The 57,671-nt window shown below is 73.0% G+C and carries 39 protein-coding genes, 1 rRNA gene, 7 pseudogenes and 2 other annotated features (1 of these 49 cut by a window edge); of the genes and pseudogenes, 30 read left to right on the forward strand and 17 right to left on the reverse strand.

Annotated elements, in window-relative coordinates; all coding sequences use genetic code 11:
- Positions 1-92 precede the first annotated feature (92 nt).
- Positions 93-464: a sequence feature (23S ribosomal RNA rRNA prediction is too short), on the forward strand.
- A 10-nt stretch (positions 465-474) separates the two neighbouring features.
- Positions 475-1,342, forward strand: a sequence feature (23S ribosomal RNA rRNA prediction is too short).
- 88 nt (positions 1,343-1,430) lie between these two features.
- Together rrf and KCH_RS46165 are read left to right on the forward strand one after the other, a co-directional pair.
- Positions 1,431-1,547: ribosomal RNA gene (gene rrf, locus KCH_RS25115) — 5S ribosomal RNA — on the forward strand.
- 80 nt (positions 1,548-1,627) lie between these two features.
- The gene (locus tag KCH_RS46165; protein WP_035866714.1) at positions 1,628-2,533 is read left to right on the forward strand and encodes a phosphatase PAP2 family protein; all 906 of its coding nucleotides are present in this window, start codon (positions 1,628-1,630) and stop codon (positions 2,531-2,533) included.
- 39 nt (positions 2,534-2,572) lie between these two features.
- On the opposite strand, the gene KCH_RS25125 is transcribed toward KCH_RS46165, so the two are convergent.
- From KCH_RS25125 to KCH_RS25150, 6 genes are all read right to left on the reverse strand, one after another.
- Positions 2,573-3,439 carry a winged helix-turn-helix domain-containing protein gene (locus tag KCH_RS25125; protein ID WP_035866718.1) on the reverse strand — a complete coding sequence of 289 codons (867 nt, stop codon included), beginning with the start codon at positions 3,437-3,439 and terminating at the stop codon, positions 2,573-2,575.
- A gap of 222 nt (positions 3,440-3,661) precedes the next feature.
- Entirely contained in the window at positions 3,662-4,663 is a 1,002-nt protein-coding gene (locus KCH_RS25130) for an ABC transporter permease (protein WP_035866720.1), read from the reverse strand.
- Entirely contained in the window at positions 4,660-5,544 is an 885-nt protein-coding gene (locus KCH_RS25135) for an ABC transporter ATP-binding protein (protein WP_035866722.1), read from the reverse strand. The genes KCH_RS25130 and KCH_RS25135 overlap by 4 nt, the downstream gene beginning before the upstream one ends.
- A complete protein-coding gene (locus KCH_RS25140) occupies positions 5,541-5,930 on the reverse strand; it encodes a GntR family transcriptional regulator (RefSeq protein WP_035873592.1) in 390 nt (129 codons plus the stop codon). The genes KCH_RS25135 and KCH_RS25140 overlap by 4 nt, the downstream gene beginning before the upstream one ends.
- A 169-nt stretch (positions 5,931-6,099) precedes the next feature.
- The gene (locus KCH_RS25145; RefSeq protein ID WP_035866724.1) at positions 6,100-6,654 is read right to left on the reverse strand and encodes a GPR1/FUN34/YaaH family transporter; all 555 of its coding nucleotides are present in this window, start codon (positions 6,652-6,654) and stop codon (positions 6,100-6,102) included.
- A gap of 274 nt (positions 6,655-6,928) precedes the next feature.
- The gene (locus tag KCH_RS25150; protein ID WP_035873594.1) at positions 6,929-9,481 is read right to left on the reverse strand and encodes a SpoIIE family protein phosphatase; all 2,553 of its coding nucleotides are present in this window, start codon (positions 9,479-9,481) and stop codon (positions 6,929-6,931) included.
- 505 nt (positions 9,482-9,986) lie between these two features.
- Here KCH_RS25150 and KCH_RS25155 point away from each other — a divergent pair.
- The 9 genes from KCH_RS25155 (at position 9,987) to KCH_RS25195 (ending at position 22,706) form a co-directional block, all read left to right on the forward strand.
- Positions 9,987-14,462, forward strand: a complete 4,476-nt coding sequence (locus tag KCH_RS25155) for a HAMP domain-containing protein (RefSeq protein ID WP_051654036.1) — start codon at positions 9,987-9,989, stop codon at positions 14,460-14,462.
- Between the two features lie 201 nt (positions 14,463-14,663).
- Entirely contained in the window at positions 14,664-15,305 is a 642-nt protein-coding gene (locus KCH_RS25160; RefSeq protein ID WP_035873598.1) for a response regulator, read from the forward strand.
- A 121-nt stretch (positions 15,306-15,426) separates the two neighbouring features.
- Complete coding sequence (locus KCH_RS25165) at positions 15,427-18,105, forward strand: DNA translocase FtsK (RefSeq protein WP_035866726.1); 2,679 nt, start codon at positions 15,427-15,429, stop codon at positions 18,103-18,105.
- A gap of 159 nt (positions 18,106-18,264) precedes the next feature.
- Positions 18,265-19,134, forward strand: coding sequence for a helix-turn-helix domain-containing protein (locus KCH_RS25170; protein WP_244305424.1), 870 nt, complete (start codon positions 18,265-18,267; stop codon positions 19,132-19,134).
- A 72-nt stretch (positions 19,135-19,206) separates the two neighbouring features.
- Positions 19,207-20,661, forward strand: a complete 1,455-nt coding sequence (gene rimO, locus KCH_RS25175; protein ID WP_035866729.1) for a 30S ribosomal protein S12 methylthiotransferase RimO — start codon at positions 19,207-19,209, stop codon at positions 20,659-20,661.
- Between the two features lie 90 nt (positions 20,662-20,751).
- The gene (locus tag KCH_RS25180; protein WP_084224262.1) at positions 20,752-21,288 is read left to right on the forward strand and encodes a CDP-alcohol phosphatidyltransferase family protein; all 537 of its coding nucleotides are present in this window, start codon (positions 20,752-20,754) and stop codon (positions 21,286-21,288) included.
- Positions 21,281-21,766 carry a CinA family protein gene (locus KCH_RS25185; RefSeq protein ID WP_035866730.1) on the forward strand — a complete coding sequence of 162 codons (486 nt, stop codon included), beginning with the start codon at positions 21,281-21,283 and terminating at the stop codon, positions 21,764-21,766. The genes KCH_RS25180 and KCH_RS25185 overlap by 8 nt, the downstream gene beginning before the upstream one ends.
- A 315-nt stretch (positions 21,767-22,081) precedes the next feature.
- On the forward strand, positions 22,082-22,450 hold the full coding sequence (locus tag KCH_RS25190; protein WP_030457965.1) for a helix-turn-helix domain-containing protein: 369 nt from the start codon (positions 22,082-22,084) through the stop codon (positions 22,448-22,450).
- A gap of 52 nt (positions 22,451-22,502) precedes the next feature.
- Positions 22,503-22,706, forward strand: coding sequence for a hypothetical protein (locus KCH_RS25195; protein ID WP_035866731.1), 204 nt, complete (start codon positions 22,503-22,505; stop codon positions 22,704-22,706).
- An 18-nt stretch (positions 22,707-22,724) separates the two neighbouring features.
- Here KCH_RS25195 and KCH_RS25200 read toward each other — a convergent pair.
- Positions 22,725-27,370: pseudogene (locus tag KCH_RS25200) on the reverse strand (ATP-dependent helicase).
- A gap of 616 nt (positions 27,371-27,986) precedes the next feature.
- Here KCH_RS25200 and KCH_RS46170 point away from each other — a divergent pair.
- The 9 genes and pseudogenes from KCH_RS46170 to rny all read left to right on the forward strand — a co-directional run.
- Positions 27,987-28,538: pseudogene (locus KCH_RS46170) on the forward strand (S8 family serine peptidase); the annotation flags it as partial.
- 161 nt (positions 28,539-28,699) lie between these two features.
- Positions 28,700-29,053: a S8 family serine peptidase gene (locus KCH_RS46175; protein WP_051653428.1), complete on the forward strand. Its 354-nt coding sequence runs from the start codon at positions 28,700-28,702 to the stop codon at positions 29,051-29,053.
- Positions 29,054-29,079: 26 nt separating this feature from the next.
- On the forward strand, positions 29,080-29,274 hold the full coding sequence (locus tag KCH_RS25210) for a DUF3046 domain-containing protein (RefSeq protein ID WP_035866732.1): 195 nt from the start codon (positions 29,080-29,082) through the stop codon (positions 29,272-29,274).
- 34 nt (positions 29,275-29,308) lie between these two features.
- Positions 29,309-30,604, forward strand: coding sequence for an AI-2E family transporter (locus KCH_RS25215; protein WP_244305425.1), 1,296 nt, complete (start codon positions 29,309-29,311; stop codon positions 30,602-30,604).
- Positions 30,605-30,698: 94 nt separating this feature from the next.
- The gene (locus tag KCH_RS25220) at positions 30,699-31,232 is read left to right on the forward strand and encodes a SigE family RNA polymerase sigma factor (RefSeq protein WP_035873605.1); all 534 of its coding nucleotides are present in this window, start codon (positions 30,699-30,701) and stop codon (positions 31,230-31,232) included.
- Complete coding sequence (locus KCH_RS25225) at positions 31,229-32,152, forward strand: hypothetical protein (protein ID WP_035866735.1); 924 nt, start codon at positions 31,229-31,231, stop codon at positions 32,150-32,152. Before KCH_RS25220 ends, KCH_RS25225 begins: the two co-directional genes overlap by 4 nt.
- Positions 32,153-32,381: 229 nt before the next feature.
- Positions 32,382-33,479 (forward strand): recombinase RecA, encoded by a 1,098-nt coding sequence (gene recA, locus KCH_RS25230; protein ID WP_035866737.1) that lies wholly within the window; start codon positions 32,382-32,384, stop codon positions 33,477-33,479.
- Positions 33,480-33,546: 67 nt separating this feature from the next.
- Positions 33,547-34,395: a regulatory protein RecX gene (locus KCH_RS25235; protein WP_244305426.1), complete on the forward strand. Its 849-nt coding sequence runs from the start codon at positions 33,547-33,549 to the stop codon at positions 34,393-34,395.
- Between the two features lie 194 nt (positions 34,396-34,589).
- Entirely contained in the window at positions 34,590-35,993 is a 1,404-nt protein-coding gene (rny, locus tag KCH_RS25240) for a ribonuclease Y (RefSeq protein WP_244305427.1), read from the forward strand.
- A 13-nt stretch (positions 35,994-36,006) separates the two neighbouring features.
- Here rny and KCH_RS25245 read toward each other — a convergent pair whose 3' ends face one another.
- From KCH_RS25245 to KCH_RS25265, 6 genes and pseudogenes are all read right to left on the reverse strand, one after another.
- Positions 36,007-37,032, reverse strand: a complete 1,026-nt coding sequence (locus tag KCH_RS25245) for an FAD-dependent monooxygenase (protein ID WP_167574114.1) — start codon at positions 37,030-37,032, stop codon at positions 36,007-36,009.
- Between the two features lie 143 nt (positions 37,033-37,175).
- Positions 37,176-37,673, reverse strand: a pseudogene (locus tag KCH_RS47325) (FAD-dependent monooxygenase); the annotation flags it as partial.
- A gap of 107 nt (positions 37,674-37,780) precedes the next feature.
- Complete coding sequence (locus KCH_RS25250; RefSeq protein ID WP_035866742.1) at positions 37,781-38,608, reverse strand: amino acid ABC transporter permease; 828 nt, start codon at positions 38,606-38,608, stop codon at positions 37,781-37,783.
- Entirely contained in the window at positions 38,605-39,255 is a 651-nt protein-coding gene (locus KCH_RS25255) for an amino acid ABC transporter permease (protein ID WP_035866745.1), read from the reverse strand. The genes KCH_RS25250 and KCH_RS25255 overlap by 4 nt, the downstream gene beginning before the upstream one ends.
- 41 nt (positions 39,256-39,296) lie before the next feature.
- Positions 39,297-40,214 carry a glutamate ABC transporter substrate-binding protein gene (locus KCH_RS25260; RefSeq protein WP_035873610.1) on the reverse strand — a complete coding sequence of 306 codons (918 nt, stop codon included), beginning with the start codon at positions 40,212-40,214 and terminating at the stop codon, positions 39,297-39,299.
- An 89-nt stretch (positions 40,215-40,303) separates the two neighbouring features.
- On the reverse strand, positions 40,304-41,071 hold the full coding sequence (locus tag KCH_RS25265) for an amino acid ABC transporter ATP-binding protein (protein ID WP_035866748.1): 768 nt from the start codon (positions 41,069-41,071) through the stop codon (positions 40,304-40,306).
- A 383-nt stretch (positions 41,072-41,454) separates the two neighbouring features.
- Here KCH_RS25265 and KCH_RS25270 point away from each other — a divergent pair, with 383 nt between their 5' ends.
- Together KCH_RS25270 and KCH_RS25275 are read left to right on the forward strand one after the other, a co-directional pair.
- The gene (locus tag KCH_RS25270; RefSeq protein ID WP_035866750.1) at positions 41,455-42,186 is read left to right on the forward strand and encodes a response regulator transcription factor; all 732 of its coding nucleotides are present in this window, start codon (positions 41,455-41,457) and stop codon (positions 42,184-42,186) included.
- A gap of 6 nt (positions 42,187-42,192) precedes the next feature.
- Complete coding sequence (locus KCH_RS25275) at positions 42,193-43,623, forward strand: sensor histidine kinase (RefSeq protein WP_035866751.1); 1,431 nt, start codon at positions 42,193-42,195, stop codon at positions 43,621-43,623.
- 6 nt (positions 43,624-43,629) lie between these two features.
- Here KCH_RS25275 and KCH_RS25280 read toward each other — a convergent pair whose 3' ends face one another.
- Positions 43,630-44,667 (reverse strand): TAXI family TRAP transporter solute-binding subunit, encoded by a 1,038-nt coding sequence (locus tag KCH_RS25280; protein ID WP_035866753.1) that lies wholly within the window; start codon positions 44,665-44,667, stop codon positions 43,630-43,632.
- Between the two features lie 74 nt (positions 44,668-44,741).
- On the opposite strand from KCH_RS25280, the gene miaB reads away from it, so the two are divergent.
- Together miaB and KCH_RS25290 are read left to right on the forward strand one after the other, a co-directional pair.
- A complete protein-coding gene (gene miaB, locus KCH_RS25285; protein WP_035866756.1) occupies positions 44,742-46,217 on the forward strand; it encodes a tRNA (N6-isopentenyl adenosine(37)-C2)-methylthiotransferase MiaB in 1,476 nt (491 codons plus the stop codon).
- Between the two features lie 183 nt (positions 46,218-46,400).
- Positions 46,401-47,092 (forward strand): annotated as a pseudogene (locus KCH_RS25290) (class III extradiol ring-cleavage dioxygenase family protein).
- 30 nt (positions 47,093-47,122) lie between these two features.
- On the opposite strand, the gene KCH_RS25295 reads toward KCH_RS25290, so the two are convergent.
- A complete protein-coding gene (locus KCH_RS25295; RefSeq protein WP_035866759.1) occupies positions 47,123-47,344 on the reverse strand; it encodes an antitoxin in 222 nt (73 codons plus the stop codon).
- Between the two features lie 109 nt (positions 47,345-47,453).
- On the opposite strand from KCH_RS25295, the gene miaA reads away from it, so the two are divergent.
- From miaA to hflX, 5 genes and pseudogenes are all read left to right on the forward strand, one after another.
- Positions 47,454-48,419 (forward strand): tRNA (adenosine(37)-N6)-dimethylallyltransferase MiaA, encoded by a 966-nt coding sequence (gene miaA, locus KCH_RS25300; RefSeq protein WP_051653429.1) that lies wholly within the window; start codon positions 47,454-47,456, stop codon positions 48,417-48,419.
- Positions 48,420-48,717: 298 nt separating this feature from the next.
- Complete coding sequence (locus KCH_RS25305) at positions 48,718-49,158, forward strand: hypothetical protein (protein WP_244305428.1); 441 nt, start codon at positions 48,718-48,720, stop codon at positions 49,156-49,158.
- Between the two features lie 47 nt (positions 49,159-49,205).
- The gene (gene dapF, locus KCH_RS25310; protein WP_035866765.1) at positions 49,206-50,066 is read left to right on the forward strand and encodes a diaminopimelate epimerase; all 861 of its coding nucleotides are present in this window, start codon (positions 49,206-49,208) and stop codon (positions 50,064-50,066) included.
- Between the two features lie 176 nt (positions 50,067-50,242).
- A pseudogene (locus KCH_RS47330) lies at positions 50,243-52,345 on the forward strand (RelA/SpoT family protein); the annotation flags it as partial.
- 546 nt (positions 52,346-52,891) lie between these two features.
- Positions 52,892-54,097, forward strand: a pseudogene (gene hflX, locus KCH_RS47335) (GTPase HflX); the annotation flags it as partial.
- A gap of 66 nt (positions 54,098-54,163) precedes the next feature.
- Here the strand turns inward: hflX and KCH_RS25325 are convergent.
- On the reverse strand, positions 54,164-55,315 hold the full coding sequence (locus KCH_RS25325) for a trypsin-like serine peptidase (RefSeq protein WP_051653430.1): 1,152 nt from the start codon (positions 55,313-55,315) through the stop codon (positions 54,164-54,166).
- A 56-nt stretch (positions 55,316-55,371) separates the two neighbouring features.
- Positions 55,372-56,502: a trypsin-like serine peptidase gene (locus KCH_RS25330; RefSeq protein ID WP_157032188.1), complete on the reverse strand. Its 1,131-nt coding sequence runs from the start codon at positions 56,500-56,502 to the stop codon at positions 55,372-55,374.
- A 276-nt stretch (positions 56,503-56,778) separates the two neighbouring features.
- Between KCH_RS25330 and KCH_RS25335 the strand changes: the two are divergent.
- Positions 56,779-57,671 (forward strand): annotated as a pseudogene (locus tag KCH_RS25335) (IucA/IucC family protein) (its annotated part continues 848 nt past the right edge of the window); the annotation flags it as partial.

The raw sequence follows: 57,671 nt of genomic DNA on the forward strand, positions 1-57,671 counted from the left end.
GATCCTATGCTGTCGAGAAAAGCCTCTAGCGAGTTTCATGGCGGCCCGTACCCCAAACCGACTCAGGTGGTCAGGTAGAGAATACCGAGGCGTTCGGGTGAACTGTGGTTAAGGAACTCGGCAAAATGCCCCCGTAACTTCGGGAGAAGGGGGGCCATTGCTGGTGATGGGACTTGCTCCTTGAGCTGGTGGTGGCCGCAGAGACCAGCGAGAAGCGACTGTTTACTAAAAACACAGGTCCGTGCGAAGCCGTAAGGCGATGTATACGGACTGACGCCTGCCCGGTGCTGGAACGTTAAGGGGACCGGTTAGTCCGACTTCGGTCGGGCGAAGCTGAGAACTTAAGCGCCAGTAAACGGCGGTGGTAACTATAACCATCCTAAGGTAGCGAAATTCCTTGTCGGGTAAGTTCCGACCTGCACGAATGGCGTAACGACTTCTCGACTGTCTCAACCACAGGCCCGGTGAAATTGCATTACGAGTAAAGATGCTCGTTTCGCGCAGCAGGACGGAAAGACCCCGGGACCTTTACTATAGCTTGATATTGGTGTTCGGTTCGGCTTGTGTAGGATAGGTGGGAGACTTTGAAGCAGCAACGCCAGTTGTTGTGGAGTCGCCGTTGAAATACCACTCTGGTCGTGCTGGATGTCTAACCTGGGTCCGTGATCCGGATCAGGGACAGTGTCTGGTGGGTAGTTTAACTGGGGCGGTTGCCTCCTAAAGGGTAACGGAGGCGCCCAAAGGTTCCCTCAGCCTGGTTGGCAATCAGGTGTTGAGTGTAAGTGCACAAGGGAGCTTGACTGTGAGACTGACGGGTCGAGCAGGTACGAAAGTAGGGACTAGTGATCCGGCGGTGGCTTGTGGAAGCGCCGTCGCTCAACGGATAAAAGGTACCCCGGGGATAACAGGCTGATCTTCCCCAAGAGTCCATATCGACGGGATGGTTTGGCACCTCGATGTCGGCTCGTCGCATCCTGGGGCTGGAGTAGGTCCCAAGGGTTGGGCTGTTCGCCCATTAAAGCGGTACGCGAGCTGGGTTTAGAACGTCGTGAGACAGTTCGGTCCCTATCCGCTGTGCGCGTAGGAGTGTTGAGAAGGGCTGTCCCTAGTACGAGAGGACCGGGACGGACGAACCTCTGGTGTGCCAGTTGTCCTGCCAAGGGCATGGCTGGTTGGCTACGTTCGGGAGGGATAACCGCTGAAAGCATCTAAGCGGGAAGCCTGCTTCGAGATGAGCACTCCCACCTCCTTGAGAGGGTAAGGCTCCCAGTAGACGACTGGGTTGATAGGCCGGATATGGAAGCCCTGTGAGGGGTGGAGTTGACCGGTACTAATAGGCCGAGGGCTTGTCCTCAGTTGCTCGCGTCCACTGTGTTGTTCTGAAACAACGACCCCCACGAACAGTGTGGGTGGTGACAGTTTCATAGTGTTTCGGTGGTCATAGCGTGAGGGAAACGCCCGGTTACATTCCGAACCCGGAAGCTAAGCCTCACAGCGCCGATGGTACTGCAGGGGGGACCCTGTGGGAGAGTAGGACGCCGCCGAACAATTTTTCTGGAGAAGCCCCCTGACGGGATGTCAGGGGGCTTTTCTGTTGTTCGGGGACGATTCCGGATAGCCTTCGCCAATGCAGAACCTGACGTTGACCTGGCAAACCTCGGTCGCTGCCTCCGCGGCGCTGTACGGGGCGGCGTTCACCGTCAGGCGGATCGCGGCGAAGCGGGCGGTGGCCGCCACCGGTGCGGAGGCCGGCGAGGGGCCGGGGGAGCGGCGCGGGGCGGGGCGGGTCGCGGCGGACGTGCTGCGCGAGGCCGGGACGCTGCTGGCGCTGTTCGCGCTGTGGCAGGTGGTCGGGCACCTGTCGTTGATGGGCACGGACCACGCGCTGGAGCGGGCGGAGTGGATCCACCGGACGGAGACGGACCTGGGGCTGCCCGACGAAGCGTCCTGGCAGCGGGCCGTGGTGGGACACCCGTGGCTGGCGCAGGCGGCGAACTACTACTACGCGACGATGCACTTCGGCGTGATGCTGGTGGTCCTGCTGTGGCTGTTCCTGCGGCACCGCGAGAGGTACGCGTGGGTGCGGACGACGGTGGTGGCGACCACGGCGGTGTGCCTGCTGATCCAGTTCGTCCCGGTGGCGCCGCCGCGGATGCTGCCGGGGAACGGGTTCATGGACCTGGCGGCGCAGTACGGGCAGTCGGTGTACGGGAACGCGGTCGCGGGGGTGGTCGCGGACCAGCTGTCGGCGATGCCGTCGGTGCACGTCGCGTGGTGCGTGATCACGGCGGTGGCGGTGATCGCGGTGGCCCCGGGGCCGTGGCGGTGGCTGATGGTGCTGCATCCGCTGGTGACGGTGTGGGTGGTCGTGGTGACGGCCAATCACTTCTGGGCGGACGGGGTGGTGGCGCTGGCGATCCTGCTGACCGTGTACCTGGTGCAGGCGGCCGTGACGGGCTGGCGCCGGCCCGAGGCGGAGGCGGGGGCGGACGCGCCCGAGGCGGAGCGGGAGCGCAGCGCGGTGCAGGGCTGACGTCCGAGCGAGTGCGGTGGCGGTTCCGGAGCGGTCCGGTCAGCCGGGCTGGGCGGAGAGCAGGGCGTCGGCGAGGGCGGTGCGGTAGTAGCGGCCGGCGGTGCCGGAACGGGCGCGGGCGACCAGGCGGGCGTCGAGCAGGACGGTGAGGTGGTCGCCGACGGTGGCGGGGCTGAGGCCGGTGAGAGTGGCGAGCTGGCCGGTGTCGCGCGGGCGGTCGAGGCCGGCGAGGAGTTCGGCGCGGGCGCTGCCGAGCAGGCGGCCGAGGCTGGCCGGCGGGGTGTGCGGGGCGGCGACGGGGGCGGCGCAGGTCGGGTAGACGACGGCGACGCGGCCGGCGCCCTGGGCGATCCAGCCGTGCCGGGCGCCGGTGGGGACGAACAGCAGCTCGGCGTCGGGGCGTTCGTCCTCGGGGACGGTGAGCCGGAGGCGGCCGGTGGAGAGCCAGCGGTGCTGCGGGCCGAGGGCGGGGAGGGCGGCGGCCCAGCCGTGCTGTTCGGCGAGGCGGCGGCGGGCGGTGGCGTCGGCGCGGAGGGCGCGCAGCCGGGCGGGCCATTCGGGGTGGACGACGTGCTGCCAGGTCCGGTCGAGGAGTTCGGCGAGGGCGGGGTCCGGGGCGAGGCCGGTGAGGTCGAGCCGGCGCGGGTCGGCGTCCGGGTCCGGCGCGGGGAGGCGCAGTTCGGCGGGCCAGTCGGCGGCGTGGCGTTCGGCGAGCCAGTCGGCGAGGTGCGGGGCGGCGGCGAGGTGCCGGTGGAACGCGGGCTGGTGGGTGGCGAGCCAGGCGCGGCGCCAGGGTTCGGGGCGGATCTCGGCGAGGATGCCGAGGGTGGCGACGGTCTCGACCAGGGGTGAGAACGCAAATCGGCATGCGGCGAGGGTCTCCGTGCTCACCTGCCACTGGCCCATGCGCATCGCCTCCGAACCGAGACCCTAGCAATCGGCCGCCGGGGCAGGAGGGGATTGCGGGATCGGCCGTCGACCGTTCACCTGGTGGTCCGGCGCCCTGGTGCGGGGCCGTAGGGTGAGGACGCGGCCGAAGCCAGTTGCGTTGGCTTCGGCCGCGTCCCTTCGGCCGCGTCCCTTCGGCCGCGTCCCTTCGGCCGCGTCCCTTCGGTCCGGTCCGGTCGGTCAGCCGAGGCGGCGGTGCAGGCCCCAGGTGGTGAGGGCGGCGAGGGCGACCGTGAGGGCGAGGAAGATCGCGGTCTCGATCCACTGGAACGGCCAGTAGCGGTCGGCGGGTTGGTAGTCGACGGCGATGTGCAGGTTCGCGCGGGCCAGGCAGTCCTCGGACGGCAGGTCGTGGGAGCTGTCCCGGCAGGGCTGGGTGCCGAAGGTCAGGGTGCGGTTGTCGCTGTCCTGGACGGGCGAGCTGTCGGAGAGCATCCAGGCGTCGGGCATGTCGATGCCGGCGACGAAGGTGGCGGACGGCCCGTGGGTGCCGGTGAAGCCGAGCGTGCGGGCGGAGTGCAGGGTGTCGGCGTCGAGGGCGACGACCCGGTGGACGGGCTGTTCGAGGTGCGGGCGGACGGCGAGCGGGACGAGTATCTGGACGGCGGCGAAGGCGGCGAGGGTGACGGCCATCGCGGCGACGGTGCGGCGCAGGAACAGGCCGACGCAGGCGCCGAGGGCGACCGCGAACGCGGCGTACCCGAGCGGGACGACGCCGCGGGCAGCGAACAGCAGTGGGGTGAAGCGGTCGTGGCCGATCCGGTCCAGTGGGGAGGCGAACCAGGAGACCAGCAGGCTGAGCAGCCCGGTGACGGCGACGGCGGCGGCGCCGACCAGCAGCAGTTTGACGGTCAGCCAGCGGCCGCGGCCGATGCCCTGGTTCCACACCAGGCGGTGGGTGCCGGTCTCCAGTTCGCGGGCGACCAGCGATGCTCCCCAGAACGCGCCGATCAGCGCGGGGGCGAGCAGGACCAGGACGCAGCCCGTCCAGTAGGGCAGGGAGTAGGTGTCGATCAGCTGGTTCGCGTCGGAGCAGCCGCCGGTGGGGCAGCCGGCGGTCAGCTCGCGGTAGTCGTCCCGGAGGGCGAGCCCGGAGTACAGCAGGTAGGCGGTGGCGGCGGCGAGTGCGGCTGCGGCCACCAGGAACTGGGCGCGGAACTGACGCCAGGTCAGCCAGATCATCGCTGCGGCTCCAGGACGGGTCGGGGGTCGGCGGTGAGGTGGGCGAGGACGAGGTCCTCCAGGCCGAGCGGTTCCATCACCCAGGACGGGTCGTCGACGGCGCGCTCGGCGCGGACCACGAAGGTGCTCTGGCGTTCGGTGTGTTCGGCGTTCACCACGCGCATGCCGGCGGGCAGGGTGTCGGTGTCGCGGCGGGCGGTGGTGAGGCGGAAGTGGGTGGCGAGCAGGTCGTCGATCTCGCCGTCGGCCTGGACCCGGGAGCCGGCCAGCACGATCAGGTGGTCGCAGACCCGTTCCAGGTCGGAGACCAGGTGCGAGGAGAGGACGACGGTGGCCTGCGACTCGGACTCGGCGACGAACTCCATCAGGCTCTGCAGGAAGGCGCGCCGGGCGAGCGGGTCGAGGGCGGCCACCGGTTCGTCCAGCAGCAGCAGTTCGGGCCGTTTGGCGACGGCGAGGGTGAGGGCGAGTTGGGCGCGCTGGCCGCCGGAGAGGCGGCCGGAGCGCTGGGTGGGGTCGAGGCCGAGCTGCCGGACGCGGCGTTCGGCGAGGGCGGCGTCCCAGCGGGGGTTGAGCTTGGCGCCGAGGCGCAGGTGGTCGGCGACGGTGAGGGCGGCGTAGGTCGGGGTGTCCTGGGCGACGAAGCCGACCCGGCCGAGTTGGGCGCCGTCGGCGGCCGGGGGCCGGCCGAACACCTCGACGGTGCCGCTGGTGGGGGTGAGCAGGCCGCAGGCGAGCTGCAGCAGGGTGGACTTGCCGGCGCCGTTGGGGCCGACCAGCCCGACGACGCGTCCGGCGGGGACGGTCAGCGTGCAGTCGGCCAGGGCCGTGCGGCGGCCGTAGCGCTTGGTCAGCGCCCGGGTTTCGACGATCGCGGTCATCGCTCCTCTTCGACGGTGCTTCGGAAGGTCTGCCGGAAGAGGGCCTCGATGGACTCCGGGTCGAGTCCGGCGGCCCGTGCCGAGGCCAGCCAGCGGCGCAACTCCTGCCGCAGCGGCTCGTGTTCGGACGTGGCGGGCTCGCCGAGGGTGCCGGTGACGAAGGTGCCGACACCGGGCTTGGGGGAGACCAGGCCCTCGTTCTCCAGCTGGCGGTAAGCCTTGAGCACGGTGTTGGGGTTGATCGCGACCTTGGCCGCGACGTCCTTGACCTTCGGCAGCCGGTCGCCCTCGTGCAGCAGGCCCAGTCGGAGGGCCTGGCGCACTTGGTGGACCAGTTGCAGGTAAGGGGCGACACCGGACCGGGGCTCGATGTGGAACTCGATCACCACAACCTCATTTATCTAGCTTCCTAGCACTATAGAACTGGCGGCATGATGAGCCGTCAAGTCAAGGAGTCACCAAGGGCGTTGACCGGCGAGGACGCACCCGGACGCGGACATGCCGGGGCCCGGGCGCCGTGGGGGTGGCGTCCGGGCCCCGGGGTGTGCGGTGCGGTTACCTGACCGGGAGTGCGATCCGGCCCCAGCGTCCTTCGGTCAGGGCGGCGGTGGCCCAGTACCAGGCGGCCAGGCCGGAGGCGGCGGCCAGCCAGGCGCCGACCTTGCCGGTGCCGCTGCTGCTGCCCAGGACGCCGACGGCGCCGAGCAGCAGGGAGAGCGTCAGCAGGCCGTACACCAGGCGGGCGAGCAGGCCGGCGCCCCAGGAGGCGGCGGTCAGGGTGAGCGCCAGCAGCGCCCACAGCAGCAGGAACAGGCCGGCGGTGTTCTTGCCGGCCGAGCCGGCCGCCGCCCAGGTCGCCCAGAAGGCGCCGAGGGCGGTGAAGGCGGTGCCGTTGAGGCGGTCGCCGCCGCGGAACTGCCAGAGGCCGGCGACGAACAGCGTCACGCCGCCGACCAGGTGGGCCAGCGCAGCGGCGCCGCCGGACGAGGTGCCGCTGAGGACACCGGTGCCGAGCAGGCCGTACGCGAGCAGGGTGAGACCGAGGGCCAGATGACCGAGCGGACCCGCGTCTGCGGATCGGGCGTTCGCCCCGGAGGCGTCATTGCTCACCGGAGGCTCCTTTCACTCTGCGCCAGGGCATGGCGAGAACACGGTGAAGGGTGGGGTGTGCGAGGTGGTGCCGGGTGCCGGGTCGTGGGCGCACCGGGACGGGTGCGGGCGGCTGCGGCGAGATGAGAGAACCGGTGGCGCGGCCACCGGTCGATGCCCTCCGGGGTGGAAGCCCCCGGCGCTATCGGTCTACCCGGCCCCGCGGCTTTGTACCCTTGTGAATCACCGGGAACGAGCAAGCGTGAGCAAACCGTGACGATGGCCGTCCGGCGGCCTAGTTCTGACGCTGGGTCGGGATTCGGAGCGTCAGGATCGCCATGTCGTCGGAGGGCGGCTCGGGGGCGAAGCGCTCGACCGCGCGGTGCACGCGGGCGGCGACCGCACCCGCGGTCAGGCCCGCACAGCCGGTCAGCACCTCGATCAGGCCGTCGTCGCCGAGCATCCGGCGGCCTTCCCGGCGCTCGGTGACGCCGTCCGTCACGCAGAGCAGCACCTCGCCCGGGGAGAGCACCAACTCCTCGGCGGTCAGTTCGAGTTCGTCCATCACGCCGAGCAGCGGCTGCGGCGAGGCGGCCTGGTCGACCTGTCCGTCGGTGCGCAGCCGCAGCGGCAGCGGGTGGCCGGCGCAGACCAGCGACAGGACGGTCGAGCCGTCCTCACGGGGCGTCAACTCGCCGTACAGCAGCGTCAGGAAGCGGGCCCGGCTGCCCTCGTCGAGGATCGCCGCGTTCAGCCGGGTGAGGACCTGCGGGGCGCTCAGGCCCTCGCGGGCCAGCAGGCGCAGCGAGTTGCGGGCCAGGCCGGTCACCGAGGCGGCCTCGGGGCCGGTGCCGCAGACGTCGCCGATGGCGAAGCCGTAGGTGCCCTCGCGGATCGGGAACAGGTCGTAGAAGTCGCCGCCGACCTCGTTGCCCTCGCCCGCGGCCTGGTAGAACACCTCCACCTCGACGCCCGGGATCTTCGGCAGCTCCGGCGGCAGCAGGGCGCGCTGGAAGGCCTGCGAGGTGGCGGTGCGCTCCGAGTACAGGCGGGAGTTGTCGAGCGCCAGGGCGGCCCGGCGGGACAGGTCCTCGCCGAGTTCCAGGATCTCCTGCCGGAACCGGACGCCCTGCCGGGTGCCGAGCACCAGCAGGCCGATCACCCGGTTGCGGGCGGACAGCGGCAGCACCACCGTCTCGCCGAGCAGGCCGGCCAGTTCGGGGCTGTCGGCGGTGCCCAGCGAGCGGGCGGTGTCGGCGGGCGCCGTCCAGTTCCGGGCGCCGGGGCTGTGCACCGCCTCCGGGGCGGGGGCCTTGTCGAGCAGGGCGCGCAGCGCGTCGATCCGGTCCTCGTCCTCGTGCAGCACGAACGCGAGGTCGGCGCCGGCCGCGGCGTCCGCGGTGGTGTAGACGGCGCACCAGGAGGCCAGGGTGGGGATCGCCATCTGCGCCATCAGGGCGAGCGTCTGCTCGTGCTCCAGGGTGCCGGCGAGCAGGTCGGAGGCCTCCACCAGGAAGGACAGCGAGCCGCGCCGCAGCCGCTCCAGCTCGCCGAGCCGGGCGCTCTCCAGGGCCAGCGCGATCCGGTCGGCGGCGAACTGCAGGCGCAGCGCGTCCTCGTTGTCGTAGCGGCCGGGCGGGGCGGCGGCCACCCCGAGCGAGCCGGTCAGGCGGCCCTCGACCTTCAGCGGGACGGTGATCAGCGAGCGCAGGTCGGTGCCGGCCAGCAGCGGCGCGGCGCCGGGCCGCACCGCGAGGTCCTCGTGGACGGCGGGCAGCCGGGCCGAGTCGAAGCGGCCCGCGCCGTCGATCGGCAGCCGGGCGAAGCGGCGGGCCGGGCCGGCCAGACCGGTGGCGGCGCGCAGTTCGAACTCGGTCTCGTCCTCGCTGGTGAGCATCAGGTAGGCGGCGTCCGCGTCGAGCAGGTCGCGGGCCCGCTCGACGATCCGCTGCAGCAGGCTGGACAGGTCGTCCGGGGAGACCGGGCCGACCAGCAGGTCGAGCGGTTCGACGGCGGTGGTGGCGGCCTCGGCGGACGCGGCGGTGCCCGGGGTGCGCAGCACGGCCCGGTCGGAGGCGCGGACCAGCAGGCAGAGCACGACCGGCGCGCCCTCGCTGTCGCGCAGCCGCACGTGCGTGCCGTACACCTCGCGGGCGGCGCCGTCGCCGCCGCGCACCGTGTAGCCGCCCTCCCAGCGGGCCAGCCGCAGGGTGTCGCCGAGGCCGAGGCCGGGGGTCTGCGGCCAGACCGCGAGTTCTGCCCAGGGGCGGCCGAACACGGCGTCGGCGGGGCGGTGGAAGAGCGATTCGGCGTCGGCGTTCCAGTGCCGGATCCGGCCGTGGTCGTCGAGCTGGACGACGGCGACCCGCACCGGCCCGTCCGCGGCGGGCAGTTCGCCGCCGGGCAGGCTGGGCAGCGCGTACCGGGTGCCGACCTGCGGCTCGGGCAGGGCGAGCCGGAACCAGACGGTCTTCCGGCCGGCCGCGTACTCGACGCCCCAACTGCTGGACAGCGCCGAGCACATCAGCAGGCCGCGGCCGCCCTCGCCGTCCGGGTCGGCGTACCGGTCCGAGTTCAGCGTCACGTTGGCGAAGGAGGGCAGGCCGCGCTCCGGGTGCCGGTCGGTGACCTCGATCCGGACGGTGTCCTCCTCGCGCAGGCAGGCCACCTCGGCGGCCGTCCCGGCGTGCACCACGGCGTTCGTGACCAGTTCGCTGACCAGCACCACGGCGTCGTCCACCACCTCGGGCAGGTCCCACCCGAGCAGGGCGTCCCGGACGAAGCCGCGGGCCGCGGCGGCCGACCGGTCGACCGGTTCGAAGGTGGCGGCTGCGCGCGCGGTGACCACGGCCACGTCTCCTCTGCTGCTGGTACGGCGGGTGGGGACCTGCGGCGGGGCGGGGCGGGGTCGCCTCGGCCCGGTGCGGCCCTCCACCCTACTTTCCGGTTGGTACCCCGCGGGGGCGGGGAGCCGAAACAGGCCCCTGGGGGTGATTTCCTTCACGACTTTCCCTGCTCGTGCCCCGGTCACCCCGGAAAACCCTCGGCAACCGGTCCGACACCGGGTGCCAGTGCTGTCACACTGGGGGGTCCGCGTGCCGTCACCACCGCAGTACGGTCGAGGGGACGGCGCGGCAGCGGCGGGCCGTTCGCCGGCCCTTCTGCCGCAGTGACAGTCAGGACCTGGGAGGGCCCCGTTGAGTTCGGCGACCAAGGACGTGTCCGGTACCACGACGGCCGCTGCGCGCGGCACGCGGTCGGCTCCGCCCTCGCGGGCCGGCGGCCGGCGCCAGGGCCCGGGGCGCGGGGCGGAGCCCGCCGAGCTGCGCAAGCTGCTCGCCGCGCTGACCGCGATGCGCGACGGCAACTTCCGCCGCCGGCTGACCTTCCCGGGCGACGGCCTGCTGGCCGAGATCGCCGCGGTGTTCAACGAGGTCGCCGAGCGCAACCAGCACCTCACCGGTGAACTCGCCCGGGTGCGGCGGGCGGTGGGCCGCGAGGGCCGGCTGTCCGAGCGGCTGGAGACCGGCGTCGGCGAGGGCGCCTGGATGGCCGCCGTCGACAACTGCAACGCGCTGATCGACGACCTGGCCCGGCCGATGGCCGAGGTCGGCCGGGTGCTCTCCTCGATCGCCGAGGGCGACCTGACGCAGACCATGGAGCTGCGCTCGGTGCACACCACCGGCGCCAGCTACCCGCTGCGCGGCGAGTTCCTGAAGGTCGGCCGCACCGTCAACGGACTGGTCGACCAGCTCAGCGAGTTCACCGAGCAGGTGACCCGGGTGGCGATCGAGGTCGGCACCGAGGGCAAGCTCGGCGGGCAGGCCCGGGTGCGCAGCGTCTCCGGCTCCTGGAAGGACCTCGCGGACTCGGTCAACACCATGGCCGGCCGGCTGACCGCGCAGGTCCGCAACATCGCCGAGGTGACCACCGCGGTGGCCCGCGGCGACCTGTCGCGCAAGGTCACCGTCGACGTCGACGGCGAGATGCTGGAGCTGAAGAACACCGTCAACATCATGGTGGACCAGCTCAACTCCTTCGCCGCGCAGGTCACCACGGTGGCCCGCGACGTGGGCACCGAGGGCCGGCTGGGCGGTCAGGCGCAGGTGTCGGGGGTGGCCGGCGTGTGGCGCGACCTCACCGACTCGGTGAACTTCATGGCGGCCAACCTGACCGCGCAGGTCCGCAACATCGCCGAGGTGACCACCGCGGTCGCCAAGGGCGACCTGTCGCGCAAGATCGAGGTCGACGCCCGCGGCGAGATCCTCGAACTCAAGAACACCATCAACACCATGGTCGACCAGCTGTCCGGCTTCGCCGAGCAGGTGACCCGGGTGGCGCGCGCGGTCGGCACCGAGGGCATCCTCGGCGGGCAGGCCCAGGTGCCGGGCGTGGCCGGCGTCTGGAAGGACCTCACCGAGAACGTCAACTCGATGGCGAACAACCTCACTTCGCAGGTCCGCAACATCGCCCAGGTGACCACCGCGGTCGCCAAGGGCGACCTGTCGCAGAAGATCCAGGTCGACGCGCGCGGCGAGATCCTGGAGCTGAAGAACACCATCAACACCATGGTCGACCAGCTCTCGGCGTTCGCGGACGAGGTCACCCGGGTCGCCCGGGACGTCGGCACCGAGGGCATCCTCGGCGGCCAGGCCAGCGTGCCCGGGGTGTCCGGCACCTGGAAGGACCTCACCAACTCGGTGAACCTGATGGCCAACAACCTGACCAGCCAGGTGCGTTCGATCGCCGAGGTGACCACCGCGGTGGCCCGCGGCGACGTCTCCAAGAAGATCACCGTCGACGCGAAGGGCGAGATCCGCGAACTCGTCACCACCGTCAACACCATGGTCGAGCAGCTGTCCGCGTTCGCCGACGAGGTCACCCGGGTGGCCCGCGAGGTCGGCACCGACGGCATCCTGGGCGGCCAGGCCCGGGTCTCCGGCGTCTCCGGCATCTGGCGCGACCTGACCGACAACGTCAACCTGATGGCGTCCAACCTCACCTCCCAGGTGCGGAACATCGCCGAGGTGGCGTCCGCGGTGGCCCGCGGCGACCTGTCGAAGAAGATCGCCATCGACGCGGCCGGCGAGGTCGCGGCGCTCGCCGACACCCTGAACACCATGGTCGACCAGCTCTCGGCGTTCGCCGTCGAAGTGACCCGCGTCGCCCGCGAGGTGGGCACTGACGGCATCCTGGGCGGCCAGGCCGGAGTGCCGGGCGTGGCCGGCATCTGGAAGGACCTGACCGAGAACGTCAACCTGATGGCCAACAACCTCACCGGCCAGGTCCGCAACATCGCGCTGGTGATCACCGCCGTCGCCCGCGGCGACCTCTCGCAGAAGATCGACGTGGACGCCCGGGGCGAGATCCTGGAGCTCAAGACCAGCATCAACACCATGGTCGACCAGCTCTCCGCCTTCGCCGACGAGGTCACCCGCGTCGCCCGCGAGGTCGGCACCGACGGCCGCCTCGGCGGCCAGGCCCGCGTCCCCGGCGTGGCCGGCACCTGGCAGGACCTCACCGAGTCGGTGAACGAGCTCGCCAACAACCTGACCCGGCAGGTGCGCGCGATCGCCCAGGTCGCCACCGCCGTCACCAGGGGCGACCTGTCGCCCCGCATCAACGTGGACGCGTCCGGCGAGCTCGACGAGCTCAAGGACAACATCAACCAGATGATCGCCAACCTGCGCGAGACCACCCGGACCAACAAGGAACAGGACTGGCTGAAGTCCAACCTGGCCCGGATGTCCGGTCTGCTGCAGGGCCGCCGCGACCTGTCCGCCGTCGCCTCGCTGATCATGAGCGAGCTCACCCCGGTGGTCTCCGCCCAGCACGGCGCGTTCTTCCTCGCCCAGCCGGCCGGCCGCACCGCCGAACTCGTCACCGAGGACGACGACGAGAACGACATCGTGCTGCGCCTGATCGGCTCCTACGGCTACCACCGGCGCACCATGCCGACCACCTTCCGGCTCGGCGAGGGCCTGATCGGGCAGGCCGCCGTGGAGAAGCGGCCGATCGTGCTGAAGGAGACCCCGCCCGGCTACCTGAAGATCTCCTCCGGCCTGGGCGAGTCCTCCCCGGCGCACGTCGTGGTGATGCCGGTGCTGTTCGAGGACCGGCTGCTCGGCGTGATCGAACTCGCCACCTTCTCCAGCTTCACCACCGTCGCGCTGGACTTCCTGATCCAGATCGCCGACCAGATCGGCGTCACCGTCAACACCATCTCGGTCAACACCAAGACCGAGGGCCTGCTGCTGGAGTCCCAGCGCCTGACCGCCGAGCTGTCCATGCGCTCCGCCGAACTCGAGGCCCGGCAGGAGGAGTTGGAGCGCACCAACGAGGAGCTGCAGGAGAAGGCCGAGCAGCTCGCCCAGCAGAACCGCGACATCGAGATCAAGAACAGCGAGATCGAGGAGGCGCGGCAGATCCTGGAGGAGCGCGCCGAACAGCTCGCGCTCGCCTCGCGCTACAAGAGCGAGTTCCTCGCCAACATGTCGCACGAGCTGCGCACCCCGCTCAACTCGCTGCTGATCCTGGCCAAGCTGCTCTCCGACAACAACGAGGGCAACCTGTCCGCCAAGCAGGTCGAGTTCGCCGAGACCATCCACGGCGCGGGCAGCGACCTGCTCCAGCTGATCAACGACATCCTCGACCTGTCCAAGGTCGAGGCCGGCAAGATGGACGTCCGCCCGGCCCGGATCGCCCTGGTCCAGCTGGTCGACTACGTGGAGGCCGCGTTCCGGCCGCTCACCGCCGAGAAGAACCTGGACTTCGCGGTCCGGGTCTCCCCGGACCTGCCGGTCACCCTGCACACCGACGAGCAGCGCCTCCAGCAGGTGCTGCGCAACCTGCTCTCCAACGCGGTGAAGTTCACCGACGCCGGCGCGGTCGAGCTGATGATCCGCCCGGTGTCCGGCCCGGAGACCCCCCAGCACGTGCGCGAGCAGCTGCTGGAGACCGGAACCATCGCCGACCCCGACGAGCAGCTGATCGCCTTCTCGGTCTCCGACACCGGCATCGGCATCCCCGGCAACAAGCTGCGGGAGATCTTCGAGGCGTTCAAGCAGGCCGACGGCGGCACCAGCCGCAAGTACGGGGGCACCGGCCTCGGCCTGTCCATCAGCCGGGAGATCGCCCGGCTGCTCGGCGGCGAGATCCACGTGGCCTCCGAACTCGGCGCCGGCTCCACCTTCACCCTCTACCTGCCGCTGCGCAGCGAGGGCCCCGAGCCGGTCGCGCTGGAGCGCGGGGCCGCCCCGCGCGCCCTGGAGCCCTCCCGCACGCCCGCCGAGCAGTGGACGCAGGAGGCCCGCGGCCTGGTCGAGGAGCGCCGCCGCTCCACCGTCGAGCGCCGCCGCGCCGCCCGCCCCGACGACACCCTCCGCCCGGCCGAGGACACCATCCCGCGCCAGGGCGAGCCGCTGCGCTCCGGCGCCGCCACCGCTGCCCGCTTCGACGGCGAGCGGGTGCTGATCGTCGACGACGACATCCGCAACGTGTTCGCCCTGACCAGCGTGCTGGAGCAGTACGGCCTGACCGTGCTGTACGCCGAGAACGGCCGCGAGGGCATCGAGATGCTCGAACAGCACGAGGACGTCGCCCTGGTGCTGATGGACATCATGATGCCCGAGCTGGACGGCTACGCGACCACCGAGCAGATCCGCCGGATGCCCCGGTTCTCCGGGCTGCCGATCATCGCGCTGACCGCCAAGGCGATGAAGGGCGACCGGGAGAAGAGCCTGCAGGCCGGAGCCACCGACCACATCACCAAGCCGGTGGAGACCGACCACCTGCTGGCGGTGATGCGCCAGCACCTGCCCGTCAGGTAACCGCCGCCCGACGGGGCCGCCCACGCTGGCGGCCCCGGGCGGGAACCCGGTAAGGTCACCCGTCGTTGCCAACAGTGACCGGACGGTGACGCCCGGCACCGGGCCTGTGGCAGGCAAGGGGGTACGGCTAGCATGACCGGGGCAGTGATGGGCGGCACGAAGGTGCCCGCCCTCGGGAAACAACCGGCAGGAGGGCGGGTCCTGGTGCAGAAGGCGAAGATCCTCCTGGTCGACGACCGTCCGGAGAACCTGCTCGCCCTGGAGGCGATCCTCTCCGCGCTCGACCAGACGCTGGTGCGCGCCTCCTCCGGCGAGGAGGCGCTCAAGGCGCTCCTCACCGACGATTTCGCGGTCATCCTGCTGGACGTCCAGATGCCCGGCATGGACGGCTTCGAGACCGCCGCGCACATCAAGCGCCGCGAGCGGACCAGGGACATTCCGATCATCTTCCTGACCGCGATCAACCACGGTCCGCACCACACCTTCCGCGGCTACGCGGCAGGCGCGGTCGACTACATCTCGAAGCCCTTCGACCCGTGGGTGCTGCGGGCCAAGGTCTCCGTCTTCGTCGACCTCTATGTGAAGAACACCCAGCTCAAGGAGCAGGCCGCGCTGCTGCGCCTGCAACTGGAGGCGGGCGAGGAGCCGGCCGCCATCGGCGGCGCGCTGCTCGGCGAGCTGTCGGCTCGGCTGGCCGCCGTCGAGGAGCAGGCCGAGGCGCTCACCAAGCAGCTCGACGCCACCGCGGACAGCGCCGGAGCCGCCGCGACCGCCGCGCACCTGGAGCGCAAACTCGCGGGCCTGCGCCGGGCCCTGGACGCCCTGCGCCCCGGCGCGAGCTGACCGACCGTCAGCGTCGCCCGTGCGGGTGGTTCACGGGCCGCTGACGGCGCGTCTGCGGCGCAACCCGCCGAAGTGCGCCCGCGCATGTCCGGGGCCGGGGTGCGCCGGTAGGCTGCCTCCCATGGCCACACGATCGCCCGGAAGCGCCGCCGCACGCACCAGCAAGCCCGGGCCGGCCAAGAAGACACCCGCGAAGAAGGCCGCCCCCGCCAGACCGGCGGCCAAACCCGCCGCCAAGAAGGCCCCAGCGAAGAAGGCCCCGGCCAAGAAGGCGGCTGCCGCGCCCGCACCGCCGCCGCCGCCGCGGCCGATACTCTTCCGCGCCGTCCGCGCGGTCTGGCTGGGCGTGGCGCACTCCGTCGGCGCGGTGTTCCGCAGCTACGGGCGCGGCGCCCGCAACCTGCACCCCGAGCACCGCAAGGACGGCGTGGCGCTCCTGCTGCTGGCGCTCACCCTGGTCACCGCGGCCGGCACCTGGTTCAGCCCACAGGGCTGGCTCGGCGAGGCCGCCACCAACGTGGTCTCCGGGCTCTTCGGCCGGCTCGACGTCCTGGTGCCGCTGCTGCTGGGCGCCGTCGCCGTCCGGCTGATGCGCCACCCCGAGGTGCCGGAGGCCAACGGCCGGATAGTGATCGGCCTGACCACCCTGGTGGTCGGCGTGCTCGGCCTGGTCCACATCGGCTGCGGAGCCCCCGCGATGGGCACCGGCGCCACCCGGATCCGGCAGGCCGGCGGCCTGATCGGCTGGGCCGCGTCCACCCCGATGATGGCCGCCGCCGGCCCGCCGCTGGCCGTCCCGCTGCTCCTGCTGCTCGCCTTCTTCGGCCTGCTGGTGGTCACCGCCACCCCCGTCAACCGGATCCCGCAGCGGCTGCGCCTGCTGGGCGTCCGGCTCGGCGTGGTCGAGCCGCTGCCCGGCGAGTTCGAGGACGGCGAGCCCGGCGCGGAGGACCGCGAGTACTCCACCGCCCCGCCGGAGGACGCCGACCCGGACGCGCTGCCGATCACCATCGAGGGCGACGAGCTGTCCGCCCGCCGCAAGCGCCGCAGCCGCAAGCCCGCCGCCGAGCCGGACGAGCCGGTCTCGTTCGAGAAGGACCCGTACCAGACCCGTGACCTGGCCGCCGCGGCTGCCGCCGACCTGGTGGACGGCGCGCTGCTGTTCGGCGTGGCCGGCTCGCCCGACCTGGCCAGTGCGATCGGCCAGGTCAAGGACAACACCGCGCCCCCCGAGGAGGCGTGGATGCCCGAGGTGCCCGCCGCCCGGGCCGCCGACGCCGCCCCCGAGGGCCACGGCGAGGCCCCCGCCCGGATGGAACAGCTCCAGCTGTCCGGCGACATCACCTACTCCCTGCCGTCCCTGGACCTGCTGGAGCGCGGCGCCCCCGCCAAGGCCCGCTCCCAGCTCAACGACGACGTGGTCGCCCAGCTCTCCGGCGTGTTCGCCGAGTTCAAGGTCGACGCCAAGGTCACCGGCTTCACCCGCGGCCCGACGGTCACCCGCTACGAGGTCGAGCTCGGCCCCGCCGTGAAGGTCGAGCGGATCACCGCGCTGGCGAAGAACATCGCCTACGCGGTGGCCACCCCCGACGTCCGGATCATCTCGCCGATCCCCGGCAAGTCCGCGGTCGGCGTGGAGATCCCCAACCGGGACCGCGAGATGGTCACCCTCGGCGACCTGCTGCGTTCGCGCACCGCCGCCGAGGACGGCCACCCGATGGTGGTCGGCATGGGCAAGGACGTCGAGGGCCACACCGTGATGGCCAACCTGGCGAAGATGCCGCACGTGCTGGTGGCCGGCGCCACCGGCGCGGGCAAGTCCTCCTGCATCAACTGCCTGATCACCTCGGTGCTGGTGCGCGCCACCCCCGACGAGGTCCGGATGGTGCTGGTCGACCCCAAGCGGGTCGAGCTGACCGCGTACGAGGGCATCCCGCACCTGATCACGCCGATCATCACCAACCCGAAGAAGGCCGCCGAGGCCCTCCAGTGGGTGGTCCGCGAGATGGACATGCGCTACGACGACCTGGCGGCCTACGGCTTCCGGCACGTCGACGACTTCAACGCCGCGGTCCGGGCCGGCACCGTCCAGCCGCCGCTCGGCAGCGAACGGGAACTGACGCCCTATCCGTACCTGCTGGTGATCGTCGACGAGCTGGCCGACCTGATGATGGTCGCCCCGCGCGACGTCGAGGACTCGGTGGTCCGGATCACCCAGCTCGCCCGCGCCGCCGGCATCCACCTGGTGCTGGCCACCCAGCGCCCCTCGGTGGACGTCGTCACCGGCCTGATCAAGGCCAACGTGCCGTCCCGGCTGGCGTTCGCCACCTCGGCGATGGCCGACTCCCGGGTCATCCTCGACCAGCCCGGCGCGGAGAAGCTGATCGGCAAGGGCGACGCGCTGTTCCTGCCGATGGGCGCCTCCAAGCCGGTCCGCATGCAGGGTGCGTTCGTCACCGAGGCCGAGATCGCCAAGATCGTCCAGCACTGCAAGGACCAGCTGACGGCCCGCTACCGGGACGACGTGGTGGTCGGCACCGGCCCGAAGAAGGAGATCGACGAGGAGATCGGCGACGACCTCGACCTGCTGGTCCAGGCCGTCGAACTGGTCGTCACCACCCAGTTCGGCTCCACCTCGATGCTCCAGCGCAAGCTGCGGGTCGGCTTCGCCAAGGCCGGCCGGCTGATGGACCTGATGGAGTCCCGCGGCATCGTCGGCCCCAGCGAGGGCTCCAAGGCCCGCGACGTGCTGGTCAAGCCCGACGAACTGGACGGTGTGCTGATCACCCTGCGGGGGTAGGCGAGGGGCGGTCCCCGCCGGCCGGAAGGCGCGGTGACCGCCCGTCAACTTCTGTAGCGGGACTGTGGCACGTTCGGGCCCCCTCCGGTTGAGAAACGTTACGGCACCACCCCTAGACTGGTTCCTCAGCAGGTGGCCTCCGCTCGAAAGGCGTGCCCAGTGACCATCGGCAAGTCCCCCCGCCGCTCCGCCCCCGGCTCCTCCGCGTCCGCCTCCTTCGACATGGAGCGCCTCGCGGAGCCCAGCCACGCCACCGACGGGCCGAGCATCGGGCGGCTGCTCGCCAGGGCCCGGCTCGACGCCGACCTGACGGTCGACCAGGTCAGCACCCGCACCCGGATCCGGGTCCCGATCGTGCACGCCATCGAGGCCGACGACTTCGAGCGCTGCGGCGGCGCCTTCTACGCCCGCGGCCACCTCCGCCTGCTGGCCCGCGAGGTCGGCCTCGACGGCGAGGCGCTGGTCGCCCGCTACGACGCCGAGCACGGCGGCGCCGCCGCCCCGCCCGCCAGCCGGCTGCTCGACACCGCGCCGATCAAGGTCAAGGACCACCGCCGCCCGAACTGGACGGCGCCGATGGTCGCCGCGATCCTCGCGGTGGTCGTGCTGATCGGCTACAACCTGGTCGGCTCCTCGTCCTCCGCCGACGGCCCCGGTGCGGCCAGCGCCCCGCTGCCCTCCGGCGTCTCCGCCCCGGCGACCACGGCGCCCTCCGCGCAGCCGCCCGCCCCCGAGGCGAGCGCCGGCGCGATCGCCGCCGCCCCCGCCGACAAGGTCACCGTCAAGCTGGTGGCCGGCGCCGAGAAGAGCTGGGTGACCGCGAAGGACAGCGCCGGCAATTCGCTGTTCTCCAACAACCTCGAAGCCGGCCAGGACCAGACCTTCACCGACCCGAAGAAGATCAGTCTGGTGATCGGCAACGCCGGGGCCGTGCACCTGTTCGTCAACGGCAAGGACCTCGGTCCGGCCGGTCAGGACGGCCAGGTCGTGCACCTCACCTACACCCCGGGCGACCCGCAGGCGGGCTGATCCGGCCCCGAGAACCACGCGCGTGCCCTCCGGGGGGAACTCCACCGGGGGGCGCGCGTTAATCTTGGCGTCATGCCTGAACCCCGCACTGTCGCCCTGGTCACGCTCGGATGCGCCCGCAACGAGGTCGACTCCGAGGAACTCGCCGGGCGACTGGAGGCCGACGGCTGGCGGCTGGTCGACGACGCCAGCGAAGCCGATGTCGCCGTCGTCAACACCTGCGGGTTCGTCGAGGCCGCCAAGAAGGACTCCGTCGACGCCCTGCTCGAAGCCAACGACCTGAAGGGCCACGGCCGCACCCAGGCCGTGGTCGCGGTCGGCTGCATGGCCGAGCGCTACGGCAAGGAGCTCGCCGACGCCCTCCCCGAGGCCGACGGCGTCCTCGGCTTCGACGACTACGCCGACATCTCCACCCGCCTGAACACCATCCTCTCCGGCGGCCACGTCGAGGCCCACACGCCCCGCGACCGCCGCAAGCTGCTCCCGCTCACCCCCGTCGAACGGCAGGCCGCCGCCGCCGAGGTCGCGCTGCCCGGCCACGGCGCCCCCGAGGACCTCCCCGAGGGCCTCGCCCCCGCGTCCGGGCCGCGCACCCTGCGCAAGCGCCTCGACAACGCCCCCGTGGCCTCGATCAAGCTGGCCTCCGGCTGCGACCGCCGCTGCTCGTTCTGCGCCATCCCCGCCTTCCGCGGCTCGTTCATCTCCCGCCGCCCCAGCGACGTGCTGAACGAGACCGTCTGGCTGGCCGGCCAGGGCGTCCGCGAGGTGATGCTGGTCTCCGAGAACAACACCTCCTACGGCAAGGACCTCGGCGACATCCGGCTGCTGGAGACCCTGCTCACCGAGGTCGCCGCCGTCGACGGCATCGAGCGGGTCCGGGTCAGCTACCTGCAGCCCGCCGAGATGCGCCCCGGCCTGATCGACGTGATGACCGGCACGGACAAGGTCATGCCGTACTTCGACCTGTCCTTCCAGCACTCCGCGCCCGCCGTGCTGCGCCGTATGCGCCGCTTCGGCTCCACCGAGCAGTTCCTCGGCCTGCTGGAGTCGATCCGCGCCAAGGCCCCCGAGGCCGGCGCCCGCTCCAACTTCATCGTCGGCTTCCCCGGCGAGACCGAGGAGGACTACGCGGAGCTGGAACGGTTCATCACGCACGCCGGCCTGGACGCCATCGGCGTCTTCGGCTACTCCGACGAGGACGGCACCGAGGCCGCCGGCTACGACGGCAAGCTCGACCAGGACATCGTCGACGACCGCGTCTCCCGGCTCTCCAAGCTCGCCGAGGAACTCACCGCCCAGCGCGCCGAACAGCGCATCGGCAGCGAGATCACGGTGCTGGTCGAGTCGGTCGAGGACGGCGTGGTCGAGGGTCGGGCCGCCCACCAGGCGCCCGAGACCGACGGCCTGACCACCCTGCTCGGCGCCGACGACGCCGAGATCGGCCGGTTCTACCGCGCCACCGTGGTCGGCACCGAAGGCGTCGACCTGGTCGCCGAGGCGATCACGCTGCTCGGAGCCGACGTATGACCAAGGGGCCGGGGCCCCGGCCGAGACCCGGCCGGCCCGGCCGCCGTCCCGCCGCAGCCCGGCCTGTGGAACATCGCCAACGTGCTGACGATGTTCCGGCTGCTGCTGGTGCCGGTGTTCGCCGCGCTGCTGTTCGCCGACGGCGGGCACGACCCGAAGTGGCGGGCGTTCGCCTGGGCGGCGTTCGCCGTCGCCATGATCACCGACGTGTTCGACGGGGCACTGGCCCGCAGCAAGGGCCTGATCACCGACTTCGGCCGGATCGCCGACCCGATCGCCGACAAGGCGATCATGGGCGCCGGCCTGATCGGCCTGTCGATCCTCGGCGACCTGCCCTGGTGGGTCACCGTGGTGATCCTGGCCCGCGAACTCGGCATCACCCTGATGCGGTTCTGGGTGATCCGCTACGCGGTCATCCCGGCCAGCCGGGGCGGCAAGCTGAAGACCCTCACCCAGGGCATCGCGGTCGGCATGTACGTCCTGGTGCTCACCGGCCCGCTGGCCACCGCCCGGGCCGTGATGATGGCGATCGCCGTGGTCCTCACCGTCGGCACCGGCCTCGACTACCTGATCCAGGCGGTCCGGCTGCGCCGCGAGGGCATCGCCCGGGAGCGTGCCGGTGAGTGACCTCGCCGCCCGGGCGCTGGCGGCGCTCCGGGCCGACGGCGCCACCCTGGCCGTCGCCGAGTCGCTCACCGGCGGCCTGCTGGCCGCCACCCTGGTCGACGTCCCCGGCGCCTCCGCGGCGTTCCGCGGCTCGGTCACCGCGTACGCCACCGACCTGAAGGCGTCCGTCCTCGGCGTCGACGAGGGCCTGCTCGACGTGTACGGGCCGGTCCACCCGCTGGTGGCCCGGCAGATGGCCGAGGGGGTGCGGCGGCTGCTCGGCGCCGACTGGGCGCTGGCCACCACCGGCGTCGCCGGGCCCGACCCGCAGGACGGGCAGCCCGTCGGTACCGTGTACGTCGGGCTCGCCGGGGAACGGGGAACAGAAGCACTCCCGCTCCGGTTGTCCGGGGGGCGTGACACCATCCGGCACCAGTCGGTGGAGGCCGCGCTGGACCTGCTGCTCCGCCGGCTGACCCGGCCCGGGGCCGGGCACTGAGCCGTAGCGAGAATCCGGCGGGTCGGGGGGAATCCCGCGAACCCGCCGCAGCCGATGGAGGAACGTGTTAGACCGGATGCTCCGGCCGGGCCGAACCCGGCCGGGCCGCCCGCCCGTCCACCGGACGTCGACCGGGCGTCCGGAGCCGGACATCTGCCCGTCACGGGTGGTTCGACGGCCCGGAAGGGGAAGAACAGGGGAGGGGGCGCCTTGCAGCCCAGAGTGAACACGACCCCGGTCCCCGCACGGGACGCGGGCAAGGCGGTACGGTGGGGTCGTGACATCTCGATCCGCAGTCCGAGGAGGGAGGCACCGATGATTCTGCTCCGTCGCCTGCTGGGCGATGTGCTGCGTCGGCAGCGCCAGCGCCAGGGCCGCACACTCCGCGAGGTGTCGGCAGCCGCCAGGGTTTCGCTCGGGTACCTCTCCGAGGTCGAGCGGGGTCAGAAGGAGGCGTCCTCCGAGTTGCTCTCCGCCATCTGCGACGCACTCGACGTGCGGATGTCGGAGGTCATGCGCGAGGTCAGCGACGAACTGTCGCTCGCCGAACTTGCGGCGATGGCCACCCTCTCCGAGGGTGATCTGCTGAGGCCGGTGCTCGAACCGGTTCCGCTGCCGGCTCCCGGTGTCGACCGGTCCGGATCCATCTCGCCGAAGGCGGCGATGGACGTGGTGGCGGCCTGACCGGACCTCGCCCGCTCCGCTCCCGCGGAGCGCCGGGTGAAGGAGGGTCGCAATGCGGAGTGCGCTGCTGCTGGGTGCGACGGCACTGGCCGGCCTGGGTCTGATACTGCTGCTTACGGGCGGCACCGCGAGAGACGGCGGTGCCGCCCTCGGCATGCTCGCGGCCGGATGGTGGGGGATCGGGCTGATTCCGGTGCACGCGCGGGTGGACCGGCGAGCACCGCGCCGACCGGAGGACCGCGACCCGGGGCAGTGAGTTGCGCCCGGGTGCGCCTCACCTGATCCGGTAGCCCTTGGGGGTGGGGTGGAATCCGGCCGTTTCGAGGTGGGGGCCGAGGGGGCTGGTGAGGGCCGGGTGGCCGTTGACGCGTTCGATGGTGACCGGTCGGGTCAGAGCGGCGAGGGCCGCGGTGAGCACGGGGCCGTCGGTGGACCAGGCGAGCAGGGACTTGCCGCCGCGCTCCAGGTACAGGACCAGCTCGCCGTCGACCAGGGCGACCAGGGAGCCGGCCTTGCGGGCGGGGCGGTGGGCGGCGGTGGTGTCCTCCGGGGGCTCCGGCCAGGACAGCGCCGCCCCGTAGGCGTTCGCCGGGTCGGCGGCGGCCAGCACCACGGCCTGCGGGGCCTCCGCTGGGGTGCTCGTCGACCAGTCGCCACTGGCCCGCTCCAGGCGGGAGTTGACGGAGCGCAGGCGGTCCGCGGCGCCCTCCATGGCGAACTGCGCGCCGCCGAGGCCCTCCACGAAGTAGCCGCGGCGGGCCTTGCCGCGCTCCTCGAACGCGGCGAGCACCCGGTAGACGCCCGCGAAGCCGCCGGGGATCCGTTCGGCGGCGACGGTGCCGCGGGTGAGGATGCCGTGCCGGTCCAGCAGGGCCTGCGCCTGCGCGGCGGCCCGGACGGTCGGGTCGCCGCCGAAGGAGGGCAGCAGGGACCAGCGGCCGACCGCGGTCGGCGGGCCGGAGCGGGAGCTCGGGCGGGCCAGGCCGCGGGCCGCCCGCCGTAGCGGCCGCGCGGGGTGGAGCGGGGGGCGCGGTGCGCGGTCGCGCCGGCGGTGCGGCCGGAGCCGAGCAGGCCGCGCAGCGGGGCGAGGGTGTCGTTGGTGACGTACCCGGCCCAGACGAGGTCCCACAGGGCCTCGACGATCTCGCCGTCCGGGGTGTCGGGGACGCGTTCGGCGAGCTGGCGGAAGAACGCGCCGTAGCCGCCGGTGAGGGCCTCCAGCAGGGCGGTGTGGACCGGGCCGGGGGTGAGCGGCAGCGGCTCGGGGCGCAGCAGGTGGGCGTTCTCCGGCAGGTGGAGGCTGATCCAGCCGTCCTTGCCGGGCAGTGAGCCCGCGCCGGACCAGCCGATCTCGCCGGCGGCCATCAGCTCGTCCAGCAGGGTCGGGGAGTAGTCGGTGAGCCGGGCGGGCAGGACGAGCTTCTCCAGGGCGGAGGCGGGCAGGGCGGTGCCCTGGAGCTGTTCGACGACCCGGTAGAGGCCGTCGGCGCCGCGCAGGCGGTGGCCGGCGAGGTGCTGCCACTGCGGGAGGAAGGCGGCCAGCGCCTTCGTGGGGACGGCCTCGACCTCGTGGCGGAGGGCGGCCAGCGAGCGGCGGCGCAGGCGGCGCAGGACGTCGGCGTCGCACCACTCGGGGGCGGTGGCCTGGCTGTCGGGCCGGAACTCGCCCTGGACCAGGCGGCCGGCGGCGGTGAGGCGGTGCAGGGTGCCGGTGACGACGGCGGTGCCGAGGCCGAAGCGCTCGGCGGCGTCGTGGGCGGTGAACGGGCCGTGGGTGCGGGCGTAGCGGGCCAGCAGGTCGCCCAGCGGGTCCTTGACGGGCTCGGTGAAGGCCTCGGGGACGCCGACCGGCAGCGGGGTGCCGAGGGCGTCGCGGAGGCGGCCGGCGTCCTCGACGGCGGACCAGCGCAGTTCGCCGCCGATCCGGACCTGGATCGCCCGGCGGGCGGACTCGAGTTCCAGCGCCCACAGCGGTTCGGCGCCGCGCTCGGTGAGTTCGGCCTCGCTGAGCGGGCCGAGCAGGCGGAGGGCGTCGGCGACGCCCTCGGCGTCCTTGATCCGGCGCTCGGGGGTGCGGCGCTGGAGTTCGGCCTCCAGGTCGGCGAGCACCTGCGGGTCGAGGAGTTCGCGCAGTTCGGCCTGGCCGAGCAGTTCGGACAGCAGCCGGGAGTCCAGCGACAGGGCGGCGGCGCGGCGTTCGGCGATCGGGGAGTCGCCCTCGTACAGGAACTGGGCGACGTAGCCGAACAGCAGGGAACGGGCGAACGGGGACGGCTCGGGGGTGGTGACCTCGACCAGGCGGACGGCGCGGGACTCGAGGTCGCCCATCAGCTCGACCAGGCCGGGGACGTCGAAGACGTCCTGCAGGCACTCGCGGACGGCTTCCAGGACGATCGGGAAGGAGCCGTACTCGGCCGCCACTTCGAGGAGTTGGGAGGCGCGCTGGCGCTGCTGCCAGAGCGGGGTGCGCTTGCCGGGGTTGCGGCGGGGCAGCAGCAGGGCGCGGCCGGCGCACTCGCGGAACCGGGCGGCGAACAGGGCGGAGCCGCCGACCTGGTCGGTGACCAGCTGTTCGATCTCGCCGGAGTCGAAGACGGCGGCGTCCGCGCCGACCGGGGCCTCGTCGGCGGGCGGCGCGGCGATGCCGGAGGGGAAGTCGGCCAGCAGGTCGGCGTCGGGCAGGCGCAGCACGATGCCGTCGTCGGCGTGCATCACCTGCGGGTCCAGGCCGTGCTTCTCGCGCAGCCGGGCGCCGATGGCCAGCGCCCACGGGGCGTGCACCTGGGCGCCGAAGGGGGAGTGGACGACGATCCGCCAGTCGCCGAGTTCGTCGCGGAAGCGCTCGACCACGATGGTGCGGTCGTCGGGCAGGTGGCCGCAGGCCTCGCGCTGCTCGGCGAGGTAGCCGAGCAGGTTGGCCGAGGCCCAGTCGTCCAGGCCAGCAGCGCGCAGCCGGGCGGTGGCCGCGGCGGGCTCCATCGCGCCGACCTCGCGGACGAACGCGCCGACGGCGCGGCCGAGTTCGAGCGGGCGGCCGAGCGAGTCGCCCTTCCAGAACGGGAGCCGGCCGGGGATGCCGGGGGCGGGGGTGACGAGGACCTTGTCGTGGGTGATGTCCTCGATCCGCCAGGAGGTGGTGCCGAGGGTGAACACGTCGCCGACGCGCGACTCGTAGACCATCTCCTCGTCCAGCTCGCCGACCCGGCCGCCGCCCTTCTTGGGGTCGGCGCCGGCGATGAAGACGCCGAACAGGCCGCGGTCGGGGATGGTGCCGCCGGAGGTGACGGCCAGGCGCTGGGCGCCGGGGCGGCCGGTGACGGTGCCGGCGACGCGGTCCCAGACCAGGCGGGGGCGCAGCTCGGCGAAGGCGTCGGAGGGGTAGCGGCCGGCCAGCATGTCGAGGACGCCGTCGAACGCGGACTGCGGGAGGGTGGCGAACGGGGCGGCCCGGCGGCAGACGGCGAGCAGCTCGTCGACGTCCCAGGTGTCCAGGGCGGTCATCGCGACCAGCTGCTGGGCGAGCACGTCCAGCGGGTTGCGGGGGACCCGGAGGGCCTCGATGCCGCCGGAGCGCATCCGTTCGGTGACCACCGCGGACTGCACCAGGTCGCCCCGGTACTTGGGGAAGACCACGCCGGTGGAGACCGCGCCGACCTGGTGTCCGGCGCGGCCGACCCGCTGCAGGCCGGAGGCGACCGAGGGCGGCGACTCGACCTGCACCACCAGGTCGACGGCGCCCATGTCGATGCCGAGCTCCAGGCTGGAGGTGGCGACCACGGCGGGCAGCCGGCCGGCCTTCAGCTCCTCCTCGACCAGGGCGCGCTGCTCCTTGGAGACGGAGCCGTGGTGGGCCCGGGCGAGCAGCGGCGGGGCGCCGGCGGCGGCTCCGGAGCCGCCCATCAGCTCGGCGGGGGAGTGCGCCTCGGGCAGCGGGGCGCCGGTGGCCCGCTCGTAGGCGATCTCGTTCAGCCGGTTGCACAGCCGCTCGGCGAGGCGGCGGGAGTTGGCGAACACGATGGTCGAGCGGTGCGCCTGCACCAGGTCGACGATCCGCTCCTCGACGTGCGGCCAGATCGAGGAGCCCCCAGCCTGGCGGCTGGGAGGTGCCCCCAGCCGCTGCGGGTCGGACTCTTCGGCAGGAGTGGTGGGCAGGTCGGCGAGGTCGGGGACGGGGACCACCACGGACAGGTCGAAGCGCTTGTCGCTGCCGGGCTGGACGATTGCCGCGCCGCGCTGCGGGCTGAGGTAGCGGGCGATCTCCTCGACCGGGCGGACGGTCGCGGACAGGCCGATCCGGCGGGCGGGGCGGTCCAGCAGCTCGTCCAGCCGCTCCAGGCTGAGCGCCAGGTGCGCGCCGCGCTTGGTGCCGGCCACCGCGTGCACCTCGTCCAGGATCACCGTGTCGATGCCGCGCAGGGCCTCCCGGGAGGCGGAGGTGAGCAGCAGGAACAGCGACTCGGGGGTGGTGATCAGGATGTCCGGCGGGTGGGTGGCGAACCTGCGCCGATCGGCGGCGGGGGTGTCGCCGGAGCGGATGCCGACCTGCACCTCGGGCTCGGGCAGGCCGAGCCGGACGCTGGCCTGCCGCAGGCCCGCCAGCGGGGCGCGCAGGTTGCGTTCGACGTCCACCGCGAGGGCCTTCAGAGGGGAGATGTAGAGCACCCGGCAGCGGCGCTTGGGGTCGGCCGGGGGCGGGGTGGCGCTCAGCCGGTCCAGGGCGGACAGGAAGGCCGCCAGGGTCTTGCCGGAGCCGGTCGGGGCGACCACCAGGACGTCCGTCTCCAGCCCGATCGCCGTCCAGGCGCGGGACTGGGCCTCGGTGGGGGCGGCGAACGCGCCGGTGAACCAGGCGCGGGTGGCCGGGGCGAAGCCGTCCAGCGGGTTCGGGGTGCCGGATGCGTCAGGGGCGGAGGTGGCCATGCACCCATGGTGCCCCGACGTGCTGACAGGTCACGGGACGGTCACCGTCTGCCGCAACCCGCACAGCAAATCGTACAAATCGCCCATATGGTGAGGAACCGGACGGCGGCCCCCGGCGTCCGACCCGGCCAGGAGCGGAGAGCGTGCGATGGAGCAGGTGAGCCAGGCCCCCGACAGCGCCCCCCGGCGCCGCAGCGTCCGCATGCTCGGCGCGACCCTGCTCAGCGGACTGCTGCTCGGCGGCGCCGTCCCCTACGTCACCGGCGCCGACGACACCTACCTCAGCTACCTGGTGCTCGACGAGCGCACCGACGCCCAGGGCGCCGACCACGCCGCCGAGCAGGTCCGGTCGGCCGGCGGGCAGGTCGTCCAGGGCTACCCGCAGATCGGCGCCGTGCTCGCCTACGCCGGCGGCCGGTTCGCCGAGAGGCTCCGCGCCCGGCCCGGGATAGCGGCCGTCGGCGCCACCCGCACCGTCCCCGTGCCCTCCCCGCCCCGGCCGCTGGCCGGCGCCGCCTTCGGGACCGGCGGCCCCGCCACCGACGCCGTCGACGGCGGGGACGACTCCACCGCCACCGTTCCCGACCCCGGCGAGCGCAGCGACTGGAACCTCGCCATGATCGGCGCCGTCGAACGCCCCGCCGGACGCGCCGCGCTGCTGCGCCCGCCGCTCGGCCGGCCCGCGGACAGCTCCGCCGACCGCACCGGCGCGGTGCCCGCCGCCCAGCAGCTGGCCAAGGTCACCGTCGCCGTGCTCGACTCCGGCGTCGACGACACCCACCCCGACCTGCGCGCCGCCGTCGACCCCGCCGCCTCCGCCTCCTGCGCCGACGGCCGCCCCGACGCCCGCAGCGGCGCCTGGCGGCCCGACCCGGCGATGAACGAGAGCGGCCACGGCACCCACGTCGCCGGGATCGTCGGCGCCGCCCGCGACGGCCACGGCGTCACCGGCGTCGCCCCCGGGGTGCGGATCGCCGCCGTCCGGCTGCTCGGACCGCTCGGCCAGTACTACGCCGAGAACATCGTCTGCGGCATGCTCTGGGCCGCCGACCACGGCGCCCGCGCCATCAACGACAGCTACTTCGGCGACCCGTGGAAGTACAACTGCCCCGAGGACGCCGACCAGGCCGCCCTGATCGCCGCCGTCGGCCGGGCCGTCGCCTACGCCCAGCGCAAGGGCGCCGTGGTGGTCGCCTCGGCCGGCAACGACGCCCAGGACCTCGCCGCCGACCGCCCCGACCACCGCAGCCCCAACGACCGCACCAGCGGCCCCCGCAGGACCGCGAACTCGGCACCGAGTGCGTCCGGCTGCCCGGCGAACTCCCCGGCGTGGTCGCCGTCGCCGCCGTCGACCGCAACGGCCTGCCCGCCTCCTACAGCAACTACGGCCAGGGCCGGATCGCCATCGCCGCGCCCGGCGGCGACCCCGACGGCGGCACCGAGGGCGCCGTCGTCTCCGACTGGCCCGGCGGCAAGTACGCCGCCCTGGCCGGCACCTCGATGTCCGCCGCGCACGTCACCGGCGCCGTCGCCGTGGTCGCCGCCCAGCACCCCGACTGGGGCCCGGACCGGATCGCCGCCGCGCTCGCCCGCGCCGCCGACGCCAACTGCGCCCGGAGCCTGCCGATCGGCTGCCAGGACCACGAACGCTACGGGGCGGGCATCCTCGCGCTGCCGAGCTGACCGGCCGGTGCCGGATACTGGGGCGCATGAGGCTGACCGAGTTCTGGCGACGCATGCACCTGCACTTCGGCGAGGGCTACGCGGAGTCGTTCGCCCAGGACCACGTGATGTCCGAGCTCGGCGGCCGCACCGTCCGCCAGGCGCTCGACGCCGGCTGGGAGGCCAAGGACGTGTGGCGCGTGGTCTGCGTCACCCAGGGAGTGTCAGATCGCCTGAGGTGACCCGATCGGCCGGGCGGTGGGTGAGACTTGGCCGGTGGCCAGCAGTGCAGAGACCCCCGACCGACTGTCCGACGAACACCTCCCCGCGAGCGCCCCACCGGGCCGGAGCAATGGCGGCGACACCGCCGACCCCGGCGACGGGCAGCCGCGCCGCGGCGACTGGAACAGCCGCGCGATGCCGCGCTGGCTGCCCCGGGCGATGCTGTTCGCGCTGGTCTGCGTCGGCCTCTTCCAGCTCGCCGACTGGGCCTTCCACCAGCTGATCAACCTGTTCGTGATGCTGCTGGTGGCGTTCTTCCTGTCGCTCGCCATGGAGCCGGCCGTGGACCGGATGGCCGCCCGCGGGGTGCGCCGCGGCCTCGGCACCTTCCTGGTGTTCATCGGCGTCGGCCTGGCCGTCGCCGGCTTCCTCACCGCGCTCGGCACGCTGCTCGTCGACCAGGTCACCCAGGTCGCCGGGAAGCTGCCGCAGATGCTCCACGACCTGATCGACTGGATCAACCGGACCTTCCACACCGAGCTGTCGCTCGACCAGCTCCAGCACCAGGTGCTGAAGGACTCCGGGACCATCGAGAAGTACGCCCAGCAGGCCGCCGACAACGTCTGGGGCGTCACCGGCACCGTCGTCGGCGGACTCTTCCAGGCCTTCACCGTCGGCCTGTTCACCTTCTACTTCACCGCTGACGGCCCCCGGGTGCGGCGCACCGTCTGCTCGATGCTGCCGCCCGCCAAGCAGGGCGAGGTGCTGCGCGCCTGGGAGATCGCGCTCGCCAAGACCGGCGGCTACCTGTACTCGCGGGCGGTGCTCGCGTTCGTCTCCACCCTCGCGCACTGGGCGTTCTTCGCGATCATCGGACTCCCGTACGCCGCCGCGCTGGCCGTCTGGGTCGGCGTCATGTCGCAGTTCGTCCCCACCATCGGCACCTACCTGGCGGGCGCGCTGCCCGTCCTGGTCGCGCTCAGCGACCGGCCGGTGGACGCGTTGTGGGTGCTCGTCTTCGTGACCGTCTACCAGCAGATCGAGAACTACCTGCTGCACCCGCGGATCACCGCCAAGACCGTCGACGTGCACCCCGCCGTCGCGTTCGGCGCGGTGATCGCGGGCGCCGCGCTGCTCGGCGCGGTCGGCGCGCTGATCGCCATCCCCGCCGCCGCGACCCTGCAGGGCTTCGTCGGCACCTACGTGCGCCGCTACGAGGTCGAGGACGACCCGCGGATCGACCGCGGCGAGGAGCGCCGGGAACGGCGCCGGCACGCCGTGCGGCGGCTGCGGCGGATGGTGTCCGGCAACACGGGCGACCAGCCGCGGGAGGAGCGGTCCGAGGACTGACGGCCGCGTCCCGTCCACGCCCCGAGCACGCCTTTTCCGGACCGGGTAAGCGGTTTGCCGCGCCGCCGGGCTCTTGATGGGCGAGGAGGTGTTCATGGGCGACAAACAGACAAGCCCGGACGACGAGTTCCGGGCCTTCATCGTCGGCGCCTGGCCCTGGCTGCTGCGGACGGCGTACCTGCTGACCGGCGACCAGCACGCGGCCGAGGACCTGGCGCAGTCGGCGGCGGAGCGGACCTGCGCGGCCTGGTCGAAGGTGCGCCGGGCGGACGACCCGCACAGCTACGTGCGCCGGATCATGGTCAACCAGCACGCCCGCCGCTGGCGGCGCCGGGCGCCCGAGGTCCTGGTGGAGGCCGTGCCGGACACGGCCCGGTCCGACGACGGGTACGCCCGCGCGGACCAGCGCCGGGCGCTGCTCGCCGCGCTCGCGGCGCTGCCGCCCCGGCAGCGCGAGGCCGTGGTGCTGCGGCACTGGGAGGACCTGAGCGACAGCCAGGCGGCCGCCGCGATGGGCTGCTCGACGGGGGCCGTGCGCAGCCACGCGGCCAAGGGGATAGCGAAGCTGCGGGAGACCGCGGGGCTGCGGGATCTGACGGACATGACGCGTATCGGAGGTGCGGTGTGACTGCGGGTGGCAACGGAATCCCGGGTGCCGGCGGGGACCTGTCGGTCGAGCTGGGGCTCGCCGCGGCGGCGGCGGACGTGAGGATCGGCTCCGTGCCGGTCGAGGGCATCGTCGCCGGGGGCCGGCGCATCCGGCGCCGCCGGCGGACGCTGGTCGGCGCGCTCACGCTGGCCTCCGTGGTGGCGCTGGGCAGCGGCACGGCCGCGGGCCTGCACGGCTTCGCCGGGAACGACCGGACCGTGCAGGCGCTCGTCCCGCCCGGCGGCGGGACCGGCGGCGGCACCGGCGGGGCCCCCGCGCTGACGCCGGGCGACGCGCCGGCCGCCGCGCGGGACCCGTTCACGCCGGTCCGGGTGGAGATCGGGCACGGCACCGTCGACGGCAAGGAGTGGAAGCTCTGGGAGGCGCTCTGGCCGCTCGCCCCGAAGGAGCGGGCCTACGAGCAGGCGGTGGCCGTCTGGCAGGAGCGGCACGCCGTCGACCCGTCGATCGAGAAGCCGACGGAGGCCTACGTCCACCAGTACTGGCAGCCGAACGAGGACGTCGTCAACGAGTACGTCACCTTCGACGGGGTGCGGCAGAAGTACGACACCCAGGGCAGCTACCCGGCGCCCGGGCACCTCGACCCGCGGATGGCGAACACCTTCGGCGGCGGCATCCTCGGGCCGTCGGACAAGTCCGGCACGCCGGGCCCGCTGCCGATCAGGCTCGCCGTGATGTCGCTCGGACCGGACGTCGGCAAGGTGGTGGTGACCTGGTCGGACGGCTCGGTCGTCGAGCCGCAGCTGGTCACGGTGGGGGACTCGCCCTACCACCGGCTGGTGGTGGCCGAGCAGCCCGGCAAGAAGGTCGTGTCCTGGCAGTTCTGGGACAAGAACGGCGCCAAGCTGCCCGACGCCGGCACGAAGCTGCTGGGCTAGCAGCCGCCAGGACGGCCCCACCCGCGGCCCCGCTCCCACCGTCCCGGGGGCGGGGCCGCGGTGCGTCGGACGGCGCGACGGGGTGCGAGACTGGATTCGAACGTATGTTCTTTGTACGCTTCGGCGCAGAGTTTTCCACAGGCCGAGCCCGTCCGGGGCCGATTGTCGGTGGGACGCGCTAGCGTCGATGACGATGAAGCGCAACGCACAGAACCCGAGGGTGGAAGCCATGGCAGGAACGGACCGCGAGAAGGCCCTGGAGGCCGCACTCGCCCAGATCGAACGGCAGTTCGGCAAAGGCTCGGTGATGCGCCTCGGCGAGAAGGCGAACGAGCCGGTCGAGGTGATCTCCACCGGGTCCACCGCCCTCGACGTGGCGCTGGGCGTGGGCGGTATCCCGCGCGGCCGAGTGATCGAGATCTACGGCCCCGAGTCCTCCGGCAAGACCACCCTGACCCTGCACCTGGCCGCCAACGCCCAGAAGGCCGGCGGCACCGTCGCCTTCGTCGACGCCGAGCACGCGCTCGACCCCGAGTACGCCAAGAAGCTCGGCGTGGACACCGACGCCCTGCTGGTCAGCCAGCCGGACACCGGTGAGCAGGCGCTGGAGATCACCGACATGCTGATCCGCTCCGGCGCGATCGACCTGGTGATCATCGACTCGGTGGCCGCGCTGGTGCCGCGCGCCGAGATCGAGGGCGAGATGGGCGACTCGCACGTCGGCCTCCAGGCCCGCCTGATGAGCCAGGCGCTGCGCAAGATCGCCGGTGCGCTGAACCAGTCGAACACCACCGCGATCTTCATCAACCAGCTGCGCGAGAAGATCGGTGTGATGTTCGGCTCCCCCGAGACCACCACCGGTGGCCGGGCGCTGAAGTTCTACGCCTCGGTCCGCCTCGACATCCGGCGCATCGAGACCCTGAAGGACGGCACCGAGGCGGTCGGCAACCGCACCCGCGTCAAGGTCGTCAAGAACAAGGTCGCCGCGCCGTTCAAGCAGGCCGAGTTCGACATCCTCTACGGCGTGGGCATCAGCCGCGAGGGCGGCCTGATCGACATGGGCGTGGAGCACGGCTTCATCCGCAAGTCCGGCGCCTGGTACACCTACGAGGGCGACCAGCTCGGCCAGGGCAAGGAGAACGCCCGCAACTTCCTGAAGGACAACCCGCAGCTGGCCGACGAGATCGAGGCCAAGATCAAGGGCAAGCTGGGCATCGGCCCGAAGCCCGTCGAGGCCGACGGCGACGCCCCCGCGGTGGAGATCCCCGCCGCGGCCGCGCCCGCCAAGGCCGCGGCCAAGAAGACGGCGGCCGCCGCCAAGGGCTGAACCGTTGACGCACCAGCACGCTGACCACCCGGCACCGGGTCCGTCCGAGGACGGGCCCGGTGCGGGCGTGTGGGGAGAAGAACAGGCGGAGAGCTCCGGCCCGCCGGACTGGTTCGCGGCCGTCGCGGAGGAGGACGACGACCCCGCCGGCCCGCCCGACTGGTTCGCGGCGGTGGCCGAAGAGCCCCCGGCGGCCGAGGAGCCGCCGGCGGGGGAGCCAGCGCCGGCCGGGGAACTGCCCGGGCTGATGCGGGCCTCCGACCTCGCCGGGGGGCGCCGCCGACGGCGCAGCGCGCTGGGCGAACTGCCGCCCGCCGCACCGGAACCGGCGCAGCAGCGGCCGCGGCCGAAGCGGCGCGCCAGGGCCGAACGGCCGGACGGCGAACCGGAGTCCGCGCCGGGCGCGCGGCCGGAGCGGCGCAGGCGGACCGCCGAGCAGGGCGACCCGGCGGAGCGCGCCCGCGACATCTGCCTGCGGCTGCTCACCGGAGCCGCCAAGTCCCGCAAGCAGCTGGCCGATGCGCTGCGCCGCAAGGAGATCCCGGACGAGGTCGCCGAGCAGGTGCTGTCCCGGCTGGAGGAGGTCGGGCTGATCGACGACGCGGCCTTCGCCGAGGCCTGGGTGGAGTCCCGGCACGCGGTGCGCGGACTCTCCCGCCGGGCGCTGGCCCAGGAGCTGCGCACCAAGGGCGTCACCGGGGAGGCGGCGGAACGGGCGCTGCTCCAGGTCGACGCCGAGGACGAGTCGGAGGCCGCCCGGGCTTTGGTGGCACGGAAGTTGCGCTCCACCGCCGGGCTGGACCGGGACGTGCGGACGCGGCGGCTGGTCGGGGTGCTGGCCCGGCGCGGCTACGCGGAGGGCCTGGCGTACCGGGTGGTGCGGGAGGCGCTGGACGCGGAGCCGGACGGCCGCTGAGCAGGGCCGCTGTCGGCCCTCGACGCGCGCTGTTCAGCAGGAAATGCGACGTGATGACTGTTGATCAGATCATCGGAGCCAATTCTCGATCGCATCTTGACCGTTTCGTAACCTCCGCCTAGCCTCACACTCAGTGGCAGGACGATCGCGGAGGTCACCTCAGCGGCAGCGTGCGCAGGACGGGGAGTGGCCGGATGGGGATCGCTCAGGACACCGGAACGGGATCCTCCCTGCTGCTGGCCGGAGGCGTGCTGATCGGCGCGCTCTGCCTGGTACTGCTCGGCGGGCTGCTGATGCTCCGTCAGCGCCGCGCCGAACTCGACCGCCGCGAGGAGCGGTTGACCGCCGAACTCCAGCGCCTGCACCAGCACGAGGACGAACTCGCCGCCCGCGCCGCCGAGTCCGAGCGGGTGCGCGAGGAACTCGCCGCCCGCAGCACCGAGAGCCGGCTGCTGCTGGAGCGCACCGCCGGGCTGACGTCCGCCCAGGCCCGCGAGGAAGTCGTCCGCGCCGCCGAGTCCGAGGCCCGCCGGGACGCGGCGCTGACCGTCCGGGAGATCGAGCGGCAGGCCGTCACCGAGGGCGAGGGCCGGGCCCGCGAGATCATCGCCTCCGCCATCCAGCGGCTCGCCGCCGAGCACACCGCCGAGACCGTGGTCACCACCCTCCGGCTGCCCAGCGAGGACATGAAGGGCCGGGTGATCGGCCGGGAGGGCCGCAACATCCGGGCCTTCGAGGCCGTCACCGGCGTCAACCTGATCGTCGACGACACCCCCGGGCTGGTGCAGCTCTCCTGCTTCGACCCGGTCCGGCGGGAGAGCGCCCGGCTCACCCTGGAATCGCTGCTCGCCGACGGGCGGATCCACCCCGCGCGGATCGAGGAGGCGCACGAGCGCAGCCGCAGCGAGGTCGAGCGGCTGTGCGTCCGGGCCGGGGAGGACGCGCTGCTCACCGTCGGCATCGGCGCCGCCGGCGAGATGGCGCCCGAACTCGTGCGCACCCTCGGCACCTTGAGGTACCGCACCTCGTACGGGCAGAACGTGCTGGGGCACCTGGTGGAGTCCGCGCACCTGGCCGGGATGATGGCGGCGGAACTGGGCGTGGACCCGGAGCCGGTGCGCCGGGCCGCGCTGCTGCACGACATCGGCAAGGCGCTCAGCCACGAGGTGGCCGGCAGCCACGCGCTGATCGGCGCGGAGTTCGCCCGGCGGCACGGCGAGTCGGCGGAGGTCGTCCACGCGATAGCGGCCCACCACGGGGAGGTCGAGGCGAAGACCGTCGAGGCGGTGCTCACCCAGGCCGCGGACGCCTGCTCGGCGGGGCGGCCCGGGGCCCGCAAGGAGTCCGTCGAGGCATACGTGCGGCGGCTGGAGCGGCTGGAGGAGATCGCGCTCGCCCACGACGGGGTCACCAAGGTGTACGCCATGCAGGCCGGTCGAGAGGTCCGGGTCATGGTGCAGCCGGAGGCGGTCGACGACCTGCGCGCCCAGGAGATCGCGCGCGAGGTGGCCCGGCAGGTGCGGGAGGAACTGACGTACCCGGGGCAGATCCGGATCACGGTGGTGCGGGAGTCGCGGGCCACCGAGGTCGCGCGCTGAGCCGCCGAGGGCGCTATCCGGCCTGCTCCAGGCCGGGCGCGGCGGTCAACGGGGCGGTCAGGGTGTGGAGTTGCTCCGGGTGGAGGCCGGGGGTGGTGCCGAGCAGGTGGCCGTCGGGGCGGACCAGCAGGACGGTGTGCGGGACGGCGCCCGGGTAGGTGTCGGTGACCAGGACCTCGGTGGGGACGGGCAGCGCGTCGGCGAGTTCGGCGAGCCGGGGCATCAGGCCGGCGCCGAGCCAGTGTTCGGCCGACCAGACGGTGGTGCCCGGGGCGACCAGGACGAGCAGGAAGACGGTGCCGAGGCGGGCCCGCAGGGTGTCGGCGGCACCGTCGGCGGTGACCACGGGCAGGTCGGGGACCAGCACGCCGGGGGCGGTCGCGGGGAGCTGCTCGGTGAGCGAGGTGCCGCCGCGGCCGGAGCCGCGCTGCTCGGGAACCCGGACGGCGACGCCGGAGGGCGTCGCGGGGTAGGCGGGGGCGCCGCCGAAGCGGCCGGTGCCGAGCTGGCCGTCGGCGAGCAGCGGGGCGTGCTTGCGGAAGGACCCGGAGATCAGCGAGCGCCGGGTCTCGGCCCAGCCGCGCAGCGGGCGGAGCAGCGGCATGGTCTGGTCGACGGCGCGCAGCCGGGCGCCGACCGCGCCGCGGCGCTCGTTCTCGTAGCCGTCGAGCAGGGCGCTGTCGGCGGGGCCGCCGGTGGGCGGCAGGTGCCAGGCGAGGGCGAGCCGCCAGGCGAGGTTGTCGGCGTCGCGCAGGCCGTCGGCGAGGTTCTGCATGCCGAGGGCGCCGTGCAGGTGGGCGGCGTCGCCGGCCAGGAAGCAGCGGCCGGTGCGGAACCGGCCGGCCAGGCGCTGCTGGTAGGTGTGGTCGGCGGCGGCGAGCAGCTGGTGGGGCGGGAGTTCGCCGCACCAGCCGGTGAGCGCGGAGGTGACCCGGGTGAGCAGGGTGTCGCCGGTGACGATGCCGGGCCAGGTGGCGTGCGGGTCGACGGGTTCGGCGGGCTGGGGCGGCCCGGGGGGAGTCGCCAGTCGAGCCGCCACAGGCCGTCGGGCAGCGGGCGGGCGGAGGCCTCGCGGTCGCCGCGCCACGGGGGTTCGCGGTGCAGCCGGGCCTCGCCGGGGAACGGCAGGTCGACGCGGACGGTGGCGACGGCGTGCCGGTCGACGGCGGGCCGGCCGGGGAAGCGGATCTTGAGGAGCTTGCGGACGGTGGAGCGGGCGCCGTCGCAGCCGACCAGGTGGCTGCCGCGCCAGCGGGTCTCGCCGTCGGCGGAGGTGGTGCGGACCGTCACGCCCTCGCGGTCGTGGGCCAGGTCGACCACCCGGTGCTGCGGGGTGAGCCGGATCAGCGGGGTGGCGGTGACGGCGTCGCGCAGGCCGCGCTGGAGGCGGTGCTGGGCGAGGTGCAGGACCGGCTCGTCGTCCAGCGGCAGGCGCAGCACCTCGGCGCGGCGGCGCCAGATGGTGAAGGCGTCCCAGCGGGCGGCGTCGGAGCCGACCCGGGTGTAGCCGATGCGGGCCAGGAAGGAGGCGGTGTCGGCACCGAGGACGACGGTGCGGGGGCCTTCGGGGCAGACGCCGGAGCCCTCGTCGAGGACCACGCTGGGAACGTCGTTGCGGGCCAGGGCGAGGGCGAGGGCCAGACCGACCGGCCCGGCCCCGACGATGATCACTGGATCCATGTCGGGGCCTTCGTGCGGGCGGCGCCGGCCGCCGCTGCGTCATATGCCGGGTGGGAGGTCCCAGGTGGTGTCACGAAGAGCAATGCAACAGATCACCTGGGTGTCCGTCAAGCAGCGGGTGTCGTGCGCCGGTTCGCGCCGCGGCGGCCGCGCGACTCGATCCAGTGGGCGAGGCCGGTGAGGGCGAGGCACAGCAGGATGTACAGCGGGGTGCCGACGAGGACGACCGGGATGTACGGGTAGCCGTCGGAGTTGGAGGCGATCAGCTTCATCTCCCACAGCAGTTCGGGGTAGGTGATGATGTAGCCGAGCGAGGTGTCCTTGAGGGTGACGACCAGCTGTCCGATGATCGCGGGGAGCATCGAGCGGACGGCCTGCGGCACCAGGATCAGGCCCATCACCTGGGTCTTGCGCAGGCCCAGGGCGTAGGCGGCCTCGGACTGTCCGCGCGGGACGGCGTTGATGCCGGAGCGGATGATCTCGGCCTGCACGGAGCCGTTGTAGAGGGCCAGGCCGATCACCAGCGCCCACATCGGCTGGGCGCCGAACGCGGCCTGGTACAGCGCGAAGATCATGATGACCAGCGGCATGGCCCGGAAGAACTGCACCACCACGGTGGCGGCGACGCGCACCGGGAAGTGGTCGGAGAGCCGGCCGGCGGCGAGCAGCGAGCCGAGCACCAGCGAGCCCACCGCGGCCAGGCCGAACACCTTCAGGGTGGCCAGGATGCCGTTGAGGATGCGCTGCTGGACGGCCGTGTACTCGAACGGCGACCACAGCAGCGAGTCGAACTGCCCGGCGTCGTTCAGGCTGCTGAAGACGTACCAGAGCAGCCCGGCGATGCCGAGGGCGCCGACCACGCCGAGGATCAGGTTGCGGGCCCGGGCCCGGGGGCCGGGGACGTCGTACAGGACGGAGGCGCTACGGGTGCTCATCGGGCCACCGCCAGTCGACGCTCAAGGGTGGAGAACAGGGCATTGATGGTGAAGCTGATCGCCAGGTAGGCGAGCGCGATCCAGATGAAGATCTCGAAGATGCCGTAGCTCTGCTCGGTCAAGTGCTTCTGGACGCTGAACAGTTCGGGCACGTTGAAGGCGCCGGCGATGGCCGAGTTGCGGGGCAGCGCGATGAACACCGAGCCCATCGGGGAGATCACCGAGCGGGCCGCCTGCGGCAGCACCACCAGCCCGAGGGTCTGCCCGAAGCCCATGCCGAGCGAACGGGCGGCCTCGGCCTGCCCGAGCGGCACGGTGTTGATGCCGGCCCGCAGCACCTCGCAGACGAAGCTGCCGGTGTAGGCGCTGAGCGCGATCACGGCGACGGTGAAGCTCTCGAAGTGCACGTCCAGCTGCGGCAGCACGAAGGTCACCGCGAAGAACAGCAGGGTCAGCGGGGTGTTGCGGAAGATCGTCACCCAGGCGGTGGCGAACCACCGCAGGACGGGAACGGGGGAGACCCGGAAGGCCGCCAGCACGAAGCCCAGGAGCAGCGCGAACAGGGCGCTGAGCGCGCTCAGTTCGATCGTTCGCAGGAAACCCTCGGCGAATGCCGAGAAGTTGTCACCCTCGAATATCAGTCCCATGCCGGCGGCCCTCCTTTCTCAGTAGTCGGTCTGTCGGGGCGTCAGCCCGCGATCGGGTCCAGGGCGGGGACGCTCGGGGCGGCGGAGCCGGACAGGCCGAGGGTGGCGTCGTACGCCTTCTTCCAGTCGCCGTTGTCCTCGTGCGCCTTCAGGGCGTCGTTGATCGCCTTCTGCAGCGCCGGGTCGGTCTTGTTCAGGCCGACGCCGTAGCGCTCCTCGGAGAAGGGGGTGCCGACGACCTTGAGCTTGCCCTGGTTCTTCGCGGCGAAGCCCTTGAGGATCGAGTCGTCGGTGGTGACCGCGTCGACCTCCTTGGTCAGCAGCTTCTCCACGCAGAGCGAGTAGCTCTCGAACTGGGTGACCTTGGCGCCGAACTTCTGGATGCCGCCGACCGAGGTCGAGCCGGTGGCGGTGCAGACCGACTTGTCCTTGACGGTGTCGGAGCCGGTGATCTCGGTGTTGTCCTTGTTCACCAGCAGCGACTGGCCGGCGATGTAGTACGGGCCGCCGAACGCGACGCCCTTGTCCTTGCGGCCCTGGGTGATCGAGTAGGTGCCGACGTAGTAGTCGATCTGGCCGCCGGTGATCGCGGTCTCGCGGTTGCTGGAGTTGATGGTCTGCCACTCGATCTGGTCGGCCGAGAAGCCGAGGTCGGCGGCGATCATCTTGGCGATCTCGATGTCGAAACCGCTGCGCTTGCCGGTCTGGACGTCCTCGAAGCCGAGGAACGGCTGGTCGGCCTTGGCGCCGATCTTGAGCTTGCCGGCCTTCTTGGCGGCGGTCCAGGTCGGCGAGGCGTCCAGCTTGGCGTCGCTCTTGACGGTGTAGGTGGGCAGCTGCGGGGCGGACGAGCCGCCACCCGCGGCGTTGTCGCTCGGGGAGCCGTCCTTGCCGCAGGCGGCGACCGCCGTCAGGGCGAGCACGGACAGGGCGGCGGCAACAGTGCGACGGGCCTTCATGCGGTCGTTCTTCTCCTCGGTAGGGGCCACGGACAAGGGCTCCGGGCCTTTGCGAACTGACGCTACTGACGCTTGATCGGCTACGGGACTCAGTGCTGGAGGATCTTCGAGAGGAAGTCCTTGGCACGGTCGGTGCGGGGCGCGGTGAAGAAGGCGTCGGGGGTGTTCTCCTCGACGATCTTGCCGTCCGCCATGAACAGCACGCGGTTGGCGGCGGAGCGGGCGAAGCCCATCTCGTGCGTGACCACGACCATGGTCATGCCCCGGGTGGCGAGCGAACGCATCACCTCGAGCACCTCGTTGACCATCTCCGGGTCGAGGGCGGAGGTCGGTTCGTCGAAGAGCATCACCTTGGGGTTCATCGCCAGCGCGCGGGCGATCGCCACGCGCTGCTGCTGGCCGCCGGACAGCTGCGACGGGTACTTGTCGGCCTGGGCGCCGACGCCCACCCGCTCCAGCAGCTCGCGGGCCGTCTTCTCGGCCTCGGCCTTGGCGACCTTGCCCACCTTGACCTGGGCGAGCACCACGTTCTCCAGCACGGTCTTGTGCGAGAACAGGTTGAAGGACTGGAACACCATGCCCACCTGGGCGCGCAGCCGGGCCAGTTCGCGGCCCTCGGCCGGCAGCGGCTTGCCGTCCACCTCGATCGACCCGGAGTCGATGGTCTCCAGCCGGTTGATGGTGCGGCACAGCGTCGACTTGCCGGAGCCCGAGGGGCCGATCAGCACCACGACCTCGCCCTGGGCGATCTCCAGGTCGATGTCCTGCAGCACGTGCAGGGCGCCGTAGTGCTTGTTCACCCCGCGCAGGGCCACCAGCGGCGCGGCATCGCGCAGCTCGGCACTGTTCTCGGTCATCGCCGTCCGCTCCCTCGTCCTCCGAACCCGGGGCCAACTCGCTTGGTCCGCAGAGCCGGTGATGGTCCGTCTGATGCTCGGGGGCCGGAGCCGGCGGAGCCCTCGGCCCCCGAACTCGGGTGACTTTAGGCAGGTACACGACGTCCCGTCAGCCGATCTGAGCTGAACTTGAGGATCACGGTTCGGCTACGCCGGGTAGTCACCGAGTAGCGAATACCGGAGCGGTAACGGACCGGCCGATGCGGTTGACCTGGTGACGGTTGATGGGAGTGGATGCCAGGATGGCCCGGTTCCGCTCGGACCCGCGCCATGCCGACCACCCGCCGGCGGCGACCGCGCCGCCGGCCCCGCCGCACCACGACGAACCCGCAGGAAGGAGCCCGATGCGCCTGCTCCTGGTCGAGGACGACGACCGCGTCGCCGCCGCCCTGGTCGCCGTGCTGGGCCGGCACGGCTTCCAGGTCCGGCACGCCCGCAGCGGCCACGAAGCGCTGGACGCGCTCGTCCCGGACGGCAGCGAGCCCTACCGGGTGGTGCTGCTCGACCTCGGACTGCCCGACCGCGACGGCTTCGAGGTGTGCAGCCGGATCCGGGCCGGCAGCGGCGTCCCGGTCATCATGGTGACCGCCCGCGCCGACATCCGCTCCCGCATCCACGGGCTCAACCTCGGCGCCGACGACTACGTGGTCAAGCCCTACGACATGGGCGAACTCCTCGCCCGCATCCACGCGGTGGCCCGCCGCGGCACCCCCAGGACCGCCGACGAGCACGGCCCCGAGCCGGACGGCCCGCTGGCCTCCCGCGGCGTCGAGATCGACCGCGAACGCCGCCGGGTCAGCGTCCAGGGCCGCGACGTGCCGCTCACCCGCAAGGAGTTCGACCTGCTGGCGCTGCTCGCCCAGAGCCCCGGCGTGGTCTACCGCCGCGAACAGATCTTCAGCGAGGTCTGGCGCTCCGGCTGGGAGGGCAACGGCCGCACCCTGGAGGTCCACATCGGCTCGCTGCGCACCAAGCTCGGCCTGCCCGGCCTGGTCGAGGCGGTCCGCGGCGTCGGCTACCGGCTCATCCCCGACCAGCCGGCCGGCCCCGCCACCGACGACGCCGCGGAGCGCTGACCACCCGTGCGCAACCGCCTGCTCGGCATCCTGATCGCCCTGATGGCCTGCGTCCTCGCCGCCCTCGGAGTGCCGCTGGCCTACCTGATCGCCGCGTCCGAGCAGTCCAAGGTCGTCGTCGACCGGATCGACGACGCCGCCCGCTTCGCCCAGGACCTGCCCACCCAGGGCCGCGCCAGCGCCACCGCCGCCGTCAAGGGCGACCCGCAGCCCGGCCCCGGCGACACCGGCCGGCTGCACGCCCTGACCAGCGAAGCCGCCCGCTACCACGAGCTGTACGGCGCCCGGATCGGCGTCTTCGAACGCGACGGCAGCTCCGTCGCCGCCGCCCCCGACGGCTGGCACGCCCCCGCCGACGGGCCCGGGGCCGAGGCCTACCGGGAGGCGCTGGCCGGCCGCCGCAGCCACAACCCGCCGCAGGTGTGGCCGTGGACCGCCGACCGCACCCTCGCCGTCGCGCTGCCCGTGGTCCGCGACGGCGACGTGGTCGCCGTGGTGCTCACCGAATCGCCCACCGGCCCGCTGCGCGCCCGCATCCTGCACCGCTGGATGGTGCTGGCCGGCGGCGAGGCACTCGCCATGATCGTGGCCATCCTGCTCGCCGTCCGCCTCACCGGCTGGGTGCTGCGCCCCGTCCGCACCCTCGACCGGGCCACCCACGACATCGCCACCGGCCGGCTCAACGCCCGGGTCGCCCCCAGCGGCGGACCGCCCGAACTGCGCCGCCTGGCCCGCTCGTTCAACGACATGGCCGACCACGTGGTGCTCGCCATCGACCAGCAGCGGGCGTTCGTCGCCGACGCCTCCCACCAGCTGCGCAACCCGCTGGCCGCGCTGCTGCTGCGGGTCGAACTGATCGGACTCGCACTCCCCGAGGGCAGCGAGGAGGAGATCGCCGCCGTCCGCGAGGAGGGCGCCCGGCTCGCCCGGGTCCTCGACGACCTGCTCGGACTCGCCACCGCCGAAGGCTCCCGCCCGGAACCCGAACCCGTCGACCTGGCCGAACTGGTCCGCACCCGGACCGAGGCCTGGCAGCCGCTCGCCGACCGCCGCCAGGTCCGGCTCCACTGGCAGGGGCCGCCGTTGGCGCACGCCTGGGCCGACCCGATCGGCTTCGGCAGCGCCCTCGACGCCGTCCTCGACAACGCCCTCAAGTTCTCCCCGGCCGGCAGCACCGTCCGGGTCGGCCTCACCATCACCCGGGACGAGGTCACCGCCAGCGTCACCGACGCCGGACCCGGCCTCACCGAGGAGGAACTCGCCCGCGTCGGCGACCGGTTCTGGCGCTCCTCCCGCCACCAGAACGTCGACGGCTCCGGCCTCGGACTCTCCATCGCCCGCACCCTGCTGCTGGCCGGCGGCGGCAGCCTCGGCTTCGCCTCCGCCGAACCGAACGGGCTGAGCGTGCTGCTCACCGTGCCGCGCCGGAAGCGCTGAGGGGCGTCAGGGCTTCACGGACATGTAGTAGCGCTTCGCGCCCTCGTGCAGCGGCAGCGGATCGGTGTACACCGCCGTGCGCAGGTCCACCAGCTGCGCCGCGTGCACCTCGCCGCCGATCCGGTCCCGGCTGTCGATCACCACCCGGGTCACCGCCTCCACCAGCGCCGGGTCCACGTCCGCCCGGGTCACCAGCAGGTTCGGCACCGCCACCGTCGGCACCGGCGTCCGCAGCGGCTCCACCAGCGGGTACGCGTCCGCCGGGATGGTCGCCGCCCGGTACGCGTCCATGCCGCCGCCCTCCAGCTGGTGCAGGCGGTCCGACAGGTCGCCCATCGGGACGATCCGGATCCGGGTGTGCTCCGCCAGGTCGGTCAGCGCCGCCGTCGGCAGGCCGCCCGACCAGAAGAAGGCGTCCAGCTTCTTCGCGTGCAGCTGGTCCGCGGCCTCGCCCACCCCCAGCATCGAGGAGCGCACGTCCTTGTCCGGGTCCAGGCCCGCCGCCTCCAGCAGCCGCCGGGTCACCAGGTTCACGCCCGACTTCGGCTGCCCCACCCCCACCCGCAGCCCGCGCAGGTCCGACAGCTGCCGCACCTGCGAGTCGGCCGGCACCACCAGCTGCATGTAGTCGTCGTACAGCCGGGCGATCGCCCGCAACTGCGGCTTGCCCGCGCCCTGGAAGCTCGCCACCGCGTCCGCCGTCGCTATCGCGAAGTCGTCCCGGCCCGACACCACCCGCTCCAGGTTGTCCACGGAGCCCTCGGAGTTGTCCAGCCGGACCTTCACCCCCGGCATCGCCGACCCCATCGACTCCTTCAGCAGCACCCCGTAGCGGTCGTACACCCCGCGCGGGACCCCCGTCGCGAACGCCACCTCCCCGCGCAGACCCGACCCGGCCCGCGCCGAGGACGCCCACCAGCCGCCCGCACCCCCCGCCACCAGCAGCAGCACCGCCGCCACCCGCACCAGCGGGCTGCGCACCGCGGAACGCAGCACGGCGCGCAGCGCGGCACCGGCGCGGGGCGGATCGGTCGAAACAGCCATGGCAGGGATACTGCCAGCCCGACCCGCCCGGCGGGAGGCCCCTCCCGCTGCCCGTACCCTTGTGCCCTGTGGGTATGGAGGAGAGCTTGCGAACTTACAAGGTCGTCACGTACGGCTGCCAGATGAACGTCCACGACTCCGAGCGCCTGTCCGGGCTGCTGGAGGAGGCCGGGTACACCAAGGCCGCCGGCGACGGCGACCCCGACCTGGTGGTCTTCAACACCTGCGCGGTCCGCGAGAACGCCGACAACAAGCTGTACGGCAACCTCGGCCGGCTCGCCCCCGCCAAGCAGGCCAACAGCGGCATGCAGATCGCCGTCGGCGGCTGCCTCGCCCAGAAGGACCGCGACACCATCGTCCGCAAGGCCCCCTGGGTCGACGTGGTCTTCGGCACCCACAACATCGGCCACCTGCCCGCCCTGCTGGAGCGCGCCGCGATCGAGCGGACCGCGCAGGTCGAGATCCTCGACTCGCTGGAGACCTTCCCCTCCACGCTGCCCACCCGGCGCGAGTCCGCCTACGCGGCCTGGGTCGCCATCTCCGTCGGCTGCAACAACACCTGCACCTTCTGCATCGTCCCCGCCCTCCGCGGCAAGGAGGAGGACCGCCGGCCCGGCGACATCCTCGCCGAGGTCGAGGCGCTGGTCGCCGAGGGCGTCGTCGAGGTCACCCTGCTCGGGCAGAACGTCAACGCGTACGGCTCCGACCTGGGCGACCGGCAGGCGTTCTCCAAGCTGCTGCGCGCCTGCGGGGAGATCGACGGCCTGGAGCGGGTCCGCTTCACCTCGCCGCACCCGAAGGACTTCACCGACGACGTGATCGCCGCGATGGCCGAGACGCCGAACGTGATGCACCAGCTGCACATGCCGCTGCAGTCCGGCTCCGACACCGTGCTCCGCGCGATGCGACGCTCCTACCGGCAGGAACGCTTCCTCGGCATCATCGAGAAGGTGCGCGCCGCGATGCCGGACGCCGCCATCTCCACCGACATCATCGTCGGCTTCCCCGGCGAGACCGACGAGGACTTCGAGCAGACCCTGCACGTCGTCCGGGAGGCGCGCTTCGCCAACGCGTTCACCTTCCAGTACTCGAAGCGGCCCGGGACGCCCGCCGCCGAGATGGAGAACCAGATCCCCAAGGCCGTGGTGCAGGAGCGCTACGACCGGCTGATCGCCCTCCAGGAGGAGATCTCCTGGGAGGAGAACAAGAAGCAGGTCGGCCGGAAGCTGGAGATCCTCGTCGCCGAGGGCGAGGGCAAGAAGGACGACCGCACCGACCGGCTCTCCGGGCGCGCGCCCGACAACCGGCTCGTCCACTTCACCCGCCCCGAGGGGGGCGTGCGCCCCGGCGACATGGTGACCGTCGAGATCACCTACGCCGCCCCGCACCACCTCCTCGCGGAGGGCCCCGTGCTCGACGTCCGCCGCACCCGCGCGGGCGACGCGTGGGAGAAGCGGCAGGGCGCACCCGCGAAGCCGGCCGGCGTGATGCTCGGCCTCCCGTCGATCGGCGTGCCGGCCCCGCTGCCCGCGCAGGGCGGCTGCGGCTGAACAACCTAGGGGCGCGAGGAACTGCGCGAAGCGGAAGGACCCAACCGCAAGATCGCGACGCAGGACAATGACCTGCACGGGTTCGCGACCTTGCGGACCGGCTTTGCGCTTGTCGCGCAGTTCCCCGCGCCCCTGTTTTCGCGTCCGCCTGCTCTCGAAACCAAACCCCGTAGAGTGATCCGCATGCTTGTTGCCGCCGCCGTGTGCCCGTGTCCGCCGTTGCTCGTGCCCGAGGTCGCGGCGGGGCCGCGGAGGAGGCGGAGGAACTGCGGACGGCGTGCCTGGACGCCGTGCGGGGGCTCGCGGACGCGGATCTCGTCGTGGTGGTGGGCACCGGCGACCGGGCCGGGGTGTGGACCGAGGGCGGGGCTGGTTCGTTCCGCCGGTACGGGGTGCCGAAGGCGGTGAAGCTGCCGCTGGGCGGGGTGGACAGCCCGGAGCTGTCGCCGGCGCTGACGGTGGGGGCGTGGCTGCTGGAGGAGGCGGGCGTCCGGGTGCCGACGCACGCCGTCGCGGTGCGGCCGGACACGGAGACCGGGCGGCTGCTGGGCCTGGGCCGGGGGTTGGCCGAACTCGCCGACCGGGTGGGCCTGTTGGTGATGGGCGACGGCAGCGCACGGCGCTCGGTGAAGGCCCCGGGATACCTGGACGAGCGGGCCGAGGGCTACGACCGGGCGGTGGCGGCGGCGCTGGCCGCGGCCGATGCGCCGGCACTGGCCGCGCTGGACGCGGACCTCTCGGCGGAGCTGCTCGCGGACGGCCGGGCCCCGTGGCAGGTGCTGGCGGGCGCGGCGGACGGCGCCGCGCTGGGCGGCGAACTGCGGTACGAGGACGCCCCGTACGGCGTCGGCTACCTGGTGGCCTGCTGGCGCTGAGCGCGCCGACAGGCCACCGCGGGCCGGAGGTCAGTCGTCCTTCGGCTTCGCCGCGAAGTCGTCGCGGGCGTGCTTGGCGGCGGAGGCACCCTTTTCGATCTTCTCGCTGTACTTGTGCTTGGTGGCCTTGTCGATGGTCTCGCCGGCCTTGTCCACCATGTTGTCGATCTTGTCGCCGTGCTTGCCGGCCAGCTCGCTGGCCTTGTCCTTCAGTTCCTCGGCCTTGCCCTTGAGGTTGTCCATCAGGCCCATGGGGTGCGTTCCTCGCTTTTCGTATCAGATCAGTACCAGACATAGCGGATCCTCCCCGGTCAACGCGGCCGCGACACGAGAGGTGCCCGGGTTTTGGGAGACTGGTGGAGTGAGCGGCTCCTCTTCTTCTCCTGTACGTCCGCACCGGGTGGTGTCGGTGGTCGGTTCGACGGCGGCCGGCAAGTCCGACCTGGCGGTGGCGATCGCCCGTGAGCTCGGCGGAGAGGTGGTGAACACCGACTCGATGCAGCTGTACAAGGGCATGGACATCGGCACCGCCAAGCTGACCGAGGCCGAGCGCGGCGGCATCCCGCACCACCTGATGGACGTGTGGGAGGTGACCGAGGCCGCCTCGGTCGCCGAGTACCAGCGCCTGGCCCGGGCCGAGATGGACCGGCTGCTGGCGGCCGGCCGGGTGCCGGTGCTGGTCGGCGGTTCGGGCCTGTACGTGCGGGCGGCGATCGACGAGATGGAGTTCCCCGGCACGGACCCCGAGGTGCGGGCCCGGCTGGAGGAGGAGCTGGAGCGGGTCGGCCCGGGCGTCCTGCACCGGCGGCTGGCCGAGCTGGACCCGGCGGCCGCGGAGGCGATCCTGACCAGCAACGGGCGGCGGATCGTCCGGGCGCTGGAGGTCATCGAGATCACCGGGCAGCCGTTCACCGCGAACCTGCCGACCCGGCGCGCGGTGTACGAGGCGGTGCACATAGGCGTCCGGGTGCCGCGGCCCGAGCTGGACCGGCGGATCGAGCTGCGGGTGGACCGGATGTGGGAGGCCGGGCTGCTGGACGAGGTGCGGGCGCTGGAGCGGGTCGGGCTGCGCGAGGGGCTGACCGCGAGCCGGGCGCTGGGCTACCAGCAGGTGCTGGCGTTCTTCGCCGGCGAGTGCACCGAGGACGAGGCGCGGGAGGAGACCGTGCGGGCCACCCGGCGGTTCGCGCGGCGGCAGGAGTCGTGGTTCCGGCGGGACGAGCGGATCCACTGGCTGGACCGTCCGGAGGGTGCCGATCCGGTTGAACTCCTGGGCCGCGCAATGGAACTGATCAATCGCCCGGAACGTCCCGGCGACACCGGCTGACCGGCGGGTTTCGGCTGCCCAGGGGCGTGATCCGGCCAGCCGCGCGGGCAGCTGCACCGGCAGACGCAGGTGCAGGAGGTACCGGCGGTCACGGCAGGATCACGTCCTGGCATCGGATCACCCGATCACCCCGGTGGACGCCCTGTCGGGGTCTTGGCACGTGCCATCATCGGTAGCACCGAGGCCCGGCACGCGGGCCGGCCTCACCGCCCGCGAGCCCCGGAGCTCGTGTCGAGCCGTCAGGGGAGGCCGCGTGTCAACGGGTACCGGCCCCGAAACCGATGAGCTGCCGGGCGACGTGTCCGACGGTTCCGAGACGCTGCCCGAACTGGCCGTCCCCACCACCTCGTACGCGGTGGCCCTGCCCGCGATCGACGACCTGGCCGCCGCGCCGGGCGTGGTGCACGAGCGGGACATCCGGCCGCGCCGCCGGCTGCGCTGGTGGCAGATCCTGCCGATCGCCGGCTCGGTGATGTTCGGCGCGCTGATGTTCGCCTTCCCGCTGGCCTTCGGCAGCGAGGGCGCCACCGCGATGATCGGGATGCTGGGCCTGCTGATCACCGCGGCCTCGGTCGGCTGGGGCGCGATGGCCGCCCGCCGGGCCGGGTACAAGTGGCCGGGCGTGCCCCGCCGGGGCAGCTCCGAGCGGGCCGGCTGGAAGGCCATCGTGGTCTACACCCTGCTGGTCGCGGTGGCCGTGGCGCTGGCCGTCTGGCGGGTCGACCACCTGCGCGGATAGCCGCCCGTCCGCCCGTTACCATCGGCGGTGTGAGCGAGCGCAGCGGTATGAGCGGGACGGCCTTCCTCAAGGGGCACGGCACCCAGAACGACTTCGTGATCGTCCCCGACCCGGACGGCCGGCTGGAGCTGTCCGCGGCCGCCGTCGCCGAACTGTGCGACCGGCGGGCCGGGATCGGCGCGGACGGCGTGCTGCGGGTGGTGCGGTCGGCAGCCGAGCCGGACGCGGCGGCGATGGCCGGGCAGGCCGAGTGGTTCATGGACTACCGCAACGCGGACGGCTCGATCGCCGAGATGTGCGGCAACGGGGTCCGGGTGTTCGCCCGCTACCTGGTGCACGCCGGGTACGCGAAGCCGGGCGAGCTGGCGGTCGCCACCCGCGGCGGCGTGAAGAAGGTGCGGATCGCCGAGGACGCCGCCGACGGCGCCCCGGGCGAGATCACCGTGGACATGGGCCGCGCCGTGCTGCCCGGCCCGGACGACATCACCGTCACCGTCGACGGCCGCAGCTGGCCGGCGCTGAACGTCAACATGGGCAACCCGCACGCGGTCGCGTTCGTGGAGGACCTGGCGCACGCCGGGAACCTGTACGACGCGCCGGCCACCGCGCCCGCCGGCGCGTACCCGCAGGGCGTGAACGTGGAGTTCGTGGTGGACCGCGGCGAGCGGCACGTGGCGATGCGGGTGCACGAGCGCGGCTCCGGCGAGACCCGCTCCTGCGGGACGGGCGCCTGCGCGGTCGCGGTGGCCGCCATCCGCCGGGCCGGCCTGAACCCGGCGGAGACCGGACGGGCCGTCAGCTGGACGGTGGACCTGCCCGGCGGGCGGCTGGTGATCGAGGAGTTCCCCGACGGCCGGATCGAGATGACCGGCCCCGCCGTGATCGTCGCCGAGGGCGTGCTCAGGTAACGGCAGGTCAGACCGACGGACCGTCAGCTCCCGCTTCCCAGGCCGCAGTCCGGCTAATCCCCCCGTTCGGGTGACAGGGGTGGCAGACCGGAAGCGGGGGCTCGCCGAACGTGCTCTGCTCGGTAGCATGGACCACCGGGTCGGCCGTCGCTCCGGTGTTGCTGCCGGAGGTGCAGATGACCATCCGCTCCGAGTTGGCGGGCTCGCCGTCCAAGCAGCAGGCGGGCCGCTTCAGCCGCGCCGCGCTCGGCCGGGCCGGCCGGGCGGCGCTGCTCGCCACCGGGCGGACGCCAGTCCCCGACGCCATCGAGCCCATCGTGCAGGCCCACCGGGTGCACCACCCGCAGGCCGACCTGGCGCTGCTGGCCCGCGCCTACCGGGTCGCCGAGGAGAGCCACCGCGGGCAGACCCGCAAGAGCGGCGAGCCGTACATCACGCACCCGCTCGCGGTCACCATGATCCTCGCCCAGCTCGGCGCGGACACCACCACGCTGGTCGCCTCGCTGCTCCACGACACCGTCGAGGACACCGAAGTGACGCTCGATCAGGTCGCCGAGGACTTCGGCCCCGAGATCGCGTACCTGGTGGACGGCGTCACCAAGCTGGAGAAGGTCGACTTCGGCGCGGCGGCCGAGCCCGAGACCTTCCGCAAGATGCTGGTCGCCACCGGCGACGACGTCCGGGTGATGGTGATCAAGCTCGCCGACCGGCTGCACAACATGCGCACCATCCGGCACATGAAGCCGGCCAGCCAGGTGCGGATCGCCAAGGTCACCCGGGACGTGCTGATCCCGCTCGCCGAACGGCTCGGCATCCAGGTGGTGAAGGCGGAGCTGGAGGACATCGTGTTCGCCACCCTGCACCCCGACGAGTACGCCTACACCGACGCCGTGGCCACCGCCCGGGCCGCCGCCGAGGACGGCGTGCTCGCCCCGTTCGCGGCCGAACTCGGCCGCCAGCTCGGCGAGGCCGGGATCGCCTCCGCCGTCACCGTCCGCCCCCGCCACCTGGTCTCGCTGCACCGGGTGATGATCAAGCGCGGGGCCGGCCCGGACGGCACCGGGCTGCGGCCCGCCGACCTCGGCCGGCTGCTGGTGGTGGTCGAGGAGAACGCCGACTGCTACGCGGTGCTCGGCGAGCTGCACACCTGCTGGACGCCGCTGCCCGGCGAGTTCAAGGACTTCGTGGCCGCCCCGAAGTTCAACCTGTACCAGTCGCTGCACACCGCCGTGGCGCTGCCCGGCGGCGAGGTGGTCGAGGTCCTGGTCCGCACCCGGCGGATGCACGAGGTCGCCGAGACCGGTGTGGTCGCGCTCGGCGACCCGCGCACCGACCGGCAGGGCGCCGCCGACGACCCCGAGGACCGCACCGACCCGGCCCGGCCCGGCTGGCTGGCCCGGCTGCTGGAGTGGCAGCAGGACACCCCCGACCCGGACGCCTTCTGGTCCGCGCTCACCGCCGACCTGCGCGACGACCGGGAGATCACCGCCGTCACCGAGGACGGCACCACCCTGCACCTGCCCGCCGGGGCCAGCTGCCTGGACGCCGCCTACCTGATCGGCGAGGAGACCGGCCACCGATGTATCGGCGCCCGGATCAACGGCCGGCTCACCGCGCTCTCCACCGAACTGCGCGACGGCGACGTGCTCGGCCTGCTCACCGCCCCCGCCGACGACGAGGACAGCGGCCCCGACCCGGAGTGGCTGGAGTACCTCCGCACCCCGGCCGCCCGGCTCGCCGTGGAACGCCGGCTGGCCGTCCGGCCCGCGCCCGCGCCCGCCGCCGCCAGGCCCCCGCGGCCGGCGCCCGGTGCCCGCCGCGCCGCCCGCGCCGCCCGCCGCCGCCCCGCGGACGTGCCCGAACTGCCGGGCGCCGCCGTCCGGTTGGCCCGCTGCTGCACCCCCGTGCCGCCCGACGAGGTGACCGGCATCGTGCTCCGCGGCGGGGCCGTCGCCGTACACCGGGCGGGCTGCCCGACCGGCACCCGGATGCTGGGCGGCGGCCGCCGGCCGGTCGCGGTCCGCTGGCTGCCCGGCGGCGCCCCGCAGTGGGGCTACCGGGCGACGCTGCGCGCCGAGGCGCTGAACCGGCCCCGGCTGCTGGCCGACCTGACCGCCGCGATCTCCGGCGAGGGCGTGTCGATCCACTCCGCCGAGGTCGAGCCGCCCCGGCAGTTGCGGGTCCGGCACAGCTACACCCTGGAACTCGCCGACGCCACCGCGCTGCCCGCGGTGATGCGGGCGATGCTCCGGGTCTCCGGCGTGTACGACGTGTACCGGCCGGGCGGGCCGGAGGAGGTGCCGGGCCGGGCCGAGGCGGCGGCCGCGCCACCGGCGGGCGGGCGGAGCCGGCCGTGGCGGAGCCGGAGCCGCCGGAGGTGGCGGCGGCGGTGCCGGGGCCGGTGTCCGGGGCCGGTGCGGCGGCTGGTAAAAGGGATGACTCGGGCACAGCGGGCGTGCGACCATCGTGGGGAATTCACGGCGGCTCCGCCGTGTTGTCCGAGAGCACGACCCGATCTATCCAAGGATGAAATGACCTCCACGTTCGACAGCCGCACCCGATCGAGCGAGTCGGCGAGCCGGCTCACCGACCTCAAGGCGGAAGCCCTGATGGACGAGGACCTCGCGGCGTTCGACGAGGGCCTCGGCAACTACGACGGAGAGCAGTACGACCGCTCCGAGCGCGCCGCGCTCCGACGCGTGGCCGGCCTCTCCACCGAACTGCAGGACGTCACCGAAGTCGAGTACCGCCAGCTCCGGCTGGAGCGCGTGGTGCTCGTCGGCGTGTGGACGGACGGCACGCTGGAGGAGGCGGAGAACTCGATGGCCGAGCTCGCCGCCCTCGCCGAGACGGCCGGCTCCGAAGTCCTGGACGGCGTGATCCAGCGCCGTGACAAGCCCGACGCGGCCACCTACATCGGCTCCGGCAAGGCCCAGGAGCTGCGCGACCTGGTCGCCTCCTCCGGCGCCGACACCGTGGTCTGCGACGGTGAGCTGACGCCCGGTCAGCTGATCCACCTGGAAGACGTGGTGAAGGTCAAGGTCGTCGACCGCACCGCGCTGATCCTGGACATCTTCGCCCAGCACGCCAAGTCCCGGGAGGGCAAGGCGCAGGTCTCGCTCGCGCAGATGCAGTACATGCTGCCGCGCCTGCGAGGCTGGGGTCAGTCGCTGTCCCGGCAGATGGGTGGCGGTGGCTCCGGCACCTCGGGCGGCGGCATGGCCACCCGCGGTCCCGGTGAGACCAAGATCGAGACCGACCGCCGGCGGATCCGCGAGAAGATGGCGAAGCTCCGCAAGGAGATCGCCGACATGAAGAAGGGCCGCGACACCAAGCGGCAGGAGCGGCGGCGCCACCAGGTGCCCTCGGTGGCGATCGCCGGGTACACCAACGCCGGAAAGTCCTCGCTGCTCAACCGGCTCACCGGCGCCGGCGTCCTGGTGGAGAACGCGCTGTTCGCCACCCTGGACCCGACGGTCCGCCGGGCGCAGACCCCGAGCGGCCGGCTGTACACGCTGGCCGACACGGTCGGCTTCGTCCGGCACCTGCCGCACCACCTGGTCGAGGCGTTCCGCTCCACCATGGAGGAGGTCGCCGAGGCCGACCTCATCCTGCACGTGGTGGACGGCTCCCACCCGGAGCCGGAGACGCAGCTCGCCGCGGTGCGCGAGGTGATCGTCTCGGTCGAGGCGCAGAACGTGCCCGAGATCGTGGTGATCAACAAGGCGGACGCCGCCGACCCGGCGGTCCTGCAGCGCCTGCTGCGCCGCGAGCCGCACGCCATCGTGGTGTCGGCCCGCAGCGGCCACGGCATCGACGAGCTGCTCGCCCTGATCGACGAGGAACTGCCGCGCCCCGCCGTGGAGATCAGGGCCCTGGTGCCCTACACCCGCGGTGACCTGGTCTCCCGGGTGCACGCCGAGGGCGAGCTGATCGCCACCGAGCACACCGCGGAGGGCACCCTGCTGCACGCCAAGGTGGCGGCGATGCTGGCCGGAGAGCTGGAGCGGTACGCGGTCGTCACCGCGTAACCCGCCCCGCGCGACGACGAACGGCCCGAGGAAGGAACCCCTTCCCCGGGCCGTTCGCACGTCCGGCTACTGGCTCATCTTGCCCTGGACGAAGGCGTCGAACATCCGCTTGGCGTCCGCGCCGAGGTTGGGGCCGGCCAGCCAGGTGTCGTCACCGATCGAGGTGTCGGAGAACAGCACGGTCCTGCCGTCCTTCTTGGTGAACCAGCCGCCGCCGGACGAGCCGCCGGTCATGTTGCAGCCGATGGCGAGCATCGGCGGACGCGAGCGGTCGAAGACGAACGGGGTCGGCTTGGGCGCGGAGTCGCAGTGCTCCAACTCCTCGCCGTCGAACGGCTCGTCGGCCGGGTAGCCGTACGCGGCGGGCGAGTTGATCTCGCTCGGCTGCGCGCCGAACCAGATCGGCACCGAGCCGCCCACGGTCTCCTCCAGCGAACGGCTGGAGCCGTCCTGGTTGACCACCCGGATCACCGCGTAGTCGAACTGGCTGGCCTTGGAACCGGTGTGGCCGGCCTCCTGGGTCCACTGCGGCATCACCAGCAGCGAGCGGGCCGCCCAGACGCCGAGCGGGGCGATCTGCTCGCGGGTGGCGTTCTCGCCCTTGCCGTTGCTGGTCGCACCGGACTTGTTGTACGAGGGGACGAACATCAGCTTCTTCATGTACTCGCCGCCCTTGCCGGCGTGCACGCAGTGCGCGGCCGTCCACACCAGGTTGCTCTTGCCCGGGTGGCTCGGGTCGCTCACCACGGTGCCCGAGCACACCATGTTGCCCTCCGGGCTCTGGAAGAAGATCTTGCCGACCACCGCGGTGTCCGCGCTGTACGGGTGCGGCTGCGGCTTCGCCGGGATGGTCTTCGGGAACACCACGTCCTTCAGCGAGGGCGCCTGGGCGTCCGGCTTGCCGGTGGTGACGCCCTTCGCGTCGGAGAGCTTCTTCTTGTCCCAGAAGCTCTTGATCGCCTCCAGGTCCTCCGGCTTGAAGCCGTTCTTGCTGGCCCAGTCCGCCCAGTCGTCGGCGGTCCAGGTGGAGACCTTGGCGAGCGCGCCCTGAATGTCCTTCACGTCGATGCCCTCGGCCGTGCTGCTGCTGCCCGGCGGCACCGGGTTCGCCTTCGTGCCCTGGCTCTGGCAGGCGGCGGTGCTGACGGCGAGAACAGTCACCAGGGCGGCTGCGGCGGCGGCGCGCACGCGGCGTGCGGTCCGGTGCTGGGTGTTCATGGGCGATTCCCCCGTGGTCGTCGATCGGTCGATGGGTCGTGGAAGGTGACGCACGGTCACTTCCGGGAGATGTAGTCGAGGGCCTGGCGGGCCACGCCCTCCAGGTAGGGCCCGTTCAGGGCGGTGTGCGCCTGGGTCCCGATGGAGGTGTTGCTGACCAGCCGCTGACGGCCGTCCGGGCCGTCCGCGAACCAGCCGCCGCCGGAGGCGCCGGCCGTCATGGTGCAGCCGATCACCAGCATCGGCGGGCGGGCCGCGTCGAAGCTGCGGGAGCCCGGGCGGCCGGAGTCGCAGCGCTCCAACTCCTGCCCGTCGAACGGCGCGAGGGCCGGATAGCCCCAGGCCTGGATCGCGAGCTGCTCGCGCGGCGCGTCGAACCACACCGGGACGGCGGTGCCGATCACCTCCTCCAGCGAGCGGCTCTCGCCCTCCGGACCGCGCACCTTGATCACCGCGAAGTCGTACTGGTTCGCGGCGTCGCCGCCCCGGGTGCCCTCGGTGGTCCACAGCGGCGAGGTGATCACCTTGTCCGCCCACCACTGCCCCAGCGGGGCGACCTCGGCGAGCGACGCCCGGTGGTGGTCGCTGGCCGCGCCGGAGCTGTTGTACGCGGGCACGAAGACCAGGTTCTTGTACCAGTCGCCGCCCTTGCCCTCGTGGACGCAGTGCGCGGCCGTCCAGACCAGGTTGCTGCGCCCCGGACGCGCGGGATCCGCGACCACCGTGGCCGAGCACTGGCCGGTGCCGCCGTTCGGCGCGGTCATGAAGACCTTCCCGGACGCCGGGTAGCTGGTGTACGGCCGCGGCACCGGCTGCGCCGCCACCGCCGACGGTCCGCCGCCGGCCGACGGCGACGGACTGCCCGCCGCGGACGGTGACGGCAGGCCGGACGGCGAGGGCGCGACGGAGAAGGCGGGCGCCGCAGGCCCCGAGGGCGGTGCCTCGGGTGCCGGCGCGGGCTGCTGCGGGGGCGCCTGGTCCATCGTCTCGGCGCTCCACACGCCCGCCACCGCAGAATTGCGGAAGCCGTGCCGCTGTGCCCAGCGGTCCCAGTCGGCGAACCCCCAGCGCTTCAACTCGGCGAAGCTGCGCGGGTTCCCGCCCCCGCCGCCGTCCGAGCCGCAGGCGGTCGCCCCGCCCAGCAGCGCGACCGCGCTCAGCGCGGCCACCACCCCCCGTGCCCTCACGCTCAACCCCCCTGAAACGGTCCGTTCCCCCGGGGACAGTCTTTCATCCGGGGGCGGGCCGGCGGCGGGCGGTGCGGTCCTGTTGGCGTCCGGTCATCGAACCGTGATGGTGACGGTCCGTCAGGATCCCAGCTCGGGGGCCGAAGCGGGGACGATCGCGGGAAGCTCACCGGAACGAGTGAGCCGATCTTGTGCCCGACCCTCGGGGATAGGTAACCCTTACCCGAAAGGCAATCGCGCGGCTCAAGGAGCGGATTTGGCCACCATCCTCACCGACGTCATCCCGGCCCCCGGCCGTCGTCGGCCGGACACCCCACCCCGGACCTGCTGCTCCACCCCGACCCGGCGATCGCCGCCGAACACGCCGCCGCCGAGAGCCTGTTGCGCTGCTGGGCCCGAGAGACCGCGGCCGCCCGACCCGACGGCGACCTGCTGCGCATCCCGGTGCTCGGCGGCACCGCCCGGCTCACCGCGCCGGTGCGGCACTGGTCGGCCTGCGGCTGGCACCGGTTCGGCCCCGCCACCCTCTCCACCGGCGCCGCCGAGCACCCCGTCGACGCCGTCACCGTCGCCGCCCTGGTGGCCGGCGCCACCGGCCGCCCGAACCCGGCCAGCTCGCCGACCTCACCTCCCGGGTCGCCGACTCGGTCGGCCGGACCGCGGAGATCCTCGCCCACCGCCGGTCGCTCACCGCCGCCCCCGCCGACCCGTTCCTGCGCGCCGAGCAGTCGCTGCTGCTCGGCCACCCGCTGCACCCCACCCCGAAGAGCCGCGACGGCCTCGGCCCCGCCCAGTCCGCCGCGTACTCGCCGGAACTGCACGGCTCGTTCCGGCTGCACTGGTGGGCCGTCGACCGGGGCCTGCTCGCCGCGGACTCCGGCACCGGCACCCCCGCCGAACGGATCACCGCCGAGCTGTACGGCCGCCCGCTGCCCCCGGCACCGCCGCACTGCCGCTGCACCCCTGGCAGGCCCGGGAACTGACGCTCCGTCCGGCCGTCGCCGAGCTGCTCGACCAGGGCCTGCTCACCGACCTCGGCCAGCACGGCGAGCCCTGGCACCCCACCAGCTCGGTGCGCACCGTCTGCCGGCCCGGCACCCCGTGGATGCTCAAGCTGTCGCTGGGCCTGCGGATCACCAACTCCCGCCGGGAGAACCTCCGCAAGGAAC

The sequence above is a fragment of the Kitasatospora cheerisanensis KCTC 2395 genome (assembly GCF_000696185.1).
GTDB lineage: Bacteria > Actinomycetota > Actinomycetes > Streptomycetales > Streptomycetaceae > Kitasatospora > Kitasatospora cheerisanensis.

Excerpts from the sequence above, each read along its gene's own strand:
- KCH_RS46165 (WP_035866714.1), top strand. The coding sequence starts at position 1,628 with ATGCAGAACCTGACGTTGACCTGGCAAACCTCGGTCGCTGCCTCCGCG.
- KCH_RS25125 (WP_035866718.1), bottom strand. The coding sequence starts at position 3,439 with ATGGGCCAGTGGCAGGTGAGCACGGAGACCCTCGCCGCATGCCGATTT.
- KCH_RS25130 (WP_035866720.1), bottom strand. The coding sequence starts at position 4,663 with ATGATCTGGCTGACCTGGCGTCAGTTCCGCGCCCAGTTCCTGGTGGCC.
- KCH_RS25135 (WP_035866722.1), bottom strand. The coding sequence starts at position 5,544 with ATGACCGCGATCGTCGAAACCCGGGCGCTGACCAAGCGCTACGGCCGC.
- KCH_RS25155 (WP_051654036.1), top strand. The coding sequence starts at position 9,987 with ATGCGCGACGGCAACTTCCGCCGCCGGCTGACCTTCCCGGGCGACGGC.
- KCH_RS25165 (WP_035866726.1), top strand. The coding sequence starts at position 15,427 with ATGGCCACACGATCGCCCGGAAGCGCCGCCGCACGCACCAGCAAGCCC.
- rimO (WP_035866729.1), top strand. The coding sequence starts at position 19,207 with ATGCCTGAACCCCGCACTGTCGCCCTGGTCACGCTCGGATGCGCCCGC.
- KCH_RS25180 (WP_084224262.1), top strand. The coding sequence starts at position 20,752 with ATGTTCCGGCTGCTGCTGGTGCCGGTGTTCGCCGCGCTGCTGTTCGCC.
- KCH_RS25190 (WP_030457965.1), top strand. The coding sequence starts at position 22,082 with ATGATTCTGCTCCGTCGCCTGCTGGGCGATGTGCTGCGTCGGCAGCGC.
- KCH_RS25195 (WP_035866731.1), top strand. The coding sequence starts at position 22,503 with ATGCGGAGTGCGCTGCTGCTGGGTGCGACGGCACTGGCCGGCCTGGGT.
- KCH_RS25210 (WP_035866732.1), top strand. The coding sequence starts at position 29,080 with ATGAGGCTGACCGAGTTCTGGCGACGCATGCACCTGCACTTCGGCGAG.
- KCH_RS25220 (WP_035873605.1), top strand. The coding sequence starts at position 30,699 with ATGGGCGACAAACAGACAAGCCCGGACGACGAGTTCCGGGCCTTCATC.
- recA (WP_035866737.1), top strand. The coding sequence starts at position 32,382 with ATGGCAGGAACGGACCGCGAGAAGGCCCTGGAGGCCGCACTCGCCCAG.
- rny (WP_244305427.1), top strand. The coding sequence starts at position 34,590 with ATGGGGATCGCTCAGGACACCGGAACGGGATCCTCCCTGCTGCTGGCC.
- KCH_RS25250 (WP_035866742.1), bottom strand. The coding sequence starts at position 38,608 with ATGAGCACCCGTAGCGCCTCCGTCCTGTACGACGTCCCCGGCCCCCGG.
- KCH_RS25255 (WP_035866745.1), bottom strand. The coding sequence starts at position 39,255 with ATGGGACTGATATTCGAGGGTGACAACTTCTCGGCATTCGCCGAGGGT.
- KCH_RS25260 (WP_035873610.1), bottom strand. The coding sequence starts at position 40,214 with ATGAAGGCCCGTCGCACTGTTGCCGCCGCCCTGTCCGTGCTCGCCCTG.
- KCH_RS25265 (WP_035866748.1), bottom strand. The coding sequence starts at position 41,071 with ATGACCGAGAACAGTGCCGAGCTGCGCGATGCCGCGCCGCTGGTGGCC.
- KCH_RS25270 (WP_035866750.1), top strand. The coding sequence starts at position 41,455 with ATGCGCCTGCTCCTGGTCGAGGACGACGACCGCGTCGCCGCCGCCCTG.
- KCH_RS25280 (WP_035866753.1), bottom strand. The coding sequence starts at position 44,667 with ATGGCTGTTTCGACCGATCCGCCCCGCGCCGGTGCCGCGCTGCGCGCC.
- miaB (WP_035866756.1), top strand. The coding sequence starts at position 44,742 with ATGGAGGAGAGCTTGCGAACTTACAAGGTCGTCACGTACGGCTGCCAG.
- KCH_RS25295 (WP_035866759.1), bottom strand. The coding sequence starts at position 47,344 with ATGGGCCTGATGGACAACCTCAAGGGCAAGGCCGAGGAACTGAAGGAC.
- dapF (WP_035866765.1), top strand. The coding sequence starts at position 49,206 with ATGAGCGGGACGGCCTTCCTCAAGGGGCACGGCACCCAGAACGACTTC.
- KCH_RS25325 (WP_051653430.1), bottom strand. The coding sequence starts at position 55,315 with ATGAACACCCAGCACCGGACCGCACGCCGCGTGCGCGCCGCCGCCGCA.